This is a genomic window from Microbaculum marinum (assembly GCF_037855135.1).
Lineage (GTDB): Bacteria > Pseudomonadota > Alphaproteobacteria > Rhizobiales > Tepidamorphaceae > Microbaculum > Microbaculum marinum.
Map to the genome: position 1 here is coordinate 57,478 of NZ_JAZHOF010000015.1, position 44,874 is coordinate 102,351.

At 67.8% G+C, this 44,874-nt stretch carries 49 protein-coding genes (1 of these 49 only partly in view); 26 read left to right on the forward strand and 23 right to left on the reverse strand.

All coding sequences use genetic code 11. The features are described from left to right. On the forward strand, nt 1-83 hold the 3' portion of the coding sequence (locus tag V3328_RS25925) for an exodeoxyribonuclease III (RefSeq protein WP_340332687.1). The gene continues 736 nt to the left of window position 1, outside the view; the window shows 83 of its 819 coding nt (coding positions 737-819); the start codon falls outside the window, past its left edge; the stop codon is at nt 81-83. Between the two features lie 2 nt (nt 84-85). Here the strand turns inward: V3328_RS25925 and V3328_RS25930 are convergent, their stop codons facing one another. Beyond that, a complete protein-coding gene (locus V3328_RS25930) occupies nt 86-571 on the reverse strand; it encodes a cyclic nucleotide-binding domain-containing protein (protein ID WP_340332639.1) in 486 nt (161 codons plus the stop codon). Further along, nucleotides 568-1,281 carry a response regulator transcription factor gene (locus V3328_RS25935; RefSeq protein ID WP_340332640.1) on the reverse strand — a complete coding sequence of 238 codons (714 nt, stop codon included), beginning with the start codon at nt 1,279-1,281 and terminating at the stop codon, nt 568-570. Before V3328_RS25935 ends, V3328_RS25930 begins: the two co-directional genes overlap by 4 nt. Before the next feature lie 155 nt (nt 1,282-1,436). Between V3328_RS25935 and V3328_RS25940 the strand changes: the two genes are divergently transcribed. Then, a complete protein-coding gene (locus V3328_RS25940; protein WP_340332641.1) occupies nt 1,437-1,976 on the forward strand; it encodes a L,D-transpeptidase family protein in 540 nt (179 codons plus the stop codon). A 14-nt stretch (nt 1,977-1,990) separates the two neighbouring features. Then, entirely contained in the window at nt 1,991-2,794 is an 804-nt protein-coding gene (locus tag V3328_RS25945; RefSeq protein WP_340332642.1) for a hypothetical protein, read from the forward strand. Here the strand turns inward: V3328_RS25945 and V3328_RS25950 are convergent. Beyond that, nucleotides 2,791-3,477, reverse strand: coding sequence for a YggS family pyridoxal phosphate-dependent enzyme (locus V3328_RS25950; protein WP_340332643.1), 687 nt, complete (start codon nt 3,475-3,477; stop codon nt 2,791-2,793). The two genes, V3328_RS25945 and V3328_RS25950, sit on opposite strands and share 4 nt — an antisense overlap. A gap of 200 nt (nt 3,478-3,677) precedes the next feature. On the opposite strand from V3328_RS25950, the gene leuS reads away from it, so the two are divergent. Genes leuS through holA form a run of 3 tightly spaced genes read left to right on the forward strand, consistent with a single transcriptional unit; the run spans nt 3,678 to nt 7,973 of the window. Then, nucleotides 3,678-6,293 carry a leucine--tRNA ligase gene (leuS, locus tag V3328_RS25955; RefSeq protein ID WP_340332644.1) on the forward strand — a complete coding sequence of 872 codons (2,616 nt, stop codon included), beginning with the start codon at nt 3,678-3,680 and terminating at the stop codon, nt 6,291-6,293. After that, the gene (locus V3328_RS25960; protein ID WP_340332645.1) at nt 6,280-6,945 is read left to right on the forward strand and encodes a hypothetical protein; all 666 of its coding nucleotides are present in this window, start codon (nt 6,280-6,282) and stop codon (nt 6,943-6,945) included. Before leuS ends, V3328_RS25960 begins: the two co-directional genes overlap by 14 nt. Then, on the forward strand, nt 6,942-7,973 hold the full coding sequence (gene holA, locus V3328_RS25965; protein ID WP_340332646.1) for a DNA polymerase III subunit delta: 1,032 nt from the start codon (nt 6,942-6,944) through the stop codon (nt 7,971-7,973). The genes V3328_RS25960 and holA overlap by 4 nt, the downstream gene beginning before the upstream one ends. Nucleotides 7,974-8,088: 115 nt before the next feature. Here holA and V3328_RS25970 read toward each other — a convergent pair whose 3' ends face one another. From V3328_RS25970 to mnmE, 5 genes are all read right to left on the reverse strand, one after another. Beyond that, nucleotides 8,089-9,000 carry a ParB/RepB/Spo0J family partition protein gene (locus V3328_RS25970; protein ID WP_340332647.1) on the reverse strand — a complete coding sequence of 304 codons (912 nt, stop codon included), beginning with the start codon at nt 8,998-9,000 and terminating at the stop codon, nt 8,089-8,091. Nucleotides 9,001-9,033: 33 nt separating this feature from the next. Next, nucleotides 9,034-9,834, reverse strand: a complete 801-nt coding sequence (locus tag V3328_RS25975) for a ParA family protein (RefSeq protein WP_340332648.1) — start codon at nt 9,832-9,834, stop codon at nt 9,034-9,036. A gap of 38 nt (nt 9,835-9,872) precedes the next feature. After that, the gene (gene rsmG / locus V3328_RS25980) at nt 9,873-10,487 is read right to left on the reverse strand and encodes a 16S rRNA (guanine(527)-N(7))-methyltransferase RsmG (protein ID WP_340332688.1); all 615 of its coding nucleotides are present in this window, start codon (nt 10,485-10,487) and stop codon (nt 9,873-9,875) included. 52 nt (nt 10,488-10,539) lie between these two features. Continuing rightward, nucleotides 10,540-12,408 (reverse strand): tRNA uridine-5-carboxymethylaminomethyl(34) synthesis enzyme MnmG, encoded by a 1,869-nt coding sequence (gene mnmG, locus V3328_RS25985; protein ID WP_340332649.1) that lies wholly within the window; start codon nt 12,406-12,408, stop codon nt 10,540-10,542. Between the two features lie 146 nt (nt 12,409-12,554). After that, nucleotides 12,555-13,892, reverse strand: a complete 1,338-nt coding sequence (gene mnmE, locus V3328_RS25990; protein ID WP_340332650.1) for a tRNA uridine-5-carboxymethylaminomethyl(34) synthesis GTPase MnmE — start codon at nt 13,890-13,892, stop codon at nt 12,555-12,557. 69 nt (nt 13,893-13,961) lie between these two features. Here mnmE and V3328_RS25995 point away from each other — a divergent pair, with 69 nt between their 5' ends. After that, on the forward strand, nt 13,962-15,989 hold the full coding sequence (locus V3328_RS25995) for a thioredoxin domain-containing protein (RefSeq protein WP_340332651.1): 2,028 nt from the start codon (nt 13,962-13,964) through the stop codon (nt 15,987-15,989). A gap of 95 nt (nt 15,990-16,084) precedes the next feature. Here V3328_RS25995 and rho read toward each other — a convergent pair whose 3' ends face one another. From rho to hemE, 4 genes are all read right to left on the reverse strand, one after another. Then, nucleotides 16,085-17,350: a transcription termination factor Rho gene (gene rho / locus V3328_RS26000; RefSeq protein WP_340332652.1), complete on the reverse strand. Its 1,266-nt coding sequence runs from the start codon at nt 17,348-17,350 to the stop codon at nt 16,085-16,087. A 290-nt stretch (nt 17,351-17,640) separates the two neighbouring features. Continuing rightward, the gene (locus tag V3328_RS26005) at nt 17,641-17,916 is read right to left on the reverse strand and encodes a PepSY domain-containing protein (RefSeq protein WP_340332653.1); all 276 of its coding nucleotides are present in this window, start codon (nt 17,914-17,916) and stop codon (nt 17,641-17,643) included. Nucleotides 17,917-18,028: 112 nt separating this feature from the next. Continuing rightward, nucleotides 18,029-18,556: a protoporphyrinogen oxidase HemJ gene (hemJ, locus tag V3328_RS26010; protein ID WP_340332654.1), complete on the reverse strand. Its 528-nt coding sequence runs from the start codon at nt 18,554-18,556 to the stop codon at nt 18,029-18,031. Next, a complete protein-coding gene (gene hemE / locus V3328_RS26015) occupies nt 18,556-19,578 on the reverse strand; it encodes a uroporphyrinogen decarboxylase (RefSeq protein WP_340332655.1) in 1,023 nt (340 codons plus the stop codon). The genes hemJ and hemE overlap by 1 nt, the downstream gene beginning before the upstream one ends. Before the next feature lie 371 nt (nt 19,579-19,949). On the opposite strand from hemE, the gene V3328_RS26020 reads away from it, so the two are divergent. From V3328_RS26020 to dnaQ, 5 genes are all read left to right on the forward strand, one after another. Continuing rightward, nucleotides 19,950-20,777 (forward strand): pyruvate, water dikinase regulatory protein, encoded by an 828-nt coding sequence (locus V3328_RS26020; protein WP_340332656.1) that lies wholly within the window; start codon nt 19,950-19,952, stop codon nt 20,775-20,777. Next, the gene (locus V3328_RS26025) at nt 20,770-21,402 is read left to right on the forward strand and encodes a Maf family protein (RefSeq protein WP_378758847.1); all 633 of its coding nucleotides are present in this window, start codon (nt 20,770-20,772) and stop codon (nt 21,400-21,402) included. Before V3328_RS26020 ends, V3328_RS26025 begins: the two co-directional genes overlap by 8 nt. Continuing rightward, nucleotides 21,399-22,262: a shikimate dehydrogenase gene (locus V3328_RS26030; protein ID WP_340332657.1), complete on the forward strand. Its 864-nt coding sequence runs from the start codon at nt 21,399-21,401 to the stop codon at nt 22,260-22,262. The genes V3328_RS26025 and V3328_RS26030 overlap by 4 nt, the downstream gene beginning before the upstream one ends. Next, nucleotides 22,253-22,891: a dephospho-CoA kinase gene (gene coaE, locus V3328_RS26035; RefSeq protein ID WP_340332658.1), complete on the forward strand. Its 639-nt coding sequence runs from the start codon at nt 22,253-22,255 to the stop codon at nt 22,889-22,891. Before V3328_RS26030 ends, coaE begins: the two co-directional genes overlap by 10 nt. An 80-nt stretch (nt 22,892-22,971) precedes the next feature. Next, a complete protein-coding gene (gene dnaQ / locus V3328_RS26040; RefSeq protein ID WP_340332659.1) occupies nt 22,972-23,670 on the forward strand; it encodes a DNA polymerase III subunit epsilon in 699 nt (232 codons plus the stop codon). A gap of 25 nt (nt 23,671-23,695) precedes the next feature. Here dnaQ and secB read toward each other — a convergent pair whose 3' ends face one another. Together secB and V3328_RS26050 are read right to left on the reverse strand one after the other, a co-directional pair. Further along, nucleotides 23,696-24,271, reverse strand: coding sequence for a protein-export chaperone SecB (gene secB / locus V3328_RS26045; RefSeq protein WP_340332660.1), 576 nt, complete (start codon nt 24,269-24,271; stop codon nt 23,696-23,698). A 189-nt stretch (nt 24,272-24,460) separates the two neighbouring features. Continuing rightward, complete coding sequence (locus V3328_RS26050) at nt 24,461-25,033, reverse strand: FxsA family protein (protein ID WP_340332661.1); 573 nt, start codon at nt 25,031-25,033, stop codon at nt 24,461-24,463. A gap of 142 nt (nt 25,034-25,175) precedes the next feature. Between V3328_RS26050 and V3328_RS26055 the strand changes: the two genes are divergently transcribed. From V3328_RS26055 to V3328_RS26070, 4 genes are read left to right on the forward strand one after another with little or no spacing between them, the layout of a single operon-like run. Then, nucleotides 25,176-25,880 (forward strand): Tim44/TimA family putative adaptor protein, encoded by a 705-nt coding sequence (locus V3328_RS26055; RefSeq protein ID WP_340332662.1) that lies wholly within the window; start codon nt 25,176-25,178, stop codon nt 25,878-25,880. Continuing rightward, a complete protein-coding gene (mltA, locus tag V3328_RS26060) occupies nt 25,858-27,138 on the forward strand; it encodes a murein transglycosylase A (RefSeq protein WP_340332663.1) in 1,281 nt (426 codons plus the stop codon). Before V3328_RS26055 ends, mltA begins: the two co-directional genes overlap by 23 nt. Before the next feature lie 45 nt (nt 27,139-27,183). After that, a complete protein-coding gene (locus tag V3328_RS26065) occupies nt 27,184-27,831 on the forward strand; it encodes a Smr/MutS family protein (RefSeq protein ID WP_340332664.1) in 648 nt (215 codons plus the stop codon). After that, entirely contained in the window at nt 27,828-28,193 is a 366-nt protein-coding gene (locus tag V3328_RS26070) for a helix-turn-helix domain-containing protein (protein WP_340332665.1), read from the forward strand. Before V3328_RS26065 ends, V3328_RS26070 begins: the two co-directional genes overlap by 4 nt. A 519-nt stretch (nt 28,194-28,712) precedes the next feature. Here V3328_RS26070 and V3328_RS26075 read toward each other — a convergent pair. After that, the gene (locus tag V3328_RS26075) at nt 28,713-29,384 is read right to left on the reverse strand and encodes a sulfate transporter family protein (RefSeq protein ID WP_340332666.1); all 672 of its coding nucleotides are present in this window, start codon (nt 29,382-29,384) and stop codon (nt 28,713-28,715) included. Nucleotides 29,385-29,637: 253 nt separating this feature from the next. Here V3328_RS26075 and V3328_RS26080 point away from each other — a divergent pair, with 253 nt between their 5' ends. Then, nucleotides 29,638-30,639, forward strand: a complete 1,002-nt coding sequence (locus V3328_RS26080) for an adenosine kinase (RefSeq protein ID WP_340332667.1) — start codon at nt 29,638-29,640, stop codon at nt 30,637-30,639. 293 nt (nt 30,640-30,932) lie between these two features. Next, nucleotides 30,933-31,910, forward strand: a complete 978-nt coding sequence (locus V3328_RS26085) for a linear amide C-N hydrolase (protein WP_340332668.1) — start codon at nt 30,933-30,935, stop codon at nt 31,908-31,910. 268 nt (nt 31,911-32,178) lie between these two features. Here the strand turns inward: V3328_RS26085 and coaA are convergent, their stop codons facing one another. The 4 genes from coaA to hisA are packed head-to-tail and all read right to left on the reverse strand — an operon-like array spanning nt 32,179 to nt 35,038. Then, on the reverse strand, nt 32,179-33,168 hold the full coding sequence (coaA, locus tag V3328_RS26090; RefSeq protein ID WP_340332669.1) for a type I pantothenate kinase: 990 nt from the start codon (nt 33,166-33,168) through the stop codon (nt 32,179-32,181). Further along, nucleotides 33,165-33,491 (reverse strand): phosphoribosyl-ATP diphosphatase, encoded by a 327-nt coding sequence (locus V3328_RS26095; RefSeq protein ID WP_340332670.1) that lies wholly within the window; start codon nt 33,489-33,491, stop codon nt 33,165-33,167. Before V3328_RS26095 ends, coaA begins: the two co-directional genes overlap by 4 nt. Before the next feature lie 28 nt (nt 33,492-33,519). Next, nucleotides 33,520-34,296: an imidazole glycerol phosphate synthase subunit HisF gene (hisF, locus tag V3328_RS26100; protein WP_340332671.1), complete on the reverse strand. Its 777-nt coding sequence runs from the start codon at nt 34,294-34,296 to the stop codon at nt 33,520-33,522. A 10-nt stretch (nt 34,297-34,306) separates the two neighbouring features. After that, nucleotides 34,307-35,038: a 1-(5-phosphoribosyl)-5-[(5-phosphoribosylamino)methylideneamino]imidazole-4-carboxamide isomerase gene (gene hisA / locus V3328_RS26105; protein WP_340332672.1), complete on the reverse strand. Its 732-nt coding sequence runs from the start codon at nt 35,036-35,038 to the stop codon at nt 34,307-34,309. A 269-nt stretch (nt 35,039-35,307) separates the two neighbouring features. Between hisA and V3328_RS26110 the strand changes: the two genes are divergently transcribed. Then, a complete protein-coding gene (locus V3328_RS26110) occupies nt 35,308-35,574 on the forward strand; it encodes a hypothetical protein (RefSeq protein ID WP_340332673.1) in 267 nt (88 codons plus the stop codon). A gap of 2 nt (nt 35,575-35,576) precedes the next feature. Here V3328_RS26110 and hisH read toward each other — a convergent pair whose 3' ends face one another. Continuing rightward, nucleotides 35,577-36,227 (reverse strand): imidazole glycerol phosphate synthase subunit HisH, encoded by a 651-nt coding sequence (gene hisH, locus V3328_RS26115; RefSeq protein ID WP_340332674.1) that lies wholly within the window; start codon nt 36,225-36,227, stop codon nt 35,577-35,579. Between the two features lie 23 nt (nt 36,228-36,250). Further along, the gene (locus V3328_RS26120; RefSeq protein ID WP_340332675.1) at nt 36,251-36,739 is read right to left on the reverse strand and encodes a DUF2628 domain-containing protein; all 489 of its coding nucleotides are present in this window, start codon (nt 36,737-36,739) and stop codon (nt 36,251-36,253) included. Between the two features lie 269 nt (nt 36,740-37,008). On the opposite strand from V3328_RS26120, the gene V3328_RS26125 reads away from it, so the two are divergent. After that, nucleotides 37,009-37,497 carry a group III truncated hemoglobin gene (locus tag V3328_RS26125; protein WP_340332676.1) on the forward strand — a complete coding sequence of 163 codons (489 nt, stop codon included), beginning with the start codon at nt 37,009-37,011 and terminating at the stop codon, nt 37,495-37,497. A 5-nt stretch (nt 37,498-37,502) separates the two neighbouring features. Beyond that, complete coding sequence (locus V3328_RS26130; protein ID WP_340332677.1) at nt 37,503-38,102, forward strand: 5-formyltetrahydrofolate cyclo-ligase; 600 nt, start codon at nt 37,503-37,505, stop codon at nt 38,100-38,102. Here V3328_RS26130 and hisB read toward each other — a convergent pair. Next, complete coding sequence (gene hisB / locus V3328_RS26135; RefSeq protein WP_340332678.1) at nt 38,099-38,701, reverse strand: imidazoleglycerol-phosphate dehydratase HisB; 603 nt, start codon at nt 38,699-38,701, stop codon at nt 38,099-38,101. The two genes, V3328_RS26130 and hisB, sit on opposite strands and share 4 nt — an antisense overlap. Before the next feature lie 257 nt (nt 38,702-38,958). Between hisB and hslV the strand changes: the two genes are divergently transcribed. Genes hslV through hslU form a run of 3 tightly spaced genes read left to right on the forward strand, consistent with a single transcriptional unit; the run spans nt 38,959 to nt 41,372 of the window. Next, nucleotides 38,959-39,531, forward strand: coding sequence for an ATP-dependent protease subunit HslV (gene hslV / locus V3328_RS26140; protein WP_340332679.1), 573 nt, complete (start codon nt 38,959-38,961; stop codon nt 39,529-39,531). Next, entirely contained in the window at nt 39,521-40,069 is a 549-nt protein-coding gene (locus tag V3328_RS26145; RefSeq protein WP_340332680.1) for a GNAT family N-acetyltransferase, read from the forward strand. The genes hslV and V3328_RS26145 overlap by 11 nt, the downstream gene beginning before the upstream one ends. After that, nucleotides 40,062-41,372 carry an ATP-dependent protease ATPase subunit HslU gene (gene hslU, locus V3328_RS26150; protein WP_340332681.1) on the forward strand — a complete coding sequence of 437 codons (1,311 nt, stop codon included), beginning with the start codon at nt 40,062-40,064 and terminating at the stop codon, nt 41,370-41,372. The genes V3328_RS26145 and hslU overlap by 8 nt, the downstream gene beginning before the upstream one ends. 528 nt (nt 41,373-41,900) lie before the next feature. Here hslU and nth read toward each other — a convergent pair. Next, a complete protein-coding gene (nth, locus tag V3328_RS26155; protein WP_340332682.1) occupies nt 41,901-42,647 on the reverse strand; it encodes an endonuclease III in 747 nt (248 codons plus the stop codon). 222 nt (nt 42,648-42,869) lie between these two features. Between nth and V3328_RS26160 the strand changes: the two genes are divergently transcribed. Together V3328_RS26160 and V3328_RS26165 are read left to right on the forward strand one after the other, a co-directional pair. Continuing rightward, complete coding sequence (locus tag V3328_RS26160) at nt 42,870-43,439, forward strand: DUF2244 domain-containing protein (protein ID WP_340332683.1); 570 nt, start codon at nt 42,870-42,872, stop codon at nt 43,437-43,439. 368 nt (nt 43,440-43,807) lie between these two features. Then, nucleotides 43,808-44,722, forward strand: coding sequence for a methylated-DNA--[protein]-cysteine S-methyltransferase (locus V3328_RS26165; RefSeq protein WP_378758848.1), 915 nt, complete (start codon nt 43,808-43,810; stop codon nt 44,720-44,722). The last annotated feature ends 152 nt before the right edge of the window (nt 44,723-44,874 follow it).

Below are 44,874 nucleotides of genomic sequence, written 5' to 3' on the forward strand. Positions count from 1 at the left end.
CCCAGGTCGAGGTGCTGCGCGAGGCGCGCGGCTGGGAGCGGCCGTCGGACCACGTCCCGGTCATCGTCCGGCTGGAGATGTAGGGCTACTCGGCCGTTTCCGGCGCTCCGCTGTCGATCGACAGCAGGCGCTCGCGGGTGCCGCCGAGTTCCTTCGTCATCGTCGACAGGCGCTCGCTCAGCGCCTGGCGCAGGCGTTCGGCCATATCGGGATATTCCTCGAGAACCCGGCGCAGCAGCCGCCGCGACACCGCCAGCAGTTCGGTCGGCTCGATGGTCCGGGCGCTCGCCGGCCGGGTGGTGTGGCAGAGCAGCGCCAGTTCGCCGATCAGCGCGCCGGGGCCGGCGATCGCGATCTCCTCCTCCACCCCGTCGACGGTGGTGAAGAACTGCACCGCCCCCGACACCAGCACGAAGCCGTCGTTGGCGTCTGCGCCCTCGCGGAACAGCATCGTGTCAGCCGGCAGCTTCAGCGGCTCTGCGGAGAACGCGATCAGCCGCAGCTGCTCGGCGGGGAAGTCCGACAGCAGCGGGATGCTCTGCAGAAGCTGGACGTCGTGGTCGAGGGTCACGCCTCGGCGCCTCCATAGGCGCCGCGCGGCACCAGCTTGTAGCCGCCGCCTTCGGTGACCAGCAGCTCCGCGCTCGACGGGTCGCGCTCGATCTTCTGGCGCAGGCGGTAGATGTGCGTCTCCAGCGTGTGCGTGGTGACGCCCGAATTGTAGCCCCAGACCTCGTGCAGCAGCACGTCGCGGGTCACCACCTTCTCGCCGGCCCGGTAGAGATACTTGAGGATCGCCGTCTCCTTCTCGGTGAGGCGCACCTTGGCGCCCTTCTCGGTGATCATCAGTTTCAGCGCCGGCTTGAACGTGTAGGGACCGATCGCGAACACCGCGTCCTCGCTCTGCTCGTGCTGCCTGAGCTGCGCGCGGATGCGCGCCAGCAGCACCGCGAAGCGGAACGGCTTGACGACGTAGTCGTTGGCGCCCGATTCCAGCCCGAGGATCGTGTCGGAATCCGAATCGTGCCCCGTCAGCATGATGATCGGCGACTTGAAGCCGTGCTTGCGCAGCACCTTGCACGCCTCGCGCCCATCCATGTCGGGCAGGCCGACGTCGAGGATCATCAGGTCGATGTGGTCCGCCTTGGCCTGATCCAGCCCGGATTTCGCGCATTCCGCCGTCGAGGTCGAGAACTCCTCGTGCAGCGACAGCTGCTCGACCAGCGCCTCGCGCAGATCCGCGTCGTCGTCGACGATCAGGATATGCTTCGACGTGTTCATGGCGGTCTCCGTGGTGGCGCGTCCGACCCGGTCGGGGATTCGGCCGGTCGACGACAGGACCGGTCAACGACAAGGCCGGTTAACGATATTGAACGACGATGTAGAACACTGTTGATGAAATCCGCAAGGCGGCCGCGCGGCGGGGTTGGGTGAATATGGCTACGGTTTCCGGCAATTGCGACCTGCTTCGCGTCCACCGCGCGAGCGGCGCGGCGCATCACGGCATCCTCGCCGCCGGCTCGCTGGTGATGCCCTGCGCGCTGGGCCGAGCGGGCATCCGCAGGCGCAAGCGCGAGGGCGACGGCGCCTCGCCGGAAGGCGTGTTTCCGTTGCGAAAGCTCTATTTCCGGCGGGATCGCCTGCCCAGGCCCCGCTCCGCCCTGGAAACGGCGGCGATTTTTCCGGATCTGGGATGGTGCGACGATCCCGCCAGCCTCGCCTACAACAGCGCCGTCCGCCTGCCCACCGCCGCACGCCACGAACGCATGTGGCGCGACGATCACCTCTACGATCTCGTCATTGTGATCGGCTTCAACGACGATCCGGCCCCGCTGCGCCCCTTCGGCAGCGCCATTTTCCTGCATCTCGCCCGCCCCGGATTCGCCCCCACCGAAGGCTGCGTGGCGCTCCGGCGGCACGACCTGCGTCGTCTCCTGCCGAGGATCGGTCCGGACACGAAGATCGCGATCGGCTGACGAGGGTGGACCGCATGGATACGGACGCGCTGATAGACTGTGTCGCCAGGCGGCTTGAAGGCGAGCCGGGCGTGCGCGCGCTCTGCCTGTCGGGCAGCCACGGCGCGGGCCTTGCCGACGCCTACAGCGACCTGGATTTCCTGGCCATTCTGTCAGACCCGCACATGTCTGCTGCACGGGGCGACGCGTTCTCCGACCTGTGGCGCGCGGCGCTGGAGCCGGCCGGAGGGATCGTCCTGTGGCGCGTTCGCTCCGGCCCGACGATACTGATCAACGCGATCACCACCGGCTGGCTGCGGATCGACGTCCTGGCAACGACAGCCGACCCGCTCCACACCCGGCGCGGCCTGAAGGTGCTGTTCGACCGCGACGGGATCGCCGCCGATCTGCCCGAGACCCCCGAACCTGGCATCGATCGCGACCGGCTGGCCTGGCAGATCGAGGAATTCATCCGCATTCTCGGGCTCCTGCCGGTCGCCATGGGCCGCGCGGAGTACCTGAACGCCGTTACCGGCGTCTTCCATTTGCGCAACCTCCTGATCGATCTCATGATCGCGGAGACCGGCGCGCCCCACCGTGGCGGCGCGCTGCACCTGAACCGGTTGATCACGGACGACCAGAAGGCACTTCTGACGGCGCTGCCCGCGCCGGTTCCGACCCGCGAGTCGGCGATTGCGACGCATCTCGCCTATGCCGGCGCCTATCTGCCCCTCGCCCGCCCGCTGGCGGACCGTCTCGGCATCGACTGGCCCGAGCCCTTCGAAAGGGCGACCTGGTCCCATCTCGAACGGGAACTGGCGATCGACCGGCCCTCCTAGGCCGGCGTGTCCCTCGCGCCGAAGATCGCGCTGCCGACCCGCACGTGCGTCGCCCCGTGGGCGATGGCGATCTCGTAGTCGGCGCTCATCCCCATCGAGAGCGTTTTCAGCCCCAGCTCCCTGCCAATCTTGGCGAGCAGCGCGAAATGCGGCGCCGGCGGCTCGTCTAACGGCGGAATGCACATCAGCCCCTCGATCTCGAGGCCGTGCTCGTCTCGGCAACGGGCGACGAAATCCGCCGTTTCCTCAGGCAGCACGCCGGCCTTCTGCGGTTCCGCGCCGGTATTGACCTGCACCAGCAGCCGCAGCCGCCGGCCCTGCTCCGCCATTTCCCTGGCCAGCGCCCGGGCGAGCTTGTCGCGATCGACAGTCTCGATCACGTCGAACAGCGCCACGGCCTCCTTCACCTTGTTGGTCTGCAACGGGCCGATCAGGTGCAGCTCGATATCGTGATAGCGCTGCTTCAGATCCGGCCACTTTCCTTGCGACTCCTGGACCCGGTTCTCGCCAAACGTTCGCTGGCCCGCCTGGATGACGGGTTCGACGACGTCGGGACCATGGGTCTTGCCGACGGCAACGAGCGTGACGGACCCGGTCGGGCGCCCGGCTTCCGCTTCGGCGGCGCGGATGCGGCTCATCACTTCTTCTAGGCGCGTTGCTGCGCCGGTTTCGGTCTCTGTCATGATGTCTTTCGAGAAAATCGTACGAATTTCGCCCCGTTGATGCCCGATTAACAGGCTTCAGTCATTCTGTCCCTGCCGGCTGGCGAAACGGCCGGATCGACTGATGTCCTCGCAGCCGGCCTCCCGCGCCCGCAACCGGTTGACCGGATAACGGGTTTCGGGCCATCTACGCCAAAATCTCAACGGTCGAATATCACGTGATGGCGAGCGAACGCTACAATCCCCGCGAGGCGGAGGCCCGCTGGCAGCGGGTTTGGGACGAGAATCGCGTCTTCGAGACCGCGAACGACGACCCGCGTCCGAAATACTACGTCCTCGAGATGTTTCCCTACCCGTCGGGCAAGATCCATATCGGGCATGGGCGCAACTACGTGATGGGCGACGTGGTGGCGCGCTACAAGCGCGCCAGGGGCCACAACGTGCTGCACCCGATGGGCTGGGACGCGTTCGGGCTGCCCGCCGAGAACGCGGCGATCGAGAAGAAGGTCCACCCCAAGGAGTGGACCTACGAGAACATCGCCACGATGAAGGAGCAGCTCAAGCTGCTCGGCCTGTCGATCGACTGGACGCGCGAGCTGGCGACCTGTGATCCGGAATACTATTCCAGGCAGCAGAAGCTGTTCGTCGACTTCCTCGCCGCGGGCCTGGTCGAGCGCAAGACCTCGCTCGTCAACTGGGATCCGGTCGACCAGACCGTGCTCGCCAACGAGCAGGTGATCGACGGCTGCGGCTGGCGCTCCGGCGCGCCGGTTGAAAAGCGCGAGCTGTCGCAGTGGTTCTTCAGGATCACCGACTACGCTCAGGATCTGCTCGACGCCATCGATACGCTCGACGACTGGCCGGACAAGGTGCGGCTGATGCAGCAGCGCTGGATCGGCCGGTCGGAAGGCGTGCGGTTCTCCTTCGAGATCGAGGACGGCGACGGTGCGCGGCAGGCGGAACCGCTTACCGTCTACACCACCCGGCAGGACACGATCTTCGGGGCGAGCTTCTGCGCTGTGTCGCCGGACCATCCGCTGGCCAAGCGGCTGGCTCAGGACGATGCCGGCCTGGAGGCCTTCCGCCGCGAATGCGCCGCGCTCGGCACCAGCGAGGAGGCGATCGAGCGCGCCGAGAAGAAGGGCTACGACACGGGCCTGTTTGCGGTCCATCCGTTCCGGCCGGACGTCAGGCTGCCCGTCTACGTGGCGAATTTCGTGCTGATGGGATATGGCGAGGGCGCGATCTTCGGCTGCCCGGCGCACGACCAGCGCGACCTCGACTTCGCCCGCAAGTACGGCCTGCCGGTGATCCCGGTCGTCGCCCCCGTCGACGCCGATCCCTCGGCGTTCGAGATCGCCGACGAGGCGTTCGTCGAAAAGGACGGCCAGGCCGTCCGCATGATCAATTCGGCGTTCCTGGACGGCATGAGCGTCGCCGACGCCAAGGAGGAGGTCGCAAGCCGCTTCGAGGCGGCCGGCACCGGCGCTCGGAAAGTGAATTTCCGCCTGCGCGACTGGGGCATCTCGCGGCAACGCTACTGGGGCTGCCCGATTCCCGTAATTCATTGCGATACCTGCGGAATCGTCGCCGTCCCGGAGGCGAACCTGCCGGTCCTGCTGCCCGACGACGCGACCTTCGACAGGCCGGGCAATCCGCTCGATCACCATCCGACCTGGAAGCACGTCGACTGTCCTAAGTGCGGCGCCGCCGCCCGGCGCGAGACGGACACCATGGACACGTTTGTCGATTCGTCCTGGTACTTCGCCCGCTTCTGCTCGCCTCGCGACCGGGACGTCGTCGACAGGGCGGCCGTCGATGACTGGCTGCCGGTCGACCAGTATATCGGCGGGGTCGAGCACGCCGTCCTGCATCTGCTCTATTCGCGGTTCTTCCTGCGTGCGATGAAGAAGACCGGATACACCGGGCTGGAGGAGCCTTTCCGGGGCCTGTTCACGCAGGGAATGATCACGCACGAGACCTACCGGACGGAGAACGGCCAGTGGCTGTTCCCCGAGGAGGTCGAGCGGCGCGACGACGGCACCGTGGTCAGCCGCGAGACGGGTCGTCCCGTCGTGGTCGGACAGCCGGAAAAGATGTCGAAGTCGAAGAAGAACGTCGTCTCCCCCGAGGCGATCGTCGAGACTTACGGTGTCGATGCGGCCCGCTGGTTCATGCTCTCCGACACGCCGCCGGAGCGCGACAGCGAATGGACCGAATCGGGAGTCGAGGGCGCGTGGCGACTGATTCAGCGGCTATGGCGCCTCGTCTCGCAGGTCGTCGAGATCGCGCCGCCGGCGGCAACCGCCAGGCCCGAGCGGATCGGTCCTGCCGCCGAAGGCCTGCGCCGCACCACGCACCGCGCGCTCGACGCGGTGTCCCGGGACATCGAGCAGCTTCGCTTCAACCGGGCCATCGCCCACATCTACGAGGTGGTCAACGCGGTCACCTCTCTGCTCAACGAGAAGGGCAACGGTGAGGTTGCGCCGGATCTCGCCTGGGCGCTGCGCGAGGCTGCGGAAACCATCGTCCGGCTGTCCGGACCCATGGTCCCGCATCTGGCCGAGGAATGCTGGAAGGTTCTCGGGCACGAAGGGCTGCTGGCGGATGCGCCGTGGCCGGTTGTCGAGCCCGCCCTGCTGGTTGAGGCGACGATCACTCTGCCCGTGCAGGTCAACGGCAAGCGGCGCGACGAACTTGTCATTGCCCGCGACGCGGACCAATCTGCTATCGAGGAAGCGGCACTCGGGCTGGCCGGCGTGCAGCGGGCGCTCGGCGACAAGCCGGTGCGCAAGATCATCGTGGTGCCGCAGAGGATCGTGAATGTCGTCGTCTGACCGGTCGTTCTCCCGATCCCGCCGCTTTACCCGGGCCGCGCCGCACCGCCTTGCGCTTGCGGCCGCCATGTTTGCGGCGCTGCTGGTCGGCGGCTGCAACGTCAGGCCGCTCTACGGGACGGCCGAGATCGGCGGCACCAGTCTGTCCACCGTTCTTGCCGATGTCGACGTGGCGCCCGTCGAAGGTCGCGTCGCCCAGAAGGTCCGCAACGACCTCCTGTTCCAGCTCAACGGCGGTAATCCGGGCAGCGGCTCCTACATGGTGACGCTGCGGGTCAAAGAGCGCTACACCAACATCATCACGCGCACCATCAGCGGCCTGCCCGGCGGGCGGAACATCCGCCTGCAGGTCGACTACGAGCTCAAGCAGGTGGGCGGGACGGAGGTGCTGGCCTCCGGCACGGTCACCCGGATCGCCTCGTTCGACTATTTCAACCAGCGTTTCGCCAACGACCGCGCCACGATCGACGCGGAGAACCGCGCGGCTGGCGAGGTGGCGGTCGACATCCAGCTCCGCCTCGCCTCCTATTTCGCGACCGGCAAGTCGTATGACGAAGTGGCGCCCGACGTCGATCCAGAGGACGAACTGCCCAACTTCGGCAATTCAATTTTCGACGACCGGGAAGAGACCTACGGAGACCCGGGCTATTGACCGCGCTCAAGGGCGAGGCGATCAACCGTTTTCTCAGGTCTCCCGACAAGCCACTCGCCGTCGTCTACGGTCCCGATACGGGGCTGGTCAGCGAGCGGGCCGCGAACATCCTCGCAGCGTTCCTCGGCGACGATCCGGATCCGATGGCGAGGAGCGTCGTCGAAGGCGATGCCCTTGCCGGGGCGCCCGAGAGGCTGGCCGAGGAGGCGCACAGCGTGCCGATGTTCGGCGGCCGGCACGCCATTCGGGTCACCGCCACCTCCCGGAATATCGGGCCTGCCCTTGAGCCGATTCTCGCCGATCCGCCCCGCGAGGCGATGATCGTGGTGGAGGCGGGTGACCTGAAGCCGTCCTCGCCGATCCGCAAGCTCGCCGAGAAGCACGCCAATGCGGCCGCCATCGCCTGCTATGTCGACGACCAGAAGGCGATCGACGGTCTGATTTCGGAGGAAATGGGTTCCGGCGGGCTGCAGGTGACGCCCGATGCCCGTGCCGCGCTTCTTCGTCTTCTCGGCGGCGACCGGCGCGCGTCGCGGGGCGAACTGCAGAAACTCGCTTCCTTTTGCCACGGCCGCGGCACGGTGGAATTGGAGGATGTCGCGGCAATCGTCGGGGACGCGTCCGCTCTGGAACTCGATGCCCTGATAGACGCGACCGCTCTTGGCGACGCGACGACGGCGAGCCTGGTGCTGCGGCGCTCGCTGGCCTCCGGCACCGCTCCGGCGAGCATCGTCTCGGCCCTCGCGCGGCATTTCCTGCAGCTGAGCGAAGCCCGCCTGAAAGTCGATCGCGGCGCGACGGCGGAAGCGGCGATGCGGGAACTTCGTCCCCCGGTGTTCTTCAAGCGTCAGAACGGGTTTCGGCGGCAGCTCGGAATCTGGTCGCCGGCGGCGCTCGATCGGGCGTTCGAACTCTTGTCGTCGACCGAATCGGAAGTCCGGCTGAGGCCTGATCTGGCGGAGGTGATGACCGACCGGACCGTCGTCACGCTGGCCGGCGCAGCGAGGCAACCCGGGCGCGCTCGCTGACTGGCAGTTTACGTAAAAGTAAATCGTCGGTCTTTGGCCGCCGCCGCTTCCTGCCCCGGCCGCGCGCTGATTTCTCTCGCCTTTACAAGTCTTTGTGGCGGATCCGCCCGGCTGCCTATCGCGCCAGCCGCCCGGTAACCGCCTCGAGTTGCTCGAGCGTCTTGTAGCGTACGCGGATCTCGCCGGTGCCGTCTGCCTTGTGCCGGATGTCGACCGACAGGCCGAGGGTGTCGGCGAGCTGCTTCTCGAGCGCGCGGGTATCGGCATCCTTGTCCGGAGCCGGCTTCGGGGCGGTCCGGTTGCGCCCGGGGGCATCCGCCTTGCGCGTCAGGGCCTCGGCCTCGCGGACGTTGAGGCCGGTCTCGATGATCGCCCGCGCCGCCCTCTCCGGATCCTCGTGCGTGACGAGGGTGCGGGCGTGGCCGGCGCTCAGCTTGCCGTCGGTGACGTAGGCGCGCACCGTTTCGGGCAGTTTCAGCAGCCGGATGGTGTTGGCCACGTGGCTGCGGCTCTTGCCGATCACGTCGGCGAGCTGCGCCTGGCTGTAGCTGAACTCCTCGATCAGCCGCTGGTAGCCCTCGGCTTCCTCCAGCGGATTGAGATCGCTGCGCTGCACGTTCTCGATGATGGCGATTTCCAGCGCTTCCCGGTCGTCGACCGCCAGGACCACGACCGGAACCTCGTGCAGCCCTGCCCTTTGGGCGGCGCGCCAGCGGCGTTCTCCCGCGATTATCTCGAAACGGGTCGCGTCTTCCGGGGTCGGCCGGACCAGGATTGGCTGCATGATCCCCTTTTCGCGGATCGATGCGGCGAGGTCGCCGAGGTCCTCGTCAGCGAAACTCTTTCGGGGGTTGCGCGGGTTGGCGCGCAGGAACTCGATCGGGAGCCGGCGCTGGCTGCGGGCCCTCTCGATCGCCTGCTTTTCGGTATCGACGTCGCCGATCAGTGCCGCCAGGCCCCGGCCCAGGCGCGACGGCGGTGCCTCGCGGCCCTGCTGCGGTTCATCCGTCTTCTTCAATACGCTCATTGTTGCGGCTCCGAATCGATCAGAAATTTTACTTCATGCAGCGCGAAGCCGCCGCTCCCGCTGGATTATTTCGGAGGCGAGCCGGATGTAGGCTTTGCTCCCGGCACAATGCATGTCGTAGAGGAGCACCGGCTTGCCGAAGGACGGCGCCTCCGAGACCCGTACGTTGCGGGGGATCACGGTATCGTAGACGTTCGCGCCCATGTGCTGCCGCACGTCCGCCACCACCTGGCTCGACAGGTTGTTGCGCTTGTCGAACATGGTGAGGACGATCCCGTGGATAGTCAGTTCCGGGTTGAGGGACGTCTTCACGTGCTCGACGGTCTGCAGGAGTTGGCTGAGGCCTTCCAGCGCGAAGAACTCGGTCTGCAGCGGCACCAGCACCGAACTCGCGGCAGCGAGCGCGTTGATCGTGAGCAGGTTCAACGACGGCGGGCAGTCGACCAAGACATAGTCGATGCCGAGATCGTCCTCCTCGGCCGCGCCGGGCCGGACGATCGCATTCCGGAGCCGGTACGAGCGGTCGCGAGAGCCCATCACCTCCTGCTCGAAACCCAGAAGGTCTAGCGTCGACGGCACCACCGACAGGCGCGGCACGGCGGTCGGCATCATGGCATCGACAAGGCTGCGCTCGCCGATGAGGACGTCGTAGACAGAGCGGTCTCTGTCCTTCCGGTCGATGCCCAGCCCCGTGGAAGCGTTGCCCTGGGGGTCCAGATCGATGACCAGGACGCGTTCGCCTATCGCGGCGAGCGCCGTACCCAGATTGATGGTCGTCGTCGTCTTGCCGACGCCGCCCTTCTGGTTGGCGATCGTGATGACGCGCGGTTTCATGCCCTCAGGCCTCCGGGTAGGAATGTCTGACACGTGCTCTAGGCGGATTTGCGTTCACAGTCACGCACGATGACCAGGGCGCCGCCGCCAGGGGTCCGGCTCGAAACGAGCTCATGTGCAAATGTCCAATATGTTGAGGCCTCGGTCAATTCACGCTCTACATCTTGTCCTTTGTGGAAAACCCCAACGCAGCCTTTCTGGATCAGCGGTGCCGTCAGATCGAGCAATTTTACAAGTGGGGCCAACGCCCTGGCGGTGACGACATCGGCCGCGCCGGACCAGTCGGTCGCGAACCTTTCGATACGGTCACAGTGAACGGTCGCCGGAACCCCGGTTTCCCGTGCCGCCGACCGGAGGAACGCGCATTTGCGCCCGTTCGATTCGACCAGGTCGACCCGCGATCCCAGATCGCCACAGACCAGGCTGGCAACCACCAATCCCGGGAACCCGGCCCCCGCACCAAGGTCCACCCAGCGTCGCGCCTCCGGCATCAGCGCGACGACCTGGGCCGAATCAGCGATGTGGCGGGTCCACAGGTTTTTCAGGGTGTCCGGGCCGACGAGGTTCTTTGCGCGTGTCCAGCGGCGCAGATGGGCGGCGAAGGCATCGAGACGGGCTTCTGTTTCACGTGAAACAGTAACGAACGACCGCATCAGCGCCAATCCCGCCGCGCGATTGTCGTCGCCGTCCGCCACCTTCGCCACGTCAGGCCGACTTCAGCCGCGGAGCCCCGCGCTTGACGTGAGCAGCCAGTAGGAGCAGGGCCGCGGGAGTCATGCCTTCGATCCGCGACGCCTGACCAATCGAGGCGGGCCGCGCCGACACGAGCTTCTCGCGGATCTCGTTGGCAAGACCGGGCATCGACCGGAAATCGATGTAGTCGGGAATCACAAGACCCTCGTCCCGACGGAAGGCCTCGATGTCGGACTTCTGACGTTCGAGATAGACCGAATACCGCGCTTCGATCTCCAGTTGCCTGGCAATCCTCACCGGCAACGAGCCGAGTTCCGGCCAGATCGCTGCGAGGCGCTCGATCCCGATGTCCGGATAGGCCAGCAGGTCGAGGGCCGATCTGCGCTGCCCGTCGTGATTGAGAACAAGTCCGTGCCTTGATGCCTCCTGCGGCGTCACGGACAGTGCGGACGCGCGCGTCCGCGCAGCTTCCAAGGCGTTCATCTTCCCGGCAAAGGCGTTGCTCCGGGAAAGCCCGACACACCCCATCCCGATGCCCCGGGGTGTCAGGCGCTGATCGGCATTGTCCGCCCGCAGCGTCAGACGATATTCCGCCCGTGAGGTAAACATCCGGTAGGGCTCGCTGACGCCACGCATCACCAGGTCGTCTATCAAGACACCGATGTAGGCCTCCGCCCGGTTCAACACCACGGGCTCCGCATCGCCTGCGGCTCGCGCGGCGTTGATCCCAGCCATGATGCCCTGGGCGGCCGCCTCCTCGTAACCGGTCGTCCCGTTGATCTGCCCGGCCAGATAAAGTCCGGGCAGGCGCTTCGCCTCGAGCGTCGCCTTCAGCTCGCGCGGGTCGACGTAATCATACTCGATCGCATATCCCGGGCGCAGGATCGCCGCCGTCTCCAGCCCGGGAATCGAGGAAATCACGGCCGCCTGGACATCCTCCGGCAAGGACGTCGAGATCCCGTTCGGATAGACCGTGTGATCGTCCAGCCCCTCCGGTTCGAGGAATATCTGGTGACTGTCCCTGTCGGCAAACCGGACGATCTTGTCCTCTATCGACGGGCAGTAGCGGGGCCCGCGGCTATCGATCTTGCCGGAGTACATTGCCGAGCGGTGCAGGTTCGACGTTATGATCCGGTGCGTCTCCCCGGTCGTCCGCGTGATATGGCAATCGACCTGCGGGGTCGTGATCCGCTCGGTCAGGAAGGAGAATGGCACAGGGTCGTCGTCGCCCGGCTGCGCCTGCAGCGCGTCCCAGCGGATGGTGCGCCCATCGAGCCGGGGCGGCGTGCCAGTCTTGAGGCGGCCCAGCCGGAAGCCGAGCGATTCGATCCGCTCGGCAAGCCTGACCGCCGGCCGGTCGCCGGCCCTGCCCGCGGGCCAGCTCTTCTCTCCGAGATGGATCAGGCCGCGCAGGAACGTGCCCGTCGTCACCACCACCGTGGCACAGGAGAAATCCCGTCCGTCCGACGTCGTCACGCCGGCAACGCGACCGCCGCTGGCGATCACGTCGGCAACCTCCCCCTCGACGATATCGAGGCCCGGTATAGCCCGAAGCTCCGCCTGCATCGCCTCGCGGTAGAGCTTGCGGTCAGCCTGGGCGCGCGGGCCCTGCACCGCGGGCCCCTTTCGCCGGTTGAGCAGCCTGAACTGAATTCCGGCCCGGTCCGCCACTCGTCCCATCAGGCCATCGAGCGCGTCGACCTCCCGGACGAGATGACCCTTGCCGACACCGCCAATAGCGGGGTTGCAGGACATCACTCCGATCGTATCGATGCGGTTCGTGACCAGCGCCACCCGCGCACCGACGCGCGCGGCCGCCGCCGCGGCCTCGCACCCGGCATGGCCACCACCAACCACGATGACGTCGTACGCCCCTCTCACGGAGAGCCCGTCCCGATCTCTTCTACAAAACGCATGTCTCCGTGTGCCCCAACGGGGACCGCTTGCCAAGTGCTTTCAGCCTGGTGTTTCACGTGAATCCCTGCAGCGGCCTCGTCGCGCGACCATTGATTCACGTGAAACACCACTCACTTGCCAATGCAGAAATCCCGGAAGATGGCGTCCAGAACATCCTCGACGTCAATCCGGCCCGTGACCCGTCCCAGTGCATTAGCGGCCGCCCTCAGCTCTTCGGCGACCAGATCCGGATCGGAGCGGTAGTCCAGACCGCCAGCGCGCTCCAGCGCCGCTGCTGCGGATTCAAGCTCCCGCCGATGCCGGACGCGCGTGATCACCGGGATCGTTCCAGATCCGACTCGATTCGTCGCCCATTCCGCCAGACCCCGCAAAAGCTCCCCGACGCCGGCACCCGATAGCGCCGACAGGCCGAACCGCACCGCGTCGATCCGGCCTGCAACCCCGTCCACCAGATCGATCTTGGTGGAGACCCACCACGTCTCCGGACCGGTCCGCGGACGTGTCTCGAGCCCGGATGTCTCGGCGGAACTGTCCGCCAGCCAGAGAACCAGGTCCGCATCAGCGACATGCCGCTCGGCCCGGCGCACCCCCTCCATCTCGATCTCATCGCCCGAAGCACGGATCCCGGCCGTATCGACCATCGTCACCGGGACCCCTCCGAGCTCGAGACGGACCTCGATCGCATCCCGCGTGGTTCCCGGCACGTCCGCCACGATTGCGACGTCCCTCCGCGCCAATGCATTGAGAAGGCTCGACTTTCCCGCGTTCGGAGGGCCCGCGATCACGACGGTCAGGCCCGTTCGGATGGATTCGCCCCGCGGCTCCTCCTCCAGGTGCCCGCATATCTCCGCACGAAGATGCGCGACGATCGGCGTTATGTCCGCGCCTACCTCATCTGAAACATCGTCCTCATCGACAAAATCGATACCCGCCTCGCACAGAGCTATCGCGCCGATCAGCCGCCGACGCCAATCCTCGACTATCTCTCCGGAACGACCTTCCAGCTGGCGCAACGCCTGACGACGCTGCAGCACCGTTTCGGCATCGATGAGATCGGCGAGCCCCTCGATCTCCGTCAGATCCAGCTTGCCGTTCCCGAACGCCCGCCGCGCGAACTCACCGGGCTCGGCCGGTCGCAGTCCTTCCATCCCGGCGAGCGTCTCGATCAGTCCCGAGACGACCGACCGCCCGCCATGCACCTGAAACTCGGCCATGTCCTCGCCGGTGAAACTGCCCGGCCCGGGAAGCCACAGGATCAGACCCCTATCGATCTTCTCGCCGTTACGGTCACGAATCGACCGCAAAACGGCATGGCGCTCCTTCGGTATCCCGCCGGTCAGGTCGCGCAGCGCCGCCCCGGCATCCGGCCCGGATATGCGCACGACCGCAACACCCGCCTTTCCGGAACCGCTCGACAGCGCAAAGATCGTATCGGTGCCCGAATTCATGCCGAAACCCTGTTACTGCCATCCATCCGGCTTATGTTGTGACTTTGCATCCGGCACAAACGGAGCCTTATGTCCGAGAACCTGCTCAAGCACGAAACGAGCCCCTACCTCCTCCAGCACGCCGAGAATCCTGTGCACTGGCGGCCCTGGGGACCTGAGGCCCTCGCCGAAGCGCAGAGAGAAAACAAGCCGATTCTCCTGTCGGTCGGCTATGCGGCCTGCCACTGGTGCCACGTCATGGCCCACGAGAGCTTCGAGGATCCCGGCACCGCCCGCTGGATGAACGATCTCTTCGTCAACATCAAGGTCGACCGGGAGGAACGTCCCGATGTCGACCAGCTCTATATGGCCGCACTGCACCAGCTCGGCGAGCAGGGCGGCTGGCCGCTGACGATGTTTCTGGCGCCCGACGGCAGGCCGTTCTGGGGCGGTACCTACTTTCCCAAGGAGGCGCGCTGGGGCAGGCCGGGCTTCGTTTCCGTGCTGAAGGAGGTGTCCCGTCTCTTCCACGAGGAACCAAGCAAGATCGACCAGAACCGCGAGGCCCTGACCCAGCGCCTCTCGGCGGCGGGCGCAGACCCCGCCCGGCTTTCGCCCGACATCGTGCCGGCAATATCCGACAAGCTCATCGGCCTGATCGACCCGGTCAACGGCGGGCTGAAGGGCGCGCCGAAATTCCCGCAAACACCGATGCTGGACCTCATCTGGCGTGCCGGGCTGATGTCAGGACTGCCTCAATACGCTGCCGTCGTTGTGCTGTCACTGCGCCAGATCGCAAGGGGCGGCATCTACGATCATCTCGGCGGCGGCTTCGCCCGCTATTCGGTCGACGATCGGTGGCTGGTGCCGCACTTCGAAAAGATGCTCTACGACAACGCCCAGCTCATCGACCTCATGACATCGGCCTGGCTGCACTCCGGCGACGATCTGTTCCGCATCCGAATCGAGGAGACGGTGGCGTGGCTGGAACGGGAGATGATCGCCGAGGGCGGCGCATTTGCCGCAAGTCTCGATGCCGATTCCGAGGGTGAGGAAGGCAAGTTCTACGTCTGGGACAAGGCGGAGGTCGACCGGCTGCTGGGATCGGAGGCGAACCTCTTTTGCGACGCTTACGACATCACGGCAGAGGGCAACTCCGAGGGCAAATCGATCCCCAATCGCCTGTCCGACCCGTTTCCGCGCGACGCGGACGAGGAACGGCGCCTCTCGGCGAGCCGGGCGGTCCTGTTCGCCGCCCGAGAACCGCGCATCCGCCCCGGCCGAGACGACAAGGTGCTCGCCGACTGGAACGGTCTGACGATCGCGGCGCTGGCGCGGGCGTCGGTCGTGTTCGACCGGCCCGAATGGCGCGCCCTCGCCGAGCGGGCCTATCGTTTCATCTGCGAATCGATGGCACCGGACGGGCGCCTCGCCCATGCCTGCCGTGCAGGCAAGCTGACCTGGCCGGGCTTTTCATCGGACTACGCGGCAATGATGCAGGCCGCGCTCGCGCTGCACGACGCGACGGGCAATCCGGAGCGTCTCAGGGACGCGATCGGTTTCGCGGACCTGCTCGAGGCCTGGCACATCGGCGAGGACGGCTCCTACCGCCTCGCCGCCTCCGATGCCGCCGACGTGGTGATCCGGATGCGCTCGGGCACGGACGAGGCAACGGCGAACCCGAACGGGGTGGCCGCCGCGGCGCTGGTGCGACTTTCCCATCTGACCGGCGAGAGCCGCTTCATGGAACGTGCCGACCGGATCATCGCGGCACTGGGAGCCGACATCGCGCAGAACCCACTCGGCCATGCCAGCCTCCTTTCGGCGCTGGCGCTGCGCACGACCGGCCTGCAGGTGGTGATCGTCGGGGACCCCGAAGATCCGGAAACCGCCCGCCTGCGGGCCACGGCACGCTCCGTTCCGGACCCGAATCTGTCCCTGATCGAAATTGCGCCCGGGCAAGACCTGCCGCCGGGCCATCCCGCTACCGGCAAGACGGCAAACCAGGGCCGGCCTGCCGCCTTCGTGTGCCGCGGCGAGACCTGCTCGCTGCCGGTCACCGAGCCGGCCGAACTCGCCGCCCTCATACAGTCCGGCGGCGCGCCGGCATCGGCGTAGCGAACAGCACCGTTCTCAATGCAAAGGGCCTGCCGCAAACCTGGTTCGCGGCAGGCCCGATGTGCAAACGGACGGCCCCGAATCGGGCCGCGCGGTCACGTGTTCATCGAATCGAAGAATTCCGAATTGCTCTTCGTCTGCCGCAGCTTGTCGAGCAGGAATTCGACCGCGTCGACGGTTCCCATCGGATTGAGGATGCGGCGCAGGACGTACATCTTCTTGAGCTCGTTCGGCGGAACCAGAAGCTCCTCCTTGCGGGTGCCAGAGCGGGTGATGTCCATCGACGGGAAGACGCGCTTGTCGGAGACCTTGCGGTCGAGAATGATTTCCGAGTTGCCGGTGCCCTTGAACTCTTCGAAGATCACTTCGTCCATGCGGCTGCCGGTGTCGATCAGCGCCGTGGCGATGATGGTCAGCGATCCGCCTTCCTCGATGTTGCGGGCGGCGCCGAAGAAGCGCTTCGGCCGCTGCAGGGCGTTGGCGTCGACGCCGCCGGTCAGCACCTTGCCCGAGGACGGAACGACCGTGTTGTAGGCGCGACCGAGGCGGGTGATCGAATCGAGCAGGATGACCACGTCGCGGCCATGCTCGACCAGCCGCTTGGCCTTCTCGATCACCATCTCGGCGACCTGGACGTGGCGGGCGGCGGGCTCGTCGAAGGTCGAGGAAATCACCTCGCCGTTCACCGACCGCTGCATGTCGGTGACTTCTTCCGGGCGCTCGTCGATCAGGAGAACGATCAGGTAGCACTCGGGATGGTTGGTGGTGATCGAGTGGGCGATGTTCTGCAGCAGCACCGTCTTGCCGGTGCGTGGCGGCGCGACGATCAGGCCGCGCTGGCCCTTGCCGAGCGGCGCGACCAGGTCGATCACCCGGGCCGACTTGTCCTTGCCGGTCGGATCCTCGAGCTCCATCTTGAAGCGCTCGTCGGGATAGAGCGGCGTCAGGTTGTCGAAGTTGATCTTGTGGCGGGCCTTGTCGGGGTCCTCGAAGTTGATCGTGTTGACCTTGAGCAGCGCGAAATACCGCTCGCCCTCCTTCGGGCTGCGGATCATGCCCTCGACGGTGTCGCCGGTCCTCAGGCTGAACCGGCGGATCTGGCTCGGGCTGACATAGATGTCGTCCGGTCCCGGCAGGTAGTTCGCATCCGGCGAGCGAAGGAACCCGAAGCCGTCCGGCAAGACCTCGACGACACCCTGGCCGACGATCTCAACGTCCTGCGCGGCCAGTTGCTTGAGGATCGCAAACATCAGCTCCTGCTTGCGCAGCGTGCTGGCGTTCTCGACCTCGTACTGGTCGGCAAAGGCAAGCAGCTCCGGCGGGGACTTCGCCTTGAGTTCCTGCAACTTCATTTCCCGCATGTGGGAATTACTCCTGGAGTGTCGCCCCGATACTGCGGAGCACCATATTTGAGAGGTTTGGCATTGAGATCGTCGGAACTTTCGTTCCGTCACGAATTCGGTGAAGACGATCTTGCGACCGGGGCCAGACAAACGGCCAACGCCGGCGCACTTTGAGGTGAGTCGATGCCTATATATACCGACCGCGCCCGCCTAACAAGGGATCAACGGGGTCGGCGCGCGGTCTAATTCGACAAGTGCGTCCTGGCCGGGCGAGCGCCCGGGGGGCCTATCCGGCCCCGTCGGCGGAGTCAGTCCGGGTCGCGGTCGACGATCAGGAACGACTCGTCGAGCTTGAGGTCGTATTCCTTGCCGTCGGTGGCGATCACGTCGTCGACCTCGAAAACACCGTCGTCGAATTCGACCTCGCCCCAGGCGGTATAGCCGTTCTCCCGAAGGACCGCCTCGATGCGCGCGGCCTCCTCGGCCGTCGGCGCCCGGTCGGCCCTGGCGGCCGGCGCTGCAAGCAGGGTTGCGCCGATGACCGCGGCCGCAAGGGCACTCCTCGTCACTCTGCTACCAGGCATTTCCTCTCTCCGTTCGTGTCGTCGCAATCGGCACTTTCGGCCGACCGTTCGGGGCGCGCGCCGATGTCGGCAGCACGCCTGCCCGAGATCAACGCCAGCGGCGCGCAGGAGTTCAGAACGGCTTGACGATCACGAGGATGACGATGCCGATCATCAGCAGCGTCGGCACCTCGTTCATGATCCGGAAGAACCGCTGCGTGTGGGTGTTGCGGTCTTCCGCGAAGGCGCGGACATAGCCCACGAACATGCCGTGCACCGCCGACATGGCGATCACCAGCGCCAGCTTCGCGTGCAGCCAGCCGGAACTGAACCAGCCGCCGTCCCAGGCGAGCCACAGGCCCAAAACCCAGGTGGCGGCCATGGCCGGGTTGATGATCGCCCGCAGAAGCCGCCGCTCCATGACCTTGAAGGTCTCCGACTGCGGCGAACCGACCGGCGCGTCGCAGTGGTAGACGAACAGCCGCGGCAGATAGAGCATCCCCGCCATCCAGGCGATGATGGCGATGACATGCAGGGCCTTGAACCAGAGGTAGAGGCCGGACGGGTTCCACGCCACGAGCACCAGGACGAGCGCCACGACGACGGCGAGGCCGACAGCCGCGCGGATGGTCCGTTTCGTGCGGTCGTCCCCGGCTGCCATCACGCCCCCCTGACCAGCCTCAGCATCGCCTCGACGTGCCCGATCGGCGTCTCCGGCAGGATGCCGTGGCCGAGGTTGAAGACGAGCGGCCCGTCCCCGAGTGCCTCAAGTATCCGTTTCACCGCCGAATCGAGTGCCTGGCCCCCGGCGAGCAGCGCCAGCGGATCAAGGTTGCCCTGGACCGGGATCTCCGCCTGCAGGCGGCGGGCCTGGTCGAGCGGGACGGTCCAGTCGAGACCGAGCGCGCTGACCCTGGTCTCGCGCAGATAGCTTTGCGCCCGCGCGCCTACGCTCTTCGGAAAGCCGATGATCAGCGCATCCGGGTGCACGGACCGCACGCTCTCGACGATCCGCCGCGTCGGATCGATCACCCAGCGCCGGAATCCGCTATCGTCGAGCACACCGGCCCAGGTATCGAAAATCTGGACGGCATCGGCACCGGCATCGAGCTGGCCGACGAGATAATCGGCCGATGCCTCGACGAGGACGTCGATCAGCCGGGCGAAGAGATCGGGATCGGCATAGGCCATCACGCGGGCAGGGCGCTGGTCGGGCGTGCCCCGTCCCGCCACCATATAGGTCGCGACCGTCCAGGGCGCCCCGCAGAAGCCGAGCAGCGTCGTCTCCGACGGAAGTGCCGCGCGGACAAGCCGGACGGTCTCCAGGACCGGCGCGAGGTGTTCCGATACCCGGTCGGGACGCAGCGCCGCCAATGAGCTCGCATCGGTGACCGGATCGAGCCTGGGGCCCTCGCCCGCCTCAAACGCCACCTGCTGGCCCAGTGCATCGGGGATCACCAGGATGTCGGAAAACAAGATCGCCGCATCGAAACCGAACCGCCTGATCGGTTGGAGCGTTACCTCACACGCGGCTTCGGGCGCATAGCAAAGATCGAGAAAGGAGGGGTACTTGGCGCGCAGTTCCCGGTACTCGGGGAGATAGCGACCGGCCTGACGCATCATCCAGACGGGAGGCGCACGTCTCGCCTCGCCCGACAGCACGTCCAGGACCGCACGCTCCACGCCGGGCCGTTTTCCCTTCAATAGATTCAAAGAGAGAGGATTCCTTCGATTCCGACTCTTAGTGGTCCAACTACCCGGATCAGCGCGTTTCCACAACGCCGCACCCGAAACGATTTGACAACCATATTCGGCATTCCACCGCATCGATTTTGACGAGCCGCAAAATTCATTCGTTAACAGGCGGTTAACGGATCACTCCGGCAGCATCGAAAAACGGTTAACGGATTGTTAACACAATCCACCGCCCGTCATCGCCGGAGTACTTTCCTGAAGAACCTGTTGATGATTGACGCCGTGAACCGCTAAGTCAGCGGACAGCGAAACCGGCCGGGGCAGTCCGGGCCTCCTTGTCCACAGTTCTCAACAGGTCCATGCCGAACCGCGTTCACAGCTACGTCCACCTGCATCTGGTCTCCGATGCGACGGGCGAGACGCTCATCGCCGTGGCCCGCGCGGCTGCCGCGCAATACGCCTCGGTGCGGGCGATCGAGCACGTCTATCCCCTGGTGCGCTCAACCAAGCAGCTCGACCGGGTCACCACCGAGATCGAGGCGGCGCCGGGAATCGTGCTCTACACGCTGATCGGCGCGGAACTCGCCGAGCGACTGGAGGCGCGCTGCAAGGAATACGGCGCGCCGTGCGTCTCGGTGCTGGCGCCCGTCCTCAACGTCTTCCAGTCGTATCTCGGCACACAGTCGACACCGCGGATCGGCGGCCAGCACGTCCTCAACGCCGACTACTTCCGCCGCATCGACGCCTTGAACTACACGCTGGTGCACGACGACGGGCAGATGGTCGAGGACCTGGAAGAGGCCGACGTGGTGCTGATCGGGATCAGCCGCACCTCGAAGACGCCGACGGGAATCTATCTCGCCAACCGCGGCATCAAGACCGCCAACATTCCGATCGTTCCGGGCATCCCGTTGCCACCGCAGCTGGAATCGCTCTCGGGACCGCTGGTCGTCGGCCTGGTCGCGAGCCCGGAACGGATCGTCCAGATACGTCAGAACCGGCTCCTGTCGCTGAACGACCGCGACAACACGGCGTATGTCGACCGGCTCGCCGTGGCCGAAGAGATCGCCTTCACCCGCAAGCTCTGCGCCAGGCACGAGTGGCCGACGATCGACGTGACCCGACGCTCGATCGAGGAGACGGCCGCGGCGATCCTGGCGCTGCACAAGGAACACCGCGATGCCTGACCGCCTGAAGATGTCGCTGTCGCTCGGATCGGTGGTGCTGGCCTCGTCCAGCCGGACGCGCCTCGACATGCTGCGCGCCGCCGGGCTGAACGTGGAAGCCGTTCCGTCGGGCCTGAACGAGGCCGCGATGATCGCCGGCATGTCCGGCGGCGGCGACGGCCCGAGTCCCGCCGACGTCGCCACGGTGCTGGCCGAGGCCAAGGCGCAGACGGTGAGCGAGATGCGCGCAGGCTCCATCGTCATCGGCGCGGACCAGACCCTCGAGCTGGACGGCGAGCTGTTCACCAAGCCGGATTCGGTCGAGCAGGCCCGACGCAACCTCTTGAAGCTGCGGGGCAAATCGCATTTTCTCCATTCCGCGGTGACGCTGGTGCGCGACGGCGAGACGCTGTGGTCGCTGACAGACAGCGCGATGATGACGATGCGGGACTTCACGCCGGAATTCGTCGGCCACTACTCCGCCGCCGAGGGCGAGACCATGCTGGACAGCGTCGGCTGCTACCGGCTGGAGGGCCCGGGCGTGCAGCTGTTCGACAAGATCGACGGTGACTGGTTCACCATCCTCGGCCTGCCGCTGCTGCCGCTCCTGGCGCGCCTGCGCGAACTGGGCGTGCTGGAGACATGAGCGTCGCGCCGGCCGACGAACCGCGCCTGGCCTGCGTCATCGGCTGGCCAGCAAAGCACTCCCGCTCGCCGCTGATCCACCGGCACTGGCTGAAACAGTACGGCATCGCCGGGGACTACCGGATCGAGGAGGTCGCACCGGAGGATTTCGAGACGTTCCTGACCGGCCTGACCGACAATGGCTATGTCGGCTGCAACGTGACGGTGCCGCACAAGCTCGCCGCCTACCGGCTCGTCGCCCGCCGCGACGACACCGCCGAGGCGCTCGGCGCGGTGAATACGGTCTGGTACGAGAATGGCGAACTCAACGGCGCCAATACGGACGTGCACGGGTTTCTCGCCAGCCTCGACGCCGGTGCGCCCGGCTGGGATGCGGACCTGGCGCGGGCCGTCGTGCTTGGCGCCGGCGGCGCGGCGCGCGGTATCGTGCACGGCCTCATCAGCCGCGGCGTGACCCGGATCGACGTTGTCAACCGCACCGCCGGGCGGACAGCCGCCCTGGTCGACGATTTCGGGCCCGCCGTGGCCGGGCATGGCTGGGCCGGGCTGCAGGGCGTCCTCGAAGGGGCCCGGCTCCTGGTCAACACGACGTCGCTCGGCATGGCCGGCGCGCCGCCGCTCGACGTCGATCTAGCCCCGCTCGCCGCCGACGCCGTGGTCACCGACATCGTCTACGTGCCGCTCGAAACCGGGCTGATCGCGTCGGCCCGGAAGCGCAGCCTCGCCACCGTCGACGGCCTCGGCATGCTGCTGCACCAGGCGGTGCCGGGCTTCGAAAGGTGGTTCGGCGTGCGCCCGCAGGTGACCGACGAACTGCGGGCGATCCTGGTCGCCGACATCGAGGGGCGCCGATGTTCCTGATCGGCCTGACCGGCTCCATCGGCATGGGAAAGTCCGCAACCGCCAGGATGTTCGCCGCCCGCGGCGCCGCCGTGCACGACGCCGACGCCGAGGTGCACCGGCTCTACGAGGGCGACGCGGTGGCGCCGATCGGGGCGGCGTTCCCCGGCGCGGTCGTCGACGGCCGCGTCGACCGGGTCGAACTGTCGAAGCTGGTATTGGGCGACGATGCGGCGATGAAGCGGCTGGAGCGGATCGTCCATCCGCTGGTGCGCGCCGCCGACCGCGCCTTTCTCGAGCGCGCCCGCGCCGAGGGCCGCCGCTTCGCCGTCGCCGAGGTGCCGCTTCTGTTCGAGACCGGCGGCGACCGGCGCGCCGACGCCGTGGTGCTGGTGTCGGCGGATCCGGACATCCAGCGCGAGCGCGTCCTGGCACGGCCGGGCATGAGCGAAGACAAGTTCGCGGCGATCCTGGCCCGGCAGATGCCGGATGCCGAGAAGCGCCGCCGCGCCCACTTCATCGTCGACAGCGGCAACGGCTTCCCGGCGGCGGAAAAACAGGTGGACGACATCCTTCGCGCCCTTGCCGGCTGCACCGGCACGGCCTATGCACGGAGGCAGCGGCAACACGCGGCGGGCCGCCAGATGTAGGGGGTCGGACCACCGGAACACCGGTTCGGTCCGACATATGGTCCTGACTGGAGGGCCCTGAACGGGGGATCGGCGGACAGATGCGCGAGATCGTGCTCGACACCGAGACCACCGGCCTCGACCCGGCGACCGGCGACCGGATCGTCGAGATCGGCGGCGTCGAGCTCCTCAACCACATCCCGACCGGCCGCAGCCTGCACCTCTACATCAATCCCGAGCGCGACATGCCGCTGGAAGCGTTCAACGTGCACGGGTTGTCGTCGGAGTTCCTGGCAGACAAGCCGGTTTTCGCCGACATTGCCGACGAGTTCATCGAGTTCGTCGAGGGGGCGCGGCTGGTGATCCACAACGCCTCTTTCGACATGGCGTTCCTCAACGCCGAGCTTTCCCGTCTCGGCAAGCCGAAGATCCCCTACGACCGGGCGCTCGACACGCTGTTCCTGGCGCGCCGCCGCAATCCCGGCGGGCCCAACAGCCTGGACGCCCTGTGCGCCCGCTACGGCATCGACAACTCGCGCCGCGAGAAGCACGGCGCCCTGCTCGACGCCGAACTGCTCGCCGAGGTCTATATCGAGCTGATCGGCGGCCGCCAGGCGATGCTGACTCTGGTGGAAACCGACACGCGGACAGGTGCCGGCAGCACCGTGCGCATCACCGTGCGCCCGACCCCGCTGGCGCCGCTGATCACGGTCGAGGAACGCACCGCCTGGACGGCCTTCGTAGCGACGATCGGTCCGTCGGCGATCTGGCGGAAGTACCGGGAGCTTCCCGAGGAGTAGGGCGTCGGGGCTTTCGGATTCGGCGCTACGCCGTCTGGGTCGGCTGCTGCTGCTGCGCCATGCGCTGCTGGTAGAGCGAGGCGAAGTCGATCAGGCCGAGCATCACCGGCGGGAATCCGCCGCCGGCGATCGTCTCGGCGACGATCTGGCGGGCGAACGGGAACAGCAGCCGCGGGCACTCGATCATCACGAAGGGCTGCAGGTGCTCCTGCGGGATGTTGCGCAGCCGGAACAGGCCGGCATAGACCAGCTCGAGGTTGAAGATGACCTCGTCGCCCTGGCCGGCGCGGGCTTCCAGCCGGAGCTCGACCTCGAGGTCGTTGTCGCTGGCCGGCTGGGCGTTGACCTGGATGTTGAAGTTGATCGGCGGCGCCGACTTCTGGCCGGTCAGGGAGCCCGGCGCCTTCGGGCTCTCGAACGACAGGTCCTTGGTGTACTGGGCGACGATCTCGACGCTGGGGCCCGGCGCGGCGCCGGTGCGGGGCCCGGCGGCCGGTCCGCCTCCCTGGGATCCGCCCTGAGATCCACCCTGGGTTCCACCTGTGCCGGCGCCCTGGGCACCGTTCGGCGTGCCGCCGCCGTTCGTCGTGTCGCTGGTCATCGAAATTCTCCGAGGAAACCGCCGTCCGCCCGTCGCCGCTTCCGGCGCATCCGCTGCCGGCCACCGGACCGACCGTCCGGCTGACAGGCGGAAAGCTGAACAAGTCGGGCGCTGGCTAGCATGTCGCCCGGCACCCTGCAACCGTTGCCGCGCCGTTGCCCCTCCGAGGTGCGCCGCAGAGCCGCAGGGTCACGACGGACGCCAGGGGGAGGATCCGCCGTTGCGGCGGTCGGAAAGGCTGCGCCGCGCCTCCTCGTCGTCGCTCTCGGCGTCGGGATCGATCTCGACGGCCTCGCCCTCGATGACGTCGTCGCGACCACGATAGTCGCCTCCCCTGTAGTTGCCTCCCCCGTAGCCCCGCCCCGGACCGCCGGCGCCGCGCGAGGCCATGTCGACCACGGTCACGCGGGCGGCGAGCCAGGCGCCGACCCACTTGATCAAGGAGCGGCGCACCGGTGGGACCAGCAGGGCAAAGCCGATCGCGTCGGTCAGGAAGCCGGGCGTCAGCAGCAGGACGCCGGCGACGAGTATCGCCAGCCCCTCGGTCAGGGCGCCTGCCGGAATCCGGTTCGATTCCATGTCGCGGCGCGCCCGCATCGCCGTCTCGATGCCCTGGTGGCGCACCAGCGCCGCGCCGGCGACCGCGGTGAGGATCACGATCGCGATGGTTGCGAGCACGCCGATCTCTCCGCCGACGAGGACGAACAGCGCGATTTCGGCGACGGGAACACCGACGAACAGCGCAAAAAGGATCAAACCCATTGAATCTCAACTCCATTCGGTCAATTTCGACCGATATCCCGCGAGCTACTGGACCGCGGCATATCAATCCTTACATAGTAAGCGTTCGACGATTTCGCCTTATTCCTTGGCGCACCGGGTGATTCCCGGTAAACGGGGCACGATGAACGGCTTCTTCGATTTCTACACGATCCTGTTTCTGGTGCTCGCGGTGGTGATCTTCCTGCGGCTGCGCAGCGTTCTGGGCCGGCGCACCGGCAGCGAGCGGCCGCCCTTCGATCCCTATTCGGCGCCGAAGGGCAGTGGCGGCCCGGCGACCGACAAGGTCATCAGCCTGCCGCAGCGCGATGGCGCCGGCGCCCGCGCCGAGGCGGCCGCCAACGACGACTTCGGCGATATCGCGCCGGAAGGCTCGGAGCTGGCGACGGGCCTGTCGGCCCTGCGCGCCGCCGATCCGAGCTTCAACCCCGCCCGGTTCCTCGAGGGCGCCAAGGCCGCCTACGAAATGATCGTCACCGCCTTCGCCGAGGGCGACCGCAAGACGCTGAAGAACCTTCTCAGCCGCGAGGTCTACGACGGTTTCGTCGGCGCCATCGCCGACCGGGAGAGCCGCGGCGAGACCGTGATGTCGAAATTCGTCTCCATCGACACCGCCGAGATCACCGAAGCCGGGCTGCGCGGCCGGTCCGCCCACGTCACCGTGCGCTTCGTCTCGCAGCTCGTCTCCGCGACCAGCAACAAGGACGGCAACATCGTCCAGGGCGATCCGAACGCGGTGAGCGAGGTGACCGATATCTGGACCTTTGCGCGGGACACCGGATCGCGCGATCCGAACTGGAAACTCGTTGCCACCGAGTCCGCAGAATAATCCCGGCATCCGTCCGGAAAACGGTGCAGGCAGCAACCCGGCGAAGAGACTGGTTTCCCGGTTCACCGAACGTCCCCACTGGCGGCGCGAACTCGGCATCGGCGCCGCCGCGGTCGTGCTCGCCGCCGGCGTGGCGCTGTTTCTCGTCGCACCGCGTCAGGACAGGCTGGTCTCCGACCATCCGATCAGCAAGGCCGGCCACCGGCTCGTCGGCGTCGGCTTTTCGGATATTCCCGGCTTCCTCGAGGACGATCACGCCGCGGCGTTGCGGACCTTCCTGCGCTCCTGCGCGCAGGGCGACAATGACGGCGGGCTGGCCAATGCCTGCCTGAAGGCGCTGGCGATTTCCGATCCGTCCGATCCGGACACGGCCGAGGCCTTCTTCACCGCCAACTTCCGGCCCTACCGGATCGAGCCGGAGGCCGGCGAGGGGCTGGTCACCGCCTACTACGAGCCGGTCGTGCCCGGCTCGCGGGTGCGCACGGAGGCCTTCACCGAGCCGCTCTATGCGCTGCCGCCCGATTTCGTGCGGATCACCGACGACAACCGGCCGGAGGGCTGGGACGAGGAGCTGAGCTGGGGCCGCATGAGCGAGGCCGGCCTGGTGCCGGCGCCGACCCGCGCCGAGATCGACGCCGGCGCGCTCGAGGGCCGGGCGGAGCCGATCGTCTACGTCGCCGACCTGATCGAGGCCTTCTACATCCACATTCAGGGTTCGACCCGGATCGCCCTGCCCGACGGGACGATGATGCGGGTCGGCTTCGCCGGCAAGAACGGACATCCCTACTCGTCGGTCGGCAAGGTGATGCAGGCCCGCGGCATCGTTCCATCGGGCGGCTTCTCGATGGACGGCATGCGCGCCCATTTCCGCGAGGATCTGGATCAGGCGCGCAGCCTCATCCACGAAAACGAATCCTACATCTTCTTCCGGGAGATCCGCGACCTTGCCCCCGAACTCGGCCCGATCGGCGGAGAGGGCGTGCCGCTGACCGCCGGACGGTCGATCGCCGTCGACACGGCGTTCCACGCCTACGGCACGCCGGTCTACATCGATTCGTCGCCGCAGATCGGCCCGAAGGCCGGCGGCCTGCGCACGGCCGCGCCGTTCCGCCGGCTGATGATCGCCCAGGACACCGGGTCGGCGATCCGCGGCCCGGCCCGCGCCGACCTGTTCTGGGGCACCGGCCCGGAGGCGGGATCGATGGCCGGCGGCATCAAGGCGGACGGCACCTTCTACGTGCTGCTGCCGAAATCCTGAGCCGGCCGAGTGGCTCCGCCCCGTCGCCCCCGCCCCGGATCCCGGGTGCCGATCGTGCCAGACGGGGAACTGTGGCGCAAAGTGACGGAGACGGTGGCGCCGCTGAAGTCGCGCCGCAAGGCCCACCGTACGCCGGAAACGCCGGAAGTCTCGCCGGATCAGGCGCAGGGCGGGGAATTGGCGGCCGGCGATGCGCGACCTGCCGCCGGGCAGACGGCAAAGGCGAAAGCCTCCGGAAAGGCCGCCGCGGCAGCGAAGGCGCGGAGGTCCGGGGCACACCCGCCACCACCACCCCTGAATCCGCTCGACCGGCGGCTGACGCGGCGGATCGGCCGCGGCTCCCGCGCCGTCGACGCAGTCATCGACCTGCACGGCCTAACCCAGCGCGAGGCGCATGACCGGCTGCTGTCCTTCCTGCAGGGCGCCCGCGACCGCGGCCACCGCGTGGTGCTGGTCGTCACCGGCAAGGGCCGCCCCGCCGCCGAAGGCGACCTGCTGGAGACCGACTGGTGGCAGGAGGGCACGCGCGGGGTGCTGCGCCGGGCGGTTCCCGAGTGGCTGGCGACGGCGCCGTTCCGGCTGCTGGTGGTGGGCTACGAACAGGCCCACAGCCGCAGGGGCGGCGAGGGCGCGATCTACGTGCAGATCCGCCGCAAACCCCGCCAGGGGCCCGGTAAGGGAACTGGCAAATGACCCCGTTCGGCGCGCGGCTGCGCGCCATGCGACAGGCGCGCGGCGTGACGCTGTCGACGATGGCGGCCGACCTCGGCGTCTCGTCTGCCTATCTCTCCGCCCTCGAGCACGGCCGGCGCGGCCGCCCGCCCTGGCACCTGGTGCAGGGGGTGATCGCCTATTTCAACGTGATCTGGGACGAGGCCGAGGAACTCGCCAGGCTCGCCGAACTCTCGCATCCTCGCGTCACCGTCGACACCGCCGGCCTGGCCCCGGAGGCGACCGAACTCGCCAACCTGCTGGCGCGCGACATCGCCAGGCTCACCCGCGAGGATGCCGCCGACCTTGTCCAGCGCCTGAAACGGGCGACCGGCAGCGAGTAGCCTCGGCTGCGCCGGGGTCGCTAGGGTTGCCGTGCTGACGTACTGCTGCACCTGAGGCGGAAGCGTCGCGGCGGCCGCCGTGCGGCCGATGCGGTGGCTGCGCCGGGCTTTGCGCTGGGTCCCGGCGCGGGTGCCGGGACGTAGGCTGCGGTTGGGGCGGGGACGTTGCCATACGGGAAGATTGCGCCCCGGACGTGATCCGCGGGCCCAGCCCCGGTGGCTGCCATGGATGATGCCGATCTGTCTGAACGGCCGCCGGTGCGGCCGATGCGACGGCTTATTGCGCTGGGTCCCGGCGCGGGGGCCGGGACGTAGGCTGCGGTGGGGGCGGGGACGTTGCGGCGATACGGGAAGATTATGCCCCGGATCCGATCCGGGGCCGAACCCGGCGGCTGCCACGGATGATGCCGATCCGTCTGAACAGCGGCCGGTGCGGCCGGTGCGGCGGCTGCGCCGGATCCCGTTGTCACGAGGATTCGGGGACATGTCACAGGCGTTGCGGCACCTTCCGCGGAGCCTCTAATAGGCGCGGCCTTCGGCAGATATGCGCTTGTGCAGCCGCACCATGAAGGAGGCGGCGAACAGGGGGGTGGCGAGGTTGACGATCGGGATCATCACGAACAGCGCCACGATCAGGCCGGCGGCGAAGATGCGACCGCCATTGGCCCGGCGCAGGGCGCGGGCCTCCTCGTAGCCGCGATGGCGCAGCGCCGCGAACTCGAAATACTCGCGGCCGAGCAGGTAGGCGTTGGCGAGCAGGAAGGCGACCAGGTTGATGCCCGGGATCAGCAGGAGGACGAGGGCCACCAGATTCGCCAGGATCACGGCGCCGAAGAACTTCACCGAGGTGACCAGCGTCTGCACCGCCGGCAGGCCGCGGCCGACCGGGTCGGCGGGAAAGGCCGTCGTCTCGACCTTGCCGGCGATCTCGTCGAGGAAGAAGCCGGCGACGAGCGAGGAGACCGGCGCAACCAGGAACACCAGCGCCACGACGAAGCCGGCGCCGGCCAGCCAGTCGACCGCGGTCTCGGCCCAGGACCACGGCAGCGTGACGAAGTGGTCGAACAGCGAAATCAGCACGAACCAAAGGGCCACCAGCGCCGCCAGCGTCAGCCCGAGGGTGCGCAACAGCACGGCGCGGAACGGCCTGGAGACCACGTCCGAAAGTGCGGCAAGCGCATCCGAGATCATCTGCGATCCTCAGTCTCCCGAATGGCCCGTCCGGCCAAGGTCCCGTCGCAACGAGACATAGGCGAGTGGGCGGCGTTCCGCAACGCGTGGGCAGCGATGGGGGAAAATTCCCCTGCGAAATCAGTCTCTAACGGACGGAATCGGGCTTCTGCGGGGGTTGCGGGGGCTCGTGCAGGCCGTATAGTGCGGCGGACACCGCAACCACCCGAAAACACCGGTCGTCAGAACCGGCAGGAAGAGATCTTACCTTAACATGGCAGACGCAAAATTCGACGTCGTCGGCATCGGCAACGCCATCGTCGACGTAATCGCCCGCGCCGAGGACGATTTCCTGGTGCGCGAAGGCCTCGCCAAGGGGTCGATGAACCTGATCGACGAGGCCCGCGCCGACACGCTCTATTCGGAGATGGGGCCGGCGACGGAGATGTCCGGCGGCTCCTGCGGCAACACGATCGCGGGGCTCGCCTCGTTCGGCGGGCGCGGCGCCTATTTCGGCAAGGTCGCCGAGGACGGCCTGGGCAAGGCCTTCGGGCACGACATCCGGGCGCTCGGGGTCCACTTCCAGACGCCGGCGCTGACCGAGGGTCCGTCCACCGCGCGCTGCCTGGTCATGGTGACGCCGGACGGCGAGCGGACCATGAACACGTTCCTGGGCGCCTGCCAGATGCTCGGGCCCGAAGACGTCGAGGCCGACGTCGTGGCGAATTCCAGCATCCTCTACATGGAGGGCTACCTGTGGGATCCGCCGCAGGCCAAGAAGGCCTTCGTGCATGCCGCAGGCATCGCCCGCGAGCACGGCCGCGAGGTGGCGCTGAGCCTGTCGGATTCCTTCTGCGTCGACCGCTACCGCGCCGAGTTCCTCGACCTGATCCGGTCGGGCACCGTGACGCTGCTGTTCGGCAACGAGTCCGAATTGCACTCGCTCTACGAGACCGCCGACACGGAGGCGGCGATGGCGGCGCTGCAGGCCGACTGCCGGTTCGCCGTGGTGACGCGCTCGGAGAAGGGCGCGGTGGTGCTGAAGGACGGCGAGCGGATCGCGGTGCCCGCGGCCCCGGTCGAGAGGATCGTCGACCTGACCGGCGCCGGCGACCTGTTCGCCGCCGGCTTCCTGTTCGGCCTCGCCCGCGGCCGGGATCCGGAGACCTGCGCCAGGCTCGGCGGCCTGGCGGCGGCCGAGGTGATCAGCCATATCGGCGCGCGCCCGCAGGTCAGCCTGAAGGAGCTCGCCCAGCAGAACGGGCTGCCGGTGTAGCAGCCGGGGCAGCCGGCGCCCGTATCCTGCCGCCCGCCCGCATGGTTCGGGACGCGTTGCTTGCGCAAGGCTCCTCGCCATGAGGGCTGTCTTTGTGTGTCGGGGTGTTCCGCCATCATACGAGCCTCATCGAGAGATAGCCGCGTCAGCGGCTGTCTCGAACCACGAGGCGCCGGCGGCATAGATCCCCACCCATCGTGACCGGACCGCAGCCGGCGTGTCCGGGACGCGTTGCCCTGGCCACCGCTGCCGTGCAACGGTGCGCCGGCGCAACGACACAAAGGGGGGCCATCATGTGTACGCGGGTACTCTACGGGACGGGCAACGGGACGTTCCTGACCGGTCGCAACATGGACTGGAGCGACGTCCACATGCAGACCGACCTGTGGGCGTTTCCGCGCGGCATGGCGCGCGACGGCGGCACCGGCGAGGGCACGGTGCGCTGGACCTCCGCCTACGGCTCGGTGGTCGTCGCGGTCTACGACCTCGCCGTCTCCGACGGCCTGAACGAGGCCGGCCTGGCCGGCAACCTGCTGTACCTGGTCGAATCCGATTTCGGCGATGCGGCGGCGCGCGGCAAGCCGACGATCTCGGTCGGCGCCTGGCTGCAATACATGCTCGACAACTACGCGACCGTCGCCGAGGCGGTGGCGGCGATGGGCGACGATCCGCTGACCATCATCACAGCCGACGCGCCGAACGGCAAGCCGGCCACCGTGCACATCGCGCTGTCCGATGCGGGCGGCGATTCGGCCATCTTCGAGTTCGTCGGCGGGGCGCTGAAGATCCATCACAGCGCCGACTACCGGGTGATGACGAATTCGCCGGTCTACGACCAGCAGCTCGCGATCAACGCCTACTGGGACCTGATCGGCGGCCAGCACTTCCTGCCAGGGACGATCAACGCCGCCGACCGCTTCGCGCGCGCCAGCTACAACCTGAAATCGACCCCGAAATTCACCGATCCGCGCGCCGCGCTGGCGGCGATCTTCTCGCAGATGCGGGCCGTATCGACGCCGCTCGGCCTGAGCGATCCGGACAAGCCGAACATCTCCTCGACGCTGTGGCGGACCGTCATCGACCACGACGCGAGGCGCTACTTCTTCGATTCGGTGATCAACCCGTCGGTGATCTGGCTCGATCTCGACAAGCTCGACCTCGGCCCCGGCGCGGCGGCGCGCAAGCTGAAGCTGCAGCAGCCCGAGGACACCGGCGGCGAGGTTTCGGGCCGGCTGGAGGCGGCAGAACCGTTCGAGTTCCTGGTGCCGTGAGGGGCGGGCGAAGGCCGTCGTCGCCGGTGGCCCGCCCTCGTGGTTCGAGACGCCTTGCTTGACGCAAGGCTCTTCACCATGAGGGCTGCTTCTTCGCCGGGACACCAGCGAGGCGCTGCGAGAGGTTCATGACCCGCGCCATGCCGCAACCGCTCCGCTGGGCCCCGGATCAGGTCCGGGGCGTAGTCGGTGTTGGTGGGACGGGAATGGGACCACATTCGGGGTGCCGACGGGACGATCAAGCACCGACGCAGGGTGAAAACCTTCGCTACAGCTTCCTCAGCGCGACCTCCTCGATGAGGTGCTGCTCGCCCTTGGTCAGGATCAGGTCGGCGCGCTGGCGGGTCGGCAGGATGTTCTCTTCCAGGTTGACCAGGTTGATGCGCCGCCAGATGTCGCGGGCCGTGGCGACGGACTCCTCGTCGGTCAGCGTCGAATAGCGGTGGAAATAGGCGCCGGGATCGCGGAAGGCGGTCTGGCGCAGCGTCATGAAGCGCTCGACATACCAGCGCTCGAGCGTTTCCTTGTCGGCGTCGATGTAGACGGAAAAGTCGAAATAGTCCGACACGAAGGGCACCGCCTTGCCGTCCCGCGGCAGCCGGCCGGGCTGCAGCACGTTGAGGCCCTCGACGATCAGGATGTCGGGATTGTCGACGACCACGACCTGGTCCGGCGGCAGCACGTCGTAGGCGAAGTGCGAGTAGAGCGGGGCGGCGACGTTGCGCTCGCCGGCCTTGATGCGCGACAGGAACTTGAGCAGCGCGGCGACGTCGAAGCTTTCCGGGAAGCCCTTGCGGTGCATCAGGTTTTCCCGCTCGAGCACGGCATTGGGATAGAGGAAGCCGTCGGTGGTGACGAGGTCGACCTTCGGTGTGTTGGGCCAGCGGGTGAGCAGCGCCTGCAGGACGCGCGAGGTGGTCGACTTGCCGACCGCGACGGAGCCGGCGATGCCGATGATGTAGGGCACCTTGCCGTCCCTGGCGCCGAGGAAGTAGCGGGTCGCCTTGAACAGGTCCTGGGTGGCGTTGACGTAGAGGCTAAGCAGCCGCGACAGCGGCAGATAGATGTCGACGACCTCGTCGATCGACAGGTCCTGGTTGAGACCGCGCAGCCGCAGCACCTCCGACTCGATCAGCGTCATCGGGGTGTCGGCGCGCAGCTCGGCCCATTCCTGCCGGGAGAAGGTGCGATAGGGCGACGGCACCCTGTCGCCGGGCGCCGGGAGGTCGCCGGTCACGGCCCTGATCTGGGGGTTCATATCCGCCGGCTCGCCTTCTCCGCGATGCCGGAGGTTCCCTCGCGCCGGCCGAGCTCGGCGTAGATCTCCTCGAGCTCGACGTCGGCGGCCGCCAGCAGCACGACGAGATGATAGATCAGGTCGGCGGCCTCGGCGCGGATCGCGGCGCGGTCGCCGGCGAGCGAGGCGATCACCGTCTCGACGGCTTCCTCGCCGAGCTTCTTGGCGCACTGGCCGACACCGCGATGCAGGAGTTTGGCGGTGTAGGAGGTCTCCGGATCGGCGCCCTTGCGGGTTTCGACGATCTTCGCGAGGTCCTCGATACTCAGACGCGCAACGGTCATGTTCCGATTATCCCAACCCGTGTCCGGTTCATGGATCCAGGCGCATCGCGATGCCGGCGCCGGCCATGTGGTCCTTGGCGGCGCGGATCGTATGCTCTCCGAAGTGAAAGATCGAGGCGGCCAGCACCGCCGCGGCGCCGCCGTCGCGGACCCCCTCGACGAGATGCTCGAGCGTGCCGACGCCGCCCGAGGCGATCACCGGGACGTGCACCCTGTCGGAGACCGCCCGTGTCAGGGCGATGTCGTAGCCGGACCTGGTGCCGTCGCGGTCCATCGAGGTCAGCAGGATCTCGCCGGCGCCGAGCGACACGACCTCCTCGGCGAATGCGAGCGCGTCGATGCCGGTCGGCTTGCGGCCGCCATGCGTGAAGATCTCCCAGCGGGCCGATCCGCCATCGCCGGAGACCTGTTTGGCGTCGATCGCCACCACGATGCACTGGTCGCCGTACTTCTCGGCGGCCCGTTTGACGAACTGGCGGTCGTTCACCGCCGCGGTGTTGATCGACACCTTGTCGGCGCCGGCGCGCAGCAGCACGCGGATGTCCTCGACGGTGCGCACGCCGCCGCCGACGGTAAGCGGCATGAAGCAGTGCTCGGCGGTGCGGCGCACGACGTCGAGCAGGATGCCGCGGTCCTCGTGGCTGGCGGTGATGTCGAGGAAGCACAGTTCGTCGGCGCCGGCCGCGTCGTAGGCGAGCGCCGCCTCGACCGGATCGCCGGCGTCGACCAGGTCGACGAACTGCACGCCCTTGACGACGCGGCCGTCCTTGACGTCGAGGCAGGGGATGATGCGGGCCTTCAGCATCGGGCGTCCTTCATGCCGCATCCGCGATCAGCTTGAGCGCCTCGGCCGCATCGAGGCGTCCGTCATAGAGCGCCCGGCCCGAGATCGCGCCCTCGAGGATCGCGCAGTCGGGCCGGAGCAGGCGCTTCACGTCGTCGATCGAGGCGAGGCCGCCCGAGGCGATGACGGGGATCGAGACGGCGCGCGCGAGCTCCAGCGTCGAGTCGATGTTGAGCCCGGTCAGGATGCCGTCGCGGTCGATGTCGGTATAGACGATGGCGGCGACCCCGGCGTCCTCGAACATCTTCGCAAGTTCGACCGCGGTCAGTTCGGAGGTTTCCGCCCAGCCCTCGACCGCGACCTTGCCGCCGCGCGCGTCGATGCCGACGACGATGCGGCCGGGGAATGCCGCGCAGGCCTGCCGCACCAGTTCCGGGTCTCGCACGGCGACCGTGCCGAGGATCACCCTGCGGATGCCGCGCGTCAGCCAGGTGTCGATCCCGGCCATGTCCCGGATGCCGCCGCCGAGCTGGATCGGCACCGACACGGCCTTCAGGATCGCCTCGACGGCGGGCGCGTTGACGCTCTTGCCCTCGAAGGCGCCGTTCAGGTCGACGACGTGCAGCCACGCGAACCCGGCGGCCTCGAAGTCGCGCGCCTGGGCGGCCGGATCGTCGCTGAACACGGTCGCGGCCTGCATGTCGCCCCTGACCAGGCGCACGCAACGGCCGTCCTTCAGATCGATGGCGGGGAACAGGATCATCACAGGTTGTCCACACAGAATATGGATACCGTGGACAAATAACCCCTTGTGTTCACAGGCTCGTTTAACTCTCCCCAACCAAGTTGACGTAGCGGAGGGAATCGCCGAATCTTTTTCGTTGACCAAAAGAAAAGCCGAGGCTGGACCCCTCGGCTTTTCCAGACGCGCAAGTTGGATGCCGCGCGACGCAGTAGCGTGATCTGCATTGTGATTGAATCAAAACGCTTCGGCGTGGTCAAGGCATCTCCACTGGTACCAAAGGAGACGTCATGGCTTTGTCCTTTGACGATGCGGTTGAGATTTGGATTGCGAAGTGGCGGAATGAACACGTACGTAAGCTTTGTGCGGTTTATGACGTCGACCCTCGCCGGTTGTATGAGGTCTGGGAAGAGAAGGTTCACGTAGGGAGTCGAAGCGTCGGGTACGCTCGCTTTAAGGTTGAAGATCCTCAGCTTGCAGCGATCACCGTTCCTGAACCTCATCAGCCGACGTTGAGAGTTGTGAAGAAAGTCCAGCCGGAACTCTTCAACGACTAGCATCACGGCGCCCATCGCAGAAAGTTGCCGATCAGGGCCAGGCCGAGCTTCTGGCTCTTCTCGGGGTGGAACTGGGTGCCGGCGCGGTTGCCGCGGGCGACGATGGCGGTGAGCGGGCCACCGTAGTCGGAGACGGCGACGACGTCGGCGTCGTCCTTCGCGGCGAGGTGATAGGAATGCACGTAATAGGCGTGCAGTCCCTCATCGCCGGTCGGGATGCCCGCCAGCAGGGCATGATCGGACCTCGCCCGAAGGGTGTTCCAGCCCATGTGCGGGATCTTGAGGGCCGGGTCGGAGGGTTCGAGCCGCACGACGTCGCCGGGAATCCAGCCGAAACCCTCGGTCGTCTCGTACTCGCGGCCGAAGTCGGCCATCAGCTGCATGCCCACGCAGATGCCGAGGAACGGCCGGCCCCTCTCCTCGACCGCCTCGACCAGCGCCTCGTGCAGGCCGTCGACGCGGTCGAGGCCGCGCCGGCAGTCGGCGAAGGCGCCGACGCCCGGAAGGACGATGCGGTCGGCCGTCCGCACAGAGTCGGGATCGTCGGTGACCGCGATCTCGGCCGCGATGCCGCGTTCGCGGGCGGCGCGCTCGACGGCCTTTTCGGCCGAGCGCAGGTTGCCGGAGCCGTAGTCCAGTATGGCGATGCGCATGGTTCAGCCGCCGGTCGCGCGTGTCATTCGGGGTGCGGGAACAGGCCGACCACCGGTTCCGAACCGCCGGAGGGCCGCCGCGGGACGACGGGAGGACGTGCCGGGACGCTGCGCTGGGCGGATCCCGCCGTCGGGGCCGGCGTCAGGACACGCCGGAAGAACGACTGCTCGGCCTCCTCGTCGTCGCGGCCGGCAGCGACTCCGAGCATCCGCCAGCCCTTGCGCGCGAGGCTCCAGCGTCTCAGCTCGTTGGCCTCCAGCGCGAACCAGATCGAGAAGACGAAGGACAGAATGCCGACGACGAAGCCCGTCCTGGCGAAGATTTCGCCGATCACGGTCAGGCCGACGCCGATCGCCAGCCAGCCGAGCAGCACCCACCACATCCGGTGCCAGAGCATCCAGATCGCCGGGATGAACAGCGCCGGCCAGCAGAATCCCTCCTTCACGAGGGTTACTCCCTCGAGGCGGCCAGACCCGGCTTCGGGCGGTTCGTGGACGGTGAAGACCTTCATGGGCGTTCTCTTAGCGCGGCGCGGGGCGGATTAGAAGGGAACTCTGCGGGAAGTTCCTGCCTCGCAGCAGCCAAGCCCGGACCAAAGGGGTGCGGTTGCGCGGAAAACCTCCGACCAGGCCATGCCACGCTGCGAGGAAAACCGGCTGTCACCCTGCGCACCGCCTTCGCAAGCGATGCCGGGCAAGGCCGGACGCATCGCGATCCGGGCGGGCTCTGGCGCAGCAGGACAGCGCAATGCTAGACAGCCGATACTGATCGGGGTGAGACATGAGCAACGCCGGACGCAGAGCGCAGATTACCGCGGCACTCGTCGAGAGGACCGGCATCGACGAGACGCTGATCGGCCGTCTGGTCGACGCCTTCTACGCCAAGGTGCGCACCGATCCCCTGCTCGGACCGGTATTCGAGCGGCGCGTTACGGACTGGCCGCGGCATCTCGAGCAGATGCGGGCCTTCTGGTCGTCGGTGGCGCTGACCTCCGGCCGCTATCACGGCGATCCGATGCAGAAGCATCGGTCCCTGCCCGTCGATGCCCGCCATTTTGACCGCTGGCTCGCCCTGTTCGAGGAGACGGCGCGGGAACTGTGCACGCCAGCGGCCGCCGAACACTTCATCGAGCGCGCGCGGCGGATCGCCGAGAGTCTCGAACTCGGCATCGCGGCGCATGCCGGCGTGATGGTGATGAAGGGCGAGCGCTTCGTGCGCCCCGCCCTGCCGATCCAGCCGGGCGATGCCCGCGCCCTGTGGACGGACTGATCGCAATGCCGGACGGCAGCCCCTCGGAGACCGATATTGCGCGCTGGCGCAAGGCCGAACGCGACAGGCTGATCGCCGAACGGCTCGCCATCGACCCCGACACCCGCCTCGCCCACGCCGGGCGCATCGCAGCCTCGCTGGAAGCCTCGATCGGCCCGGTATCGGGCAGGATCGTGAGCGTCTACTGGCCGTTCCGGGGCGAGCCCGACCTGCGCGGCTTCATGGAGCGGGTGACCGGCAACGGCGGCACCTGCGCGCTGCCGGTGGTCGTCGAACGGGCGCGGCCGGTCGTGTTCCGGGCCTGGAAACCCGGCGACCGGCTGGAACGCGGCGTCTGGAACATTCCCGTGCCGGCCGACGGCGCCGAAGTCGTGCCGGACGTCGTCGTCGCGCCCGTCGTCGGCTTCGACCCGCACTGCTACCGGCTCGGCTACGGCGGCGGCTACTACGACCGGACGCTTGCTGCGCTGACGCGCAGGCCGGCGGTGTTCGGGGTCGGCTATGCGGCGGCCGCGATCGCGACGATCCATCCGCAGCCGCACGACATCCCGATGGATGCCATCGTCACGGAGACCGGCGTCATCGCGCCAAAACGGTCGGCCTAGCCGGCGAGGCTGCCCTTGGTCGACGGCACGCGCGCGCCTTCCCGCGGGTCGATGGCGATGGCGGCGCGCAGCGCGCGGGCGAGGCCCTTGAAGCAGCTCTCGGCGATGTGGTGGCTGTTGTCGCCGTAGAAGCACTCGACGTGCAGCGTGATCCCGGCATTCATGGCGAAGGCCTGGAACCATTCGCGGAACAGCTCCGTGTCCATGTCGCCGACCTTCGGCGCCGGGAACCGCGCGCGCCAGACCAGGAACGGCCGGCCGGAGACGTCGACGGCGACGCGGCTCAGGGTCTCGTCCATCGGCAGGTGAACCGTGGCGTAGCGGGCGATGCCGCGCCGCTCGCCGAGCGCCTGGCGGACCGCCTGGCCGAGCACGATGCCGACGTCCTCGGTGGTGTGGTGCAGGTCGACGTGCAGGTCGCCCTTCGCCTGGATGTCGACGTCGATCAGGGCGTGCCGCGCGAACAGCTCGAGCATGTGGTCGAGAAAGCCGATCCCCGTCGAGACGACCGAGCGGCCCTCGCCGTCCAGGTCGACGGAGACCGTCACATCGGTCTCGGCGGTCTTGCGGGCGATCTCGGCCTTCCGCGCTTCGCTCATGGGCTCGACTTTCGTGTGAAACGTGAGGACGGCGCGTTCTATCAGGCGTTTGCGGCAGATGAAAGCAGCGGCGTCGCGGCCCACCCCCGTGGGCCGGGACGCGGCCCTCGTCCCGGGGAGCCGCCGCAGGTGGACGCGGCTGCCGTCCGACGCATACCCCCTCAGCGTTGAATCGGTCGGGAATCGGAATACATGTGGGCCGACCAACGAAGCCACCGGCAGCACACTGCACGATCCGGCCGGCGAGAGGAGCCTTCATGAATTCGCAATCCCGCAGCCACGGGCACGGCGACGGACAGTGGTACGCCACGACGATCCTGACCGTCCGCAAGGGCGGCAAGGTGGTGATCGCCGGCGACGGCCAGGTCTCGGTCGGCGAGACCGTGATGAAACATTCCGCGCGCAAGGTGCGCCGGCTCGGCGACGGCGGCGTCATCACCGGCTTCGCCGGGGCGACCGCCGACGCCTTCACGCTGTTCGAGCGGCTCGAGAAGAAGCTGGAGCAGTATCCCAACCAGCTGATGCGCGCCTGCGTCGAGCTTGCCAAGGACTGGCGCACCGACCGCTACCTGCGCCACCTGCAGGCGATGCTGATCGTCGCCGATCCGACCGTCAGCCTGGTGGTGACCGGCAACGGCGACGTGCTGGAGCCGGAGAATGGCCTGGCGGCGATCGGCTCGGGCGGCAACTACGCGCTGGCGGCGGCCCGCGCCCTCGTCGACACCGATCTCGACGCCGAAGCGATCGCCCGCAAGGCGATGGCGATCGCCGCCGACATCTGCATCTACACCAACGACAACATCGTCGTCGAAACCCTCGATGCCCAGTAGCGACGCGCCCAACACGGAGCCGCGCGGGGAATCGGGGCCATACGGGTTCCGGCCGGTGACGGCGGGCGACCTGGCCCTGCTTCGCGGATGGCTGCAGGCGCCGCATTTCGCCGAGTGGTGGGGCCAGCCGGACGGCGTCTGCGAGTTCGAGGCGGCGATCGCCTGCCCGGCGACCGAGCCGATGATCGTCGAACTGGACGGGCGGCCGATCGCCTATCTGCAGTGCTACGACCCGCACCTGGAGGACGGCCATCCCTATCGCGACCAGCCGCGCGGCACGCTCGGCTTCGATCTGTCGATCGGCCCGGCCGGGCTGGTCGGCAGGGGGCACGGCAGCGCGATGCTCCGCCAGGCGGTCGAGACCCGGTTCGCCAGCGGCATGAGGCGGGCTGTGATCGACCCGAATCCAGGGAATTCACGCGCCATAGCCGCCTATCGAAAGGCGGGTTTCCGAACGCTGGAAAGGCGCTCCACGACGTACGGGGAGGTGTTGCTGATGGCACAGGATGCCCCGAAACAGGACGGAATCAATGAGTGATTTTTCCCCCCGTGAAATCGTTTCCGAGCTCGACCGGTACATCGTCGGGCAACATGACGCCAAGCGCGCGGTGGCGATCGCGCTGAGGAACCGCTGGCGCCGCCAGCAGCTTGCCGACGACCTCCGAGAGGAGGTGCTGCCCAAGAACATCCTGATGATCGGGCCGACCGGCGTCGGCAAGACCGAGATCTCGCGCCGGCTTGCCCGCCTCGCCGACGCGCCGTTCCTCAAGGTGGAGGCGACCAAGTTCACCGAGGTCGGCTATGTCGGCCGCGACGTGGAACAGATCATCCGCGACCTGCTGGAGGCGGCCATCGGCCTGGTGCGCACGCGCCGCCGCAAGGAGGTCAGCGCCAGGGCGCACCTGGCCGCCGAGGAGCGCGTGCTGAACGCGCTGGTCGGTCCGGGCGCCGGCCCGTCGACGCGCGAATCGTTTCGCCGCAAGCTGCGCGACGGCGAGCTCGACGACAAGGAGATCGAGGTCGAGCTGCGCCAGTCGTCCATGTCGATGCCGCAGATGGACATTCCCGGCATGCCCGGCGCCTCGGTCGGCATGATCAATCTCGGCGACATGCTCGGCAAGGCGTTCGGCGGCCAGACCAAGCCCCGCAAGATTTCGGTCAAGGATTCCTACGACCTGCTGATCGCCGAGGAATCGGACAAGCTGCTCGACGACGACCAGATCGTCCAGGAGGCGACCCACCTGACCGAGAACCACGGCATCGTGTTCCTCGACGAGATCGACAAGATCACCGGCCGCTCCGAGCGCGTCGGCGGGGCCGACGTCAGCCGCGAGGGCGTGCAGCGCGACCTGCTGCCGCTGATCGAGGGCACCACGGTGTCGACCAAGCACGGGCCGGTGAAGACGGACCACATTCTGTTCATCGCCTCGGGCGCCTTCCATGTCGCCAAGCCCTCGGACCTGCTGCCCGAACTGCAGGGCCGCCTGCCGATCCGCGTCGAGCTGAAGCCGCTCACCGAGGACGATTTCCGCCGCATCCTGACGGAGACCGAGGCGAGCCTGATCCGCCAGTACATCGCGCTGATGGGCACCGAAGGGCTGACGCTCGAGTTCACCGACGACGGCATCGCCGAGATCGCCAAGATCGCGGTCGAGGTGAACTCCTCGGTCGAGAACATCGGCGCCCGGCGGCTGCAGACGGTGATGGAGCGGGTGCTCGACGAGATCAGCTTCGAGGCGCCCGACAAGTCGGGCCAGCAGGTCGTCATCGACGCCGCCTACGTGAAGAAGCACATCGGCGACTTGGCCAGGAACGCCGATCTCAGCCGCTACGTCCTGTAGGGACGGCGGCCGGCACCCCGCCTGGCCGCCAGTGCGGCGGGCCTCCCGGCATGGGCATTCACCTCCGGGGGCCGCCCCCGTCCTTCGAGACGGCCGCTGCGCGGCCTCCTCAGGATGAGGGCGGAGGTAGGGGCGCGGTCGCGGGTGGGGCAACAACTGGCGGTCGGTCGTCCCCGGAATGTGATGAGCCTCATGGTGAGGAGGCCTCGTCAGAGGCCGTGTCGAACCACGAGGCGCCGGCGGGACCGCGTCGCCGGGCGCCATCCCCCGTGCGCATCCCGGCGTCCATACCCGCTGCGGTGGTCACGGATCGCCGGGACGAGCCTGCCGATGAGGCCGAAACGGATCGCGGACAGTCGTGCCTGGTGTAGTCACGTCATCCCGGAAACGGCTCTGCCGTTCCGGGATCGCCACACATCGCAGCGGCGGATGTCCGGGGGGATCCCGGCTCGCGCTGCGCTTGGCCGGGATGACGATGATCGAGCCGTGCCAATGCAAAGGAATGGCGGGCCGTCCTCACCGCCCGCCTCAGGCGGTCTTGTCGGGGTATCTGCAGACGTCGCGGATGACGCAGCGGCCGCACTCGGGCTTGCGGGCCTTGCAGATGTAGCGGCCGTGCAGGATCAGCCAGTGGTGGGCGTTGAGCCGGTACTCGTCCGGCACGACCCGCTCCAGTGCGAGCTCCACCTGCAGCGGGTCCTTGCCCGGCGCTAGGCCGGTGCGGTTGGCGACCCGGAAGATGTGCGTGTCGACGGCGATGGTCGGCTCGCCGAAGGCGACGTTGAGGACGACGTTGGCGGTCTTGCGGCCGACGCCGGGCAGCGTCTCCAGCATCTCGCGGTCGGCCGGCACCTCGCCGCCGGTCTCGTCGATCAGGCGCTGCGACAGCGCCACCACGTTCTTCGCCTTGTTGCGGAACAGGCCGATCGTCTTGATGTGCTCGCGCACCGCGTCCTCGCCGAGCGCGACCATCTTCTGCGGCGTGTCGGCCCTGGCGAACAGGGCCCGGGTCGCCTTGTTGACGCCGGCGTCGGTGGCCTGCGCCGACAGCACCACGGCGACCAGCAGCGTGAAGGGATTGACGTATTCGAGCTCGCTCCTGGGGGCCGGATCGGTCTTCTGCAGCGCGGCGAACAGGCGCTCGATCTCGCCGGGCTTCAGCCTGCTGGAGGGTGCTGCGCGCGGCTTCGCCGCCTTTGCCCGGCGCGGGCGCGCTTCGGCGACGGCCGAGGCGGGGGCGGAGGCGGACGCTGCGGGGGAACGACTCTTTGCCATATGTCCTAGTACCCAATCGCCGGCCGCTTCGCCATCGCGTTGCGTGACCGGGCGGTCGGTCTCGCAGTCCCGTTTCATGGTCGTCTCCCTCGCGGCTCCGGCCGGCAGGCGTCCGTCATACGGCATTCCTGCTGACACCATCCCGTCACCAGTCCCCTCCCGCCCGCATCGACCTGGGCTCGAAGGATGCATCGGCGCCGCCGCCGTCCTATATTGGCCGGCATGGACGCACCCGACCGGAACGACTGCCACCCGAAAACGCACGGCCCGACGAGCGGCAGCCGGACGCATGAGGGCACCGGCGCGCCCGCCGGGACGGACAGGGAGATCTTCTCCGCCGTCATCACGCCGCACCGGTCGCTGTCGCGGCGCGGCTTCATCGTCTTCATGTGCGTGCTGGGCGGTGTCAGCTTCACCGCCGGCATCGTCTTCCTGTCGATGGGCGCCTGGCCGGTGTTCGGCTTCTTCGGCCTCGACGTGCTGCTGGTGTGGTTCGCCTTCCGCGCCAACTACCGGGCCGCACGGGCGCGCGAAACGATCGTCGTCACCGAGTCGGACCTGCTGGTACGGCGGGTCTCTGCCCGCGGCGCGGTCGCGGAGTGGCGGTTCAACCCCTACTGGGTGCGCATAGATACCGGCCGCGATCACGAGGGTACACTGACGCGACTGTCGCTTGCCTCGCACGGCCGCAAGCTCGACATCGCCTACTGGCTGTCGCCGCCGGAGAAGACCGAGTTCATGCACGCGCTCGCCGGCGCGCTCGCCACCGCCCGCCGCGGCCTGCCGGACTGAAGCGGCGAATCGAACCGCGACGCCTGCGCCTCGTGGTTCGGGACGATCGCCGACACCGCGTCTCGAATCACGAAGGGCGGGCGGGACCACCTTTCCTCCCACGGCATCCCGGAAGCGGCCGCGCCGCTATCCGGGATCGCAGCGTCTGCGCCGCTGGCAATCCCGGCTCTCCGCGCTTCGGCCGGGAGGACGTGGAGAGGACGAGGCCGATTGCTGTCGGGAGCCTGTTGCGGATCTTGCGGCCGGTCTGGAGCGCCGGAGCGACAGCAGGGGTCGACAATCCGGTCGAAGCCGATCAGGAAACGGGTGTCGCCGCCAGGTCCGCATCGGTATCACCGACACCGATCCCATTGCATGCGAGGCGCGCTATGATGACCCTCATGACCGACCCTGCTTCCTTCTCCGTTGCCGAGTCCGCCGCCCGGCCGCCCGCGCCGGCGAGCGACTACGACGCGGTGCGCCGCACCGTCGAGTTCATCACCGAGAACTGGCGGGACCAGCCGGGCCTGGACGTCATTGCCGGGCATGTCGGCATGGAGCCGACCCGGCTGCAGAAGCTGTTCAGGCGCTGGTGCGGGCTGTCGCCCAAGGCCTTCGTCCAGGCGATCACGCTCGACACCGCGCGCGACCTGCTTCGCGATTCGGCCTCGGTGCTGGACGCGACCTACGAGGTCGGCCTGTCCGGACCGGGCCGGCTGCACGACCTGTTCGTCACCCACGAGGCGATGAGCCCGGGCGAGTACGCCGCGCGCGGCGCCGGCCTCGACATCGCCTGGAGCTTCCACGATTCGCCCTTCGGCGAGGCGCTGGTGATGGCGACGCCGCGCGGGCTCGCCGGCATCGCGTTCGCCGACGGCCCGGCCGAGCGCGAGCGCGTGCTCGCCGACATGACCTCGCGCTGGCCGCAGGCCGACTTCCGCGAGGACGCCGCGGCGACGCAGACCTACGCGCGACGTGTCTTCCATCCCGAGCACTGGCGCCCGGACGATCCGCTGCGCATCGTCTTCATCGGCAGCGATTTCGAGGTGCGGGTCTGGGAGACGCTGCTGCGGATCCCGTTCGGCCGCGCCACCACCTATTCCGACATCGCCGACCGGCTCGGCAAGCCGCGGGCGGCGCGCGCCGTCGGCTCGGCGGTCGGCCGCAACCCGATGTCCTTCGTGGTGCCGTGCCATCGCGTGCTGGGCAAGTCGGGATCGCTGTGCGGCTATCACTGGGGCCTGACCCGCAAGCGGGCGATCCTCGGCTGGGAAGCCGGGCTTGTCGGCGGGGGCCGCGCCTGAGAGGGCCCCTTTGCGGAAGATCCGGCCGGCGGAGACGCAGCAGCGCCTCCGCCGGCTTTTCCGCATCTGCCAGCGCCTCGTGGTTCGAGGCGATCGCTGACGCAATTTCCATGTAACTTGAACTCCGCCGTTTCTGGCATACTGCTGGAAGC

What these genes read in the sequence shown, in the direction of transcription:
- V3328_RS25935 (WP_340332640.1), bottom strand. Translation starts at nt 1,281, where the DNA reads ATGAACACGTCGAAGCATATCCTGATCGTCGACGACGACGCGGATCTG.
- V3328_RS25940 (WP_340332641.1), top strand. Translation starts at nt 1,437, where the DNA reads ATGGCTACGGTTTCCGGCAATTGCGACCTGCTTCGCGTCCACCGCGCG.
- V3328_RS25945 (WP_340332642.1), top strand. Translation starts at nt 1,991, where the DNA reads ATGGATACGGACGCGCTGATAGACTGTGTCGCCAGGCGGCTTGAAGGC.
- V3328_RS25950 (WP_340332643.1), bottom strand. Translation starts at nt 3,477, where the DNA reads ATGACAGAGACCGAAACCGGCGCAGCAACGCGCCTAGAAGAAGTGATG.
- leuS (WP_340332644.1), top strand. Translation starts at nt 3,678, where the DNA reads ATGGCGAGCGAACGCTACAATCCCCGCGAGGCGGAGGCCCGCTGGCAG.
- V3328_RS25960 (WP_340332645.1), top strand. Translation starts at nt 6,280, where the DNA reads ATGTCGTCGTCTGACCGGTCGTTCTCCCGATCCCGCCGCTTTACCCGG.
- V3328_RS25970 (WP_340332647.1), bottom strand. Translation starts at nt 9,000, where the DNA reads ATGAGCGTATTGAAGAAGACGGATGAACCGCAGCAGGGCCGCGAGGCA.
- V3328_RS25975 (WP_340332648.1), bottom strand. Translation starts at nt 9,834, where the DNA reads ATGAAACCGCGCGTCATCACGATCGCCAACCAGAAGGGCGGCGTCGGC.
- rsmG (WP_340332688.1), bottom strand. Translation starts at nt 10,487, where the DNA reads ATGCGGTCGTTCGTTACTGTTTCACGTGAAACAGAAGCCCGTCTCGAT.
- mnmE (WP_340332650.1), bottom strand. Translation starts at nt 13,892, where the DNA reads ATGAATTCGGGCACCGATACGATCTTTGCGCTGTCGAGCGGTTCCGGA.
- V3328_RS25995 (WP_340332651.1), top strand. Translation starts at nt 13,962, where the DNA reads ATGTCCGAGAACCTGCTCAAGCACGAAACGAGCCCCTACCTCCTCCAG.
- rho (WP_340332652.1), bottom strand. Translation starts at nt 17,350, where the DNA reads ATGCGGGAAATGAAGTTGCAGGAACTCAAGGCGAAGTCCCCGCCGGAG.
- V3328_RS26005 (WP_340332653.1), bottom strand. Translation starts at nt 17,916, where the DNA reads ATGCCTGGTAGCAGAGTGACGAGGAGTGCCCTTGCGGCCGCGGTCATC.
- hemJ (WP_340332654.1), bottom strand. Translation starts at nt 18,556, where the DNA reads ATGGCAGCCGGGGACGACCGCACGAAACGGACCATCCGCGCGGCTGTC.
- V3328_RS26020 (WP_340332656.1), top strand. Translation starts at nt 19,950, where the DNA reads ATGCCGAACCGCGTTCACAGCTACGTCCACCTGCATCTGGTCTCCGAT.
- V3328_RS26025 (WP_378758847.1), top strand. Translation starts at nt 20,770, where the DNA reads ATGCCTGACCGCCTGAAGATGTCGCTGTCGCTCGGATCGGTGGTGCTG.
- V3328_RS26030 (WP_340332657.1), top strand. Translation starts at nt 21,399, where the DNA reads ATGAGCGTCGCGCCGGCCGACGAACCGCGCCTGGCCTGCGTCATCGGC.
- coaE (WP_340332658.1), top strand. Translation starts at nt 22,253, where the DNA reads ATGTTCCTGATCGGCCTGACCGGCTCCATCGGCATGGGAAAGTCCGCA.
- dnaQ (WP_340332659.1), top strand. Translation starts at nt 22,972, where the DNA reads ATGCGCGAGATCGTGCTCGACACCGAGACCACCGGCCTCGACCCGGCG.
- secB (WP_340332660.1), bottom strand. Translation starts at nt 24,271, where the DNA reads ATGACCAGCGACACGACGAACGGCGGCGGCACGCCGAACGGTGCCCAG.
- V3328_RS26050 (WP_340332661.1), bottom strand. Translation starts at nt 25,033, where the DNA reads ATGGGTTTGATCCTTTTTGCGCTGTTCGTCGGTGTTCCCGTCGCCGAA.
- V3328_RS26055 (WP_340332662.1), top strand. Translation starts at nt 25,176, where the DNA reads ATGAACGGCTTCTTCGATTTCTACACGATCCTGTTTCTGGTGCTCGCG.
- V3328_RS26070 (WP_340332665.1), top strand. Translation starts at nt 27,828, where the DNA reads ATGACCCCGTTCGGCGCGCGGCTGCGCGCCATGCGACAGGCGCGCGGC.
- V3328_RS26075 (WP_340332666.1), bottom strand. Translation starts at nt 29,384, where the DNA reads ATGATCTCGGATGCGCTTGCCGCACTTTCGGACGTGGTCTCCAGGCCG.
- V3328_RS26080 (WP_340332667.1), top strand. Translation starts at nt 29,638, where the DNA reads ATGGCAGACGCAAAATTCGACGTCGTCGGCATCGGCAACGCCATCGTC.
- V3328_RS26085 (WP_340332668.1), top strand. Translation starts at nt 30,933, where the DNA reads ATGTGTACGCGGGTACTCTACGGGACGGGCAACGGGACGTTCCTGACC.
- coaA (WP_340332669.1), bottom strand. Translation starts at nt 33,168, where the DNA reads ATGAACCCCCAGATCAGGGCCGTGACCGGCGACCTCCCGGCGCCCGGC.
- V3328_RS26095 (WP_340332670.1), bottom strand. Translation starts at nt 33,491, where the DNA reads ATGACCGTTGCGCGTCTGAGTATCGAGGACCTCGCGAAGATCGTCGAA.
- hisF (WP_340332671.1), bottom strand. Translation starts at nt 34,296, where the DNA reads ATGCTGAAGGCCCGCATCATCCCCTGCCTCGACGTCAAGGACGGCCGC.
- hisA (WP_340332672.1), bottom strand. Translation starts at nt 35,038, where the DNA reads ATGATCCTGTTCCCCGCCATCGATCTGAAGGACGGCCGTTGCGTGCGC.
- V3328_RS26110 (WP_340332673.1), top strand. Translation starts at nt 35,308, where the DNA reads ATGGCTTTGTCCTTTGACGATGCGGTTGAGATTTGGATTGCGAAGTGG.
- hisH (WP_340332674.1), bottom strand. Translation starts at nt 36,227, where the DNA reads ATGCGCATCGCCATACTGGACTACGGCTCCGGCAACCTGCGCTCGGCC.
- V3328_RS26120 (WP_340332675.1), bottom strand. Translation starts at nt 36,739, where the DNA reads ATGAAGGTCTTCACCGTCCACGAACCGCCCGAAGCCGGGTCTGGCCGC.
- V3328_RS26125 (WP_340332676.1), top strand. Translation starts at nt 37,009, where the DNA reads ATGAGCAACGCCGGACGCAGAGCGCAGATTACCGCGGCACTCGTCGAG.
- V3328_RS26130 (WP_340332677.1), top strand. Translation starts at nt 37,503, where the DNA reads ATGCCGGACGGCAGCCCCTCGGAGACCGATATTGCGCGCTGGCGCAAG.
- hisB (WP_340332678.1), bottom strand. Translation starts at nt 38,701, where the DNA reads ATGAGCGAAGCGCGGAAGGCCGAGATCGCCCGCAAGACCGCCGAGACC.
- hslV (WP_340332679.1), top strand. Translation starts at nt 38,959, where the DNA reads ATGAATTCGCAATCCCGCAGCCACGGGCACGGCGACGGACAGTGGTAC.
- V3328_RS26145 (WP_340332680.1), top strand. Translation starts at nt 39,521, where the DNA reads ATGCCCAGTAGCGACGCGCCCAACACGGAGCCGCGCGGGGAATCGGGG.
- hslU (WP_340332681.1), top strand. Translation starts at nt 40,062, where the DNA reads ATGAGTGATTTTTCCCCCCGTGAAATCGTTTCCGAGCTCGACCGGTAC.
- nth (WP_340332682.1), bottom strand. Translation starts at nt 42,647, where the DNA reads ATGGCAAAGAGTCGTTCCCCCGCAGCGTCCGCCTCCGCCCCCGCCTCG.
- V3328_RS26160 (WP_340332683.1), top strand. Translation starts at nt 42,870, where the DNA reads ATGGACGCACCCGACCGGAACGACTGCCACCCGAAAACGCACGGCCCG.
- V3328_RS26165 (WP_378758848.1), top strand. Translation starts at nt 43,808, where the DNA reads ATGATGACCCTCATGACCGACCCTGCTTCCTTCTCCGTTGCCGAGTCC.